This window comes from Pseudomonas citri, from assembly GCF_025336485.1.
Taxonomy (GTDB): Bacteria; Pseudomonadota; Gammaproteobacteria; order Pseudomonadales; family Pseudomonadaceae; genus Aquipseudomonas; species Aquipseudomonas citri.
The window spans coordinates 1-57,133 of record NZ_JAODAB010000027.1; the positions used below are offsets into that span (position 1 = coordinate 1).

The window sequence follows — 57,133 nt, forward strand, 5'->3', positions numbered from 1 at the left end:
GCTCTTGCTCTTGCTCTTGCTCTTGCTCTTGCTCTTGCTCTTGCTCTTGCTCTTGCTCTTGCTCTTGCTCTTGCTCTGGCTTCTGATCTTGGCCGCCCCGTTAACCACAAGGGCCGAACGCAGGCATTGCGTAGTGGGCATCCCGGCATGGATGCCGGGATAGCCGCGCTGGGTCATGGAGGGCCCTTCGCGGCGGGCCCACGGAGCAATGCCGGAGTGAGGGAACACCTCGCCTAGGCGAGGTGCCCAGTGGTGGGGCAGAGCGTTTTGCTTACTTTTGCGCTTCTCAAAAGTAAGCCGCCGTCAGGGCGGAACCCCAAGCAGCCGTTACCGCAGCAACGGATATGCCCCGAACATCCAGACCAACAAACCGGGAGCAAGCTCCCTCACCACAGAGGTCGTAAGAAAGCTCAGAAATCACACCCAACAAAAAGCCCCGCCTCTTTGCAGAAGCGGGGCTTTTTTGCGGATCAGGCCAGCTGAGGCTGTGCACTCACCGGCTGAAGCGGTAGCAACGGCGCATGAGGATCGGCCTTGACCGATGCCCGCCAGGCCGCCAGCCACTCCGGATGCGCCTCGTTCCAGACCTGCTCATGCAGGCGCGACAGGGCCACCGGGTCGCTCAGCAATGCCAGTCGCTCGGCGTTGCTCAGCCCCGCAGGACCGGCCTTCAGGGCGTGGCGAACGCGTTCGACCCGAAGCCATTCGATCGGCTCGGCCTGGCGGTGCCGCGAGGTTGCCAGGGCGTAGGCCAAGGCGTTCTGTTGTGGATCGACCACCGCCCGGATGAAGCCGTCGTGCAGCGCGTGCCAGCGGTTTTCATGGGTGTACTGGTCCGTCGACAGCAACTCCTGCGGCGGGGCGTATTCCTCAGGGATCAGGAACAGGCTTTCGTCGCGGGATTTCAAGCCCAGGCCCACGCGACTGGAGATCACCGACACCGGGATTGACAGCATCAACGAACCCACGATCGGCACCAGCCACCACAAGAAGCTTGGGTTCAGCCAGATCACCAGCAAGGCCCAGAAGAAGCCCAGCACGGTTTGCGGACCGTGGCGCTTGACCGCTTCGCTCCAAGGCGTGGAGTCGTCGTCACGCTGCGGGGAATTCCAGGTCGCGGCCCAGCCCAGGAACGCGGCGAGCACGAAGCGGGTGTGGAAAATCATCCGCACCGGCGCCAGCAGCATGGAGAACAGCATCTCCAGCAGCATCGACACCGTCACCTTGAACTTGCCACCGAACTCCTTCGCACCCTTGGCCCAGATCAGCACCACGCTCAACAGCTTGGGCAGGAACAACAGCACGATGGTGGTGGAGAACAGCGCGATGGCCTTGTCCGGATGCCATTGCGGCCACAGCGGATAAAGCTGGCGGGGTTCGAGGAAGTATTGCGGCTCCATCAGGGTGTTCACCGCCAGCAACGCGGTGGACAACACCAGGAAGAAGAACCACAACGGCGCCGACAGATAGGACATCACGCCCGTGAGGAACACCGCACGGTGCACCGGGTGCATGCCCTTGACCAGGAACAGCCGGAAGTTCATCAGGTTGCCGTGGCACCAGCGGCGGTCACGCTTGAGCTCGTCGAGCAGGTTCGGCGGCAGTTCTTCATAACTGCCCGGCAGGTCATAGGCAATCCACACGCCCCAGCCGGCGCGGCGCATCAACGCGGCTTCGACGAAGTCGTGGGACAGGATGGCGCCGGCGAATGCGCCTTTACCCGGCAGCGGCGCCAGGGCGCAGTGCTCGATGAAAGGCTTCATGCGGATGATCGCGTTGTGGCCCCAGTAGTGGGACTCACCCAACTGCCAGAAGTGCAGGCCAGCGGTAAACAACGGGCCGTACACACGCGTGGCGAACTGCTGCATGCGCGCATACAGGGTGTCCATGCCCGAGGCTTTCGGCGCGGTCTGGATGATGCCGGCGTCCGGCGTGGCTTCCATCAGGCGCACCAGGCTGGTCAGGCATTCGCCACTCATCACACTGTCGGCATCGAGTACGACCATGTACTTGTAGTCGCTGCCCCAACGACGGCAGAAGTCGTCGAGGTTGCCACTCTTGCGCTTCACACGACGACGGCGGCGGCGATAGAAGATCTTGCCAAAGCCGCCGGCCTCACGGCAGACATCCATCCAGGCCTGCTGCTCGGCGACACAGATGTCGGTTTCGTTACTGTCGCTGAGTACGAAGAAGTCGAAACGATCGAGATCACCGGTGGCAGCCACCGACTCGAAGGTCGCGCGCAAACCGGCGAATACCCGCGGCACGTCCTCGTTACAGATCGGCATCACCAGCGCGGTGCGGGCGTCCTTGGGAATCGGCTCGTTGCCGGCACTGGCACCGGAGATACGGTACTTGTCATGCCCGGTGAGCAATTCAAGGAAGCCCATCAGCGCGGTCCAGAAACCCGCCGATACCCAGCAGAACAGGATGCCGAACATGATCAGGATGCTGGTTTGCAAGGCATACGGCAGCACTTGGGTGGCCGTCTGCAACAGCGGTTGGTGCAGGACCTCGTCCAGGTCCACCAACGACCAACCCTGGTACGGCATGATGCCCTTCATGTACCAGCCCGCGACAATGGTCTGGCCCAGCATCAGGATCAACAGGATGTAGCGACGGATCGAACCGACGGTGCGCCAACGCGCATGCGGCAGCACGCGCTCATCCTTGGGCGGCTTCGGCGGGTTGGTCCGGCCGGTCAGGCGACGCCAGCCGCGCACAAGGATGTTGGTGCGCCACGGCTCCGGCACGACCTTGGTCCGACGGATCGGTGGAGTCGCTTTCAAGCGAACCCGACCGCTGGCGTCGAGCCCCAGCATCTCGGCGTCCTCGAGCTCCTCGGCGGTGCTCAAGGTCAGGCGCCGGCCGACCGAGGCCTGCGCCGCCTCGGTCGATGCGTCGAACGTCGGGGACGATAGACGCTCGTGCAGTTCGCTGAAGGACTTGCAGCCTGCCAGTTCGGCACGCTGCGCGTCGGTCATGGGCAAGTGGGCCAAATACTCGCTAAGTGTTTCTGGCTGTACGGGCGTATTACTCATCGGCAGGCAACTGATAGCTCCAGGTCTCGGTCAGGACTTGTTCAGTCGCTTCCGGTTCCTGCTGGGTTGGGGTTGCTTCAACGGCGGCAGACGCCGCCTTGACAGCCTTGGCTTCTTCTTTCGCTTTGTCTTTCGCTTGTTCTTTCACGCTCTGCTGCGCGACCTTGTCAGCCTTGGCCAGGGTGGTGGTGACGCTGTGGGCCGAAGCAGGCGCTTCGACAGGCATCAACGGACGAATCAGCGCCGCGCGCATTTCAGTGGACTGCTTGGCGTCCTTGATCTTGAGTCGCAGAGTCAGGCGCCAGCCCTTGGTTTCCGGGTTGTAGCGCACATTATTCTCGACGATCTCGGCGTTTTCGCCGACGCTCACCTGGCTACGCACATCGGCGTCTTCCGGCAGGTCTTGCAGCGACGGGCCTTCGAAATCCACCAGGTAAGCCACGCTGCCGTCCGGCTGGCGAATCAGGTTGGACTGCTTCACGTCACCCGTGGAACGCAAGGTCTGCTTGACCCAGGCGCTGTCCGGCGAGTGCAGGCTGGCTTCGTCGAGGGTCCAGTGCAGGCGGTAGCTGAAATCCAGCGGCTGGCCTGGCTCAGGCAGTTTTTCCGGGCTCCAGAACGCAACGATGTTGTCGTTGGTTTCGTCGGCGGTCGGAATCTCCACCAGGTCGACGGTGCCCTTGCCCCAATCGCCTTTCGGCTCGATCCAGGCACTTGGACGTTTTTCGTAGCGGTCGTCCAGGTCTTCGTAGTGACTGAAATCACGACCCCGTTGCAACAGGCCGAAACCCCGTGGGTTTTCCACCGAGAAATTGCTCACAGCCAGGTGTTTCGGGTTGTTCAGCGGACGCCAGATCCACTCGCCGTTGCCGGCGTGGATCGACAGGCCACTGGAATCGTGCAGTTCACGCCGGTAGTTCAACACCTTGGAAGGCTGGTTGGCACCGAACAGGTACATGCTGGTCAACGGGGCAACGCCGAGCTTGGTCACGCGATCGCGCAGGAACATGCGCGATTTCACATCGACCACGGTGTCGGTGCCTGGACGCAGGGTCAGGCGATAAGCACCGGTGGCACGTGGCGAATCCAGCAGGGCGAAGATCACCAGGTGCTTGTCGGTGGGTTTCGGACGCTGGATCCAGAACTCGCGAAAACGCGGGAATTCCTCACCGGACGGCAACGCGGTGTCGATGGCCATGCCACGGGCGGACAAGCCGTACACCTGCCCCTTGCCGATGACGCGGAAATAACTCGCGCCCAGCATGGTCATGATTTCGTCTTGCTTGTCGGCCTTGTTGATCGGGTACAGCACGCGGAAACCCGCGTAGCCCAACTGCTCGGTCGCCTTGGGATCGAACTGGACGTCGCCGAAATCGAAGCGTTTCGGGTCGTATTTGATTTCTTCGACGCTGGTTGCGGTGACTTCGTTGATTTTCACCGGTGTGTCGAAGTGCATGCCCTGGTGATAGAACGACAGCCGGAACGGCGTCTTCTGGTCGGCCCATTCGGCTTTTTCGGTGCGGAAACGGATTTTCTGATAATCGGCGAATTTCATTTCGCGGAATTCGTTCGGCAGATTGCTACGCGGGGCTTCGTATTTTTGCCCGGCCAGCTCTTGGGCCTTCGCCGACACATCATCCAGGCTGAATGCCCACAGTTGGCCCGCGCCAAACAGGCACAGCAGGGCCGAGCCCGCTACCAGAGCGTTTCTAAACCGTTTGGCAGACATTTTTGGTGCATTACAGGGACTAACAATCACGAGCAACCCTCGCCGAATACTGATCAAAAAACCAACGGCCAGATAAGGGATCTGCAAAGTATCGGCTTTGAAAAACCGCCCTTGCGGACCACTCTTGCCAAGTTGGCGAGCATTGTTCCGACTCCGATGGGACAAAATGATTCCCCAAACGGCCCAGGACAACTCTCTACCTAAGTCAAATGGACCAGCGAACGCTGATCCCCCGTAGCGCGCGATTATCTAGCAGGCCGCGTGACAACGCATCAGGCGCAACAAAGTATTTCTCGAGAAAACTCCCGGTTTTGCCTCGAAACAGGATGGAAAAGATGTTTCAAACACTTTCAGGCCTGTAACAGGAAGGTTACCGGGCCATCGTTGACCAGATGCACCTGCATGTCGGCGCCGAATCTACCTGATGCCACAGTGCCATGCACCTGTTTCGCTTGGTTTAGCAAATAGTTGAACAGTTCCTCTCCCAGGACGGGCGGCGCGGCCGTTGAAAAGCTCGGGCGCAAGCCACTTTTGGTATCGGCCGCCAGGGTGAACTGCGACACCAGCAGCAATCCACCGCCAACGTCTGCCAGGGACAGGTTCATCTTGCCCTCGGCGTCGCTGAAGACCCGGTAGTTAAGCAGTTTATGCAGGAGTTTGTCGGCGCTGGCCCGGGTGTCCCCGGGCTCGACGGCCACCAGCACCAGCAAGCCCTGGTCGATGGCCCCGACAATTTCACCGGCCACTTCGACCCGGGCGCCGCGAACCCGTTGCAACAGGCCCTTCATGCTTCTTCGGGCGGCAGGTTCAACAGACGCCGGGCCATTTGCCCGGCAGCGCGCACCAGTGCGTCAGTGATGCCTGGCTCAGACGCGGCGTGGCCGGCGTCGCGGATCACCTGCAGTTCGCTGTTGGGCCAGTTCTGGTGCAGTTCCCAGGCGTTGTCCAGTGGGCAGATCACGTCGTAGCGACCGTGCACGATGACACCCGGCAGATGGGCGATCTTGCCCATGTCGCGAATCAGCTGGTTGGGCTCCAGGAAAGCGTTGTTGGTGAAATAGTGGCATTCGATCCGGGCAATCGACAGTGCACGCTGCGGCTCGGAGAAGCGATCGACCACCAGGGGGTTCGGGCGCAGGGTCGCGGTGCGTCCTTCCCAGATCGACCACGCCTTGGCGGCGTGCATCTGGGCAATCTGGTCGTTACCGGTCAGGCGTTTATGGAAGGCGCCGAGCAGATCGTCGCGTTCATCCGGCGGGATCGGCGCGACGTAGTCCTGCCAGTAGTCCGGGAACAGGCGACTGGCGCCGGACTGGTAGAACCACTCGATTTCCTGCGGTCGGCAAAGAAAGATCCCACGCAGGATCAGGCCATGCACCCGCTCCGGATGGGTCTGTGCATAGGCCAGGGCCAGAGTCGAACCCCAGGAGCCGCCGAACAGTACCCACTTCTCGATACCCAGGTGTTTGCGAATCCGCTCCAGGTCTGCGACCAGGTCCCAGGTGGTGTTGTTTTCAAGGCTTGCATGGGGGGTGGAACGACCACAGCCGCGCTGGTCGAAGGTGACGATACGGTACAGGTTCGGGTCGAAATAGCAGCGGCTTTGCGCATCGCAACCGGCACCTGGACCGCCATGGATGAACACCACCGGCAGGCCTTCGGGGGAACCACTTTCATCGACATAGAGCGTGTGGGTGTCATCGACAGCCAGATCGTGCCGGGCATAGGGTTTGATCTGCGGGTACAAAGTCTGCATTGCGCGCTCCGTAAGGGGTCGAGTCATCCCTGGGGGGACTTCTATTTAGTCTGCCGTCCGGCATCATAAACCCGAATGCCCTCAATGAGCATGTCCCCTGCGCAGTCAAAGCGTGTCAGCCATGTACCGGCATAACCTGATAGCGAGAGCATCCCTCCCACAGTGATATCTGAGTGCTGCTGGCGTTCTACTTTTCGTAGGTCTCCCGGCCCCAGGCCAGCAGCCCCTCGAGCAACTCCCTGAGCACCCCCTGGGTCGACGCCGCCAGGTCCGCTCGATAGTTGAACGGTTCGAACTCCTCCATGTAGGTGCTCTGGCACAGTTCCAGTTGCACCGCATGGATATGTTCGGCCGGGTTGCCGTAGTGCCGCGTGATGTGTCCGCCCTTGAAACGTCCGTTGAGCACGTGGGTGAACTGATCGTGGCGGGCGCAGATGGCTTCGAGCTGGCGGGCCAGGACCGGATCGCAACTGGCGCCGTTGAAGGTGCCGAGGTTGAAGTCCGGCAGCTTGCCGTCGAACAGGTGCGGGATCACCGAACGAATCGAATGGGCGTCGAACAGCAAGGCATAGCCGAACTCGGCCTTGAGCCGCGCCAGCTCCTGTTGCAGGGTCTGGTGGTACGGCATCCAAACGTGTTGCAGGTACGTCGCCCGTTCCTCGGCCGATGGCTCCAACCCTTCGCGAAACAACGGCACGCCATCGAACAGCGTCGCCGGGTACAAACCGGTCGTGGCGCCGACGTACATCGGCGTGTCATCGCTCGGGCGGTTCAGGTCGACCACGAAGCGTGAGTATTCGGCGGCGAGGGTGCTGGCGCCCAGCTCTGCGGCACACTCATAGAGCCTCGGGATGTGCCAGTCGGTGTCCGGCAGGCTTTGGGCCTCGGGGATCAACCCGGCCTGGACCGCCGGGGTCAGGCGCAGGCCGGCATGAGGCATGCTGATCAACAGCGGCACGCGCCCTTGCTTGAAATTCAGGACCTTCTCCACAACCCTTCTCCTCAATCGATTTCAACGCCGTGACGCACGACGCGTTTTTCCAGTTCGCCACCGAGCCAATAAGCCAGGTCGGCTGGGCGTTCAATGTGCCAGGCGACGAAGTCCGCCACCTTGCCGGCTTCCAGCGAACCATGGGTTTGCGCCAGGCCCAAGGCCTGGGCGGCATGAATCGTCGCCCCGGCCAGGGCTTCTTCCGGCGTCATGCGCAAACAGGTGCAGGCCATGTTCAGCATCAAGCGCAACGACAAGGCCGGCGAGGTGCCGGGGTTGAGGTCGCTGGCCACGGCGATTTTCACGCCGTGCTTACGCAGGGCTTCCATGGGTGGCAACTGGGTTTCGCGCAGGAAATAAAACGCTCCCGGCAACAGCACCGCCACCGTGCCGGACTCGGCCATAGCCCGGGCGTCGTCCTCGGTCATGAACTCCAGGTGATCGGCCGACAGCGCCTGGTAACGGGCCGCCAGGCTGGAACCGTGCAGCGACGACAATTGTTCGGCGTGCAGCTTCACCGGCAGGCCCAGTCGTTGCGCGGTGATGAACACCCGCTCGACCTGCGCCGGGGAAAACGCCAGGTATTCGCAAAAGGCATCCACCGCGTCCACCAGCCCTTCGGCCGCGAGCGCCGGGAGCATCTCGGTGCAGATGTGCTCGATATAGTCATCGGCACGGTCCTTGTACTCCGGCGGCAGGGCGTGGGCGGCCAGGCACGTGCTGCGCACACTGAGCGGCAGCTCGGCACCGAGGCGGCGGATAACCCGCAGCATCTTGCGTTCGCTGGCCAGGTCCAGGCCATAGCCGGATTTGATTTCCACCGTGGTCACGCCGTCGCGCATCAGGCTTGCCAGGCGCTTGGCGGCGCTGGCGAACAGCTCGTCTTCACTGGCGGCGCGGGTGGCGCGCACGGTGCTGGCGATGCCGCCACCGGCCGCGGCGATCTCGGCGTAGCTGACCCCTTGCAGGCGCTGCTCGAATTCACCGCTGCGGTTGCCGCCGAACACGGTGTGGGTGTGGCAGTCGATCAGCCCCGGCGTGACCCAGGCTCCCTTGAGGTCGTTGACCGCCGGGTAATCACCGGTCGGCAGTTCGGCACGCGGACCGATCCACTGAATGTGCTCGCCCTCGGTGACGATGGCCGCGTCCTCGACGATCGAGTAGACGCCCTGGGCCATGGTGGCGGCGTGGCAGTTTTGCCAGAGGGTTTTCATCTCGGTTTCCTCGAATAATTCAAATCGAATCGCGAGCAAGCTCGTTCCCACCAGCATTCCTTGTGGGAGCGAGCTTACTCCGGGCGGCGTTCCGACGATGGGGCCCTTACAGGCTCGGCAACAACTTGGCGGTCACCAACTCGTTCAGGCACCGGCTGGCCAACAACTCGCTGGCGGCATTGATGTCGGGTGCAAAGAAGCGGTCCTTCTCATAGAACGGCACTTCGGCACGCAGGACGGCCCGGGCCTTTTCCAGCTTCGTGGAGGTTTTCAAGCCACCGCGCAGGTCCAGCCCCTGGCAGGCCGCGAGCCATTCCACCGCGAGGATGCCACGGGTGTTCTCGGCCATTTCCCACAGACGCTTACCGGCGGCCGGAGCCATGGAGACGTGGTCTTCCTGGTTGGCCGAGGTCGGCAGGCTGTCCACCGAGTGAGGATGGGACAAGGCCTTGTTCTCACTCGCCAAGGCAGCAGCAGTGACCTGGGCGATCATGAAGCCGGAGTTCACGCCACCATTGCCCACCAGGAACGGCGGCAGTTGCGACATGTGCTTGTCCATCATCAGCGAGATGCGGCGCTCGCTCAGGGAGCCGATCTCGGCAATCGCCAGCGCCATGTTATCGGCGGCCATCGCCACCGGCTCGGCGTGGAAGTTGCCACCGGAGATCACGTCGCCTTCGGCGGCAAACACCAGCGGGTTGTCCGACACCGCGTTCGCCTCGACCACCAGCACCTCGGCGGCCTGGCGGAACTGGGTCAGGCAGGCGCCCATCACTTGCGGCTGGCAACGCAGGGAGTACGGGTCCTGGACCTTGTCGCAGTTCTGGTGCGACGCGGAGACTTCGCTGCGCTCACCCAGCAGGTCGCGATAAGCAGCGGCGGTATCGATCTGGCCCTTCTGGCCACGGGCCGCGTGGATGCGAGCATCGAATGGCGAGCGCGAGCCGAGCACCGCTTCCACGGTCAGGCTGCCCAGGGCCAGGGCACCGGCGAACAGGTCTTCGCCTTCGAACAGGCCACGCAGGGCAAACGCGGTGGACACCTGGGTGCCGTTGAGCAGCGCCAGGCCTTCCTTGGCGGCCAGGGTCAGCGGCGCCAGGCCGGCGACTTTCAGCGCCTCGACGGCCGGCAGCCATTCGCCTTTGTAGCGAGCCTTGCCTTCGCCCAGCAGCACCAGGGACATATGGGCCAGTGGCGCCAGGTCACCGGAAGCGCCGACCGAACCCTTGAGCGGAATGTGTGGGTAGACCTCGGCATTGACCAGTGCGATCAACGCATCGATCACTTGCCGGCGAATGCCAGAGAAACCACGGCTCAGGCTGTTGACCTTGAGCACCATGATCAAACGCACCAGCGCATCGCTGATCGGCTCGCCTACGCCAGCGGCATGGGATAGCACCAGGGAGCGTTGCAGGTTTTCCAGGTCCTGGCTGGCGATACGGGTCGAGGCCAGCAGGCCGAAACCGGTGTTGATGCCGTAGGCAGTGCGGTTCTCGGCGAGGATCTGCTCCACGCAGGCAACGCTGGCCTCGATCTGCGCCGAGGCACTGGCGTCGAGCGTCAGCGTCACGGGTTGCTGATAGATATCACGCAGTTGAGCCAGGCTCAGTTGGCCGGGGATCAAGTTCAAAGCTGTCATTTCCTGCTCCTTTTGAGAGTTTTTATGTATCCGCCAGTCGCTCCGGAACGTTCCGTTATCCGTCACCCTCGCTTTTTGAGCGATGCCTTGTGGGCAAGAGGTGCCTTGGCACGCTGGCGCTTTTTTGATCAATTCAAATTCGGTAACACACTGTCCAGCACGTTCGGGTCTTTAAGGAGCCCGGCAGCGCTGGCGATGTCCGGCGCCAACCAGCGGTCCTGGTCATAGGCGGGGACACGCTGGCGCAGCAACCGCCAGGCCGCGCCGGTGCCGACACCGAAACGTTGCGTCTTGAGAAATTCAAAAGCCTGGGCCGCCAGCAGGTATTCGATGGCAAGGATCTGCGTGCAGTTTTCCAGGGCCCGGTGCAGCTTCAGGGCCGCGTTGGTGCCCATGCTCAAGTGGTCTTCCTGCAAGCCGGAGGTGACGAAGTTGTCGAGCACTGCCGGTTGCGCCAGTTGCTTGTTCTCCGCGCACAGCGAGGCGGCGACATATTGCACGATCATCATTCCCGAGTTCACCCCGGGATTGGCCACCAGAAAGGCCGGCAGGCCGCTGACGTGGGGGTTGATCAAGCGGTCGAGGCGGCGCTCGGCGATGGACCCGATCTCGGCCATGGCCACAGCCAGCAGATCCGCCGCCAGCGCCACCGATTGGCCGTGGGGATTGGCCTGGGACATGACCCGGAAATTTTCCGGCGTACCCAGCAGCAACGGGTTATCGGTGGCGGCATTGAGTTCGGTTTCGATCTGCTGGCGCGCATGGGCCAACTGATCGCGAGCGGCGCCGTGCACCTGGGGAATCGAACGAATGCTCAAGGCATCCTGGGTGCGAATGCCCAGGCTCGCGGTGATGACCTCGCTGCCTTCGAGCAAGGCGCGCAAATTAGCGCCAACCTGCTGCATGCCCGGGTGCGGCTTGAGGGCGATGATCTCGGCATCGAACGCGGCAATCTGCCCGCGCAGGGCTTCGAAGCTCATGGCACCGATCACATCGGCCCATTGCAGCAGGCGCGTCGCATCGGCCAGGGCCAGGCAACTGAGACCGGTCATGCACGGTGTGCCGTTGACCAGGCATAAGCCGTCCTTGGCCCCCAGTTGCACCGGTTGCAGCCCTTCAGCGGCCAATGCCTGCTGCGCCGAAATGATCTGCCCACGGTGGCTGACCTGTCCGACGCCCAGCAGCGCGATGCTGATGTGGGCCATGTGGGTCAGGTAACCCACCGATCCCTGGGACGGCACTTGTGGGGTGATGCCACGGTTGAGCAGCGCCAGCAGCGCTTCGACCACCCGGCGATGGATGCCGGACTTGCCCTGGCTGTAGTTGAGGATGGCAGCGCAGAGAATCGCCCGGGTCTGCTCATCGGACAGCGGCGCGCCGACGCCGCAGGCATGGCTGAGCAGCGTGTTGCGCGACAGTTGGCTGAGTTGTTCGTCCTTGAGCGAAACATTGCACAAGGCCCCCAGGCCGGTGTTGACGCCATAGGCGCGCTCGCCACTTTCGACGATGCGCTGGACGATGGCCTGGGCATTGTCGATCCGCGCCCAGGCCTCGGCCGACAGCTCCAGAGGCGCGCCGAAGCGGGCGACGGCGACCACATCCTGCCAACGCAGGGGAGCATCGGCGATTACGATTTTTTCAGCCTGGGACATCTAAAGCCTCATACCCATATTAAGTTGCCAATACCCTTGCGTCGCAGCGGGATTATCTGTGGGAGCAAGCTTTGCTCCCACAGGCTTTGTCCCCCGCCCTACACCACCGCTGCCCTGCGCTGCACGAACCGATCGACATATTCATCCGCCGGCGAATGCAGGATCTCCCGGGGCGTGCCGACCTGGATCAGCTTGCCATCCTTGAGGATCGCAATGCGGTTGCCGATGCGCACGGCCTCGTCGAGGTCGTGGGTGATGAAGACGATGGTCTTGTGCAGGGTCTTTTGCAGCTCCAGCAACTGGTCCTGCATTTCCGCGCGGATCAGCGGGTCGAGGGCGCTGAAGGCTTCGTCCATCAGGATGATGTCGGTGTCCGCCGCCAAGGCACGGGCCAGGCCGACGCGCTGGCGCATCCCACCCGAGAGCTGGTGCGGGTATTTGTTCTCGTAGCCCTTCAGGCCCACGGTGTTGATCCAGTGCAACGCCCGCTCGGCGCACACCTGCTTGCTCTCGCCGCGCACTTTCAAGCCGTAGGCGACGTTGTCCAGCACGTTCTTGTGGGGCAGCAGGCCGAAGCTCTGGAACACCATGCTGATCTTGTGCCGGCGGAATTCGCGCAGGGCGTCCATGTCCAGTTGCAGGATGTCCTCGCCGTCTACCAGGATCGCGCCGCTGGTGGGATCGATCAGCCGGTTGAAGTGGCGTACCAAGGTGGATTTGCCCGAACCGGACAAGCCCATGATCACGAAGATCTCGCCGGTGCCGATGCTCAGCGACAGGTCGTTCACACCGACCACGCAACCGGTGGCGGCCAGCACCTGGTCCTTGCTCTTGTCCTGGCGGATCAGGTCCAGGGCTTCCTGGGAGCGATTGCCGAAAATCTTGAAGACGTTCTTGACTTCGATCTTGCTGATGGCTGCGTTGTTCATTTGCTCACCTCGTGCCGAGGACGACCATAGGCCTGGGTAATGCGGTCGATGACCACGGCGAGAATCACGATGGCCAGCCCCGCTTCGAGGCCGCGTCCGACGTTGAGGGTCTGGATGCCCACCAGTACATCTTCACCCAGGCCACGGGCGCCGATCATCGAGGCGATGACCACCATCGACAGGGCCATCATGGTGGTCTGGTTGATCCCGGCCATGATGCTCGGCAGGGCCAGGGGCAGTTGCACGCCGAACAGCTGTTGCCAGCGGTTGGCGCCGAAGGCATTGATGGCTTCCATCACTTCACCGTCCACCTGGCGGATGCCCAGGTCGGTCAGGCGAATCAACGGTGGCGCGGCGTAGATCACCGTGGCGAAGATCGCCGGGACCTTGCCCAGGCCGAACAGCATCAATACCGGAATCAGGTACACGAAGCTCGGCATGGTCTGCATGATGTCCAGCAACGGCATCAGCACCGAACGCAGGCGATTGCTGCGGGCCGAGAGGATGCCCAGCGGAATGCCGATCAACACCGAGATCAGCGTCGCCACCAGCATCAGGGCGAGGGTCTGCATCAGTTTGTCCCACAGGCCCACCGCGCCCACCAGGAACAGCAGGCCGACGATCACCGCCGTCGCCACGACCTTGCGGGTCGCGTGCCAGGCGACGCCGCCGACAATGGCCAGCATCAACCACCAGGGCGCCAGGCGCAGCAGGCCTTCGAGGTTGACGATGGCCCACAGCAGGGTGTCGGAGATGTGCCGGAACACATCGCCATAGTTGGTCACCAGCGTATCGACCCAACCGTTGACCCAGTCGGCGATGGAGAAGGTAAAGCTTTCGGGAAACATAAGGGACTCTCGATCAAAGGGATGCAGTGAACATCCCGGCCAGCCCTTCGGGTTGGCCGGGGGTATTCGACCTACAGAGCCGCGTCGATTTTCTTGGCAGCGTCTTCACTCACCCAGGCGTGCCAGACTTCAGGATGTTCCTTCAGGAAAATCTTCGCCAGTTTCGGCGACTCGATTCGCTCCTTGGCCATGCGACCGAGGTTCTGGTTGAGGATATCGATGGGCAGGTTGACCTTTTCCAGCACCGTCACCAGTTCCGGGGCTTCGTCGTGGAAAGTCTTGGATAGGCCGACCTTGATGCTCACGCTTTTATCCACGCCCGGTTTTTCTTCCAGTTTCACCAGGTCCACCTGGCCCATCAGCGGCGTTGGCGACCAGTAGTAGAACAGGATCGGCTCGCCACGCTTGTAGCTCGACAGCACTGCCGCATCCAACGCTGGGCCGGTGCCCGGACGGAAGTTGGTGTAGGTTTTTTCCAAGCCGTAGCTTTTCAGCATTTCGCTGTTGTCCAGCTCGCAGGTCCAGCCGGCCGGGCAGTTGTAGAAGCGGCCCTTGGACGGCTCTTCCGGATCCTTGAACACGGCGGCGTACTGGCCCAGGTCGGCGATGTTCTTCAGGCCTGGCGCCTTGGCTTCGAGCTTGCGCTTGGCATCGCCTTCGACCACGTAGCGCGGCACGTACCAACCTTCGATGGCGCCCACCACCGGCGCGCCGACGCCCACCACCTTGCCGGCCTTCTCGGCCTTGTTCCAGACCTCGCTGCGCCCGACCCACTCTTCGGCAAACACCTGGATGTCGTTGCTGCTCAGGGCGTTCTCCATGGTGATGGAGTTGCCGGGCAGGCTGTCGGTCTTGCAGCCGTAGCCTTTCTCGAGCACCACTTGCAGGACGTCAGTCAGCAGCATGCCGCTTTCCCAGTTCAGGCCGGCAAACTTCACCGGTTTGCCCGACTCGCACCAACCCGCTGCTTGCGTGGCGCCGGCACTGGCCAGCAGGCCCATGGAAAGCAGTGCGGTCAGCAGGGTCTTGTTCGATTTCATTATGTGACGCTCCTAATCAGTTGGATTGGCTTACGGCAGTCAAGAGGCATCCTGCCCTTCCCACGTCCAATCAGGCCTGCGCCGCAGCGCGACCAGCCCCGCTTGTTATAGGTTGTACAACGTTGCTCTGCGCGACCGGCAGAATCAGGTGGTCGGGTACCGCGCCGTGCCATTTCTTCGCGCACACGTAATACAGTGCAGCGGGAAGCACCAGGCCGATGATCCAGGAAATATCCACGCCGCCCATGGCCGCCACCAGCGGACCGGTATAGAACTTGGTGGCGATGAACGGCAATTGAACCAGTACACCGAAGACATAAACGCTGATACCGAGGGTGTTCCAGCGCCCGTAGCGCCCGTTCGGATCGGCCAGCGCCGGCACGTCATAACGCTCGCGAGTGATGCAGTAGTAGTCCACCAGGTTGATCGCGCTCCAAGGCGTGAAGAACGCCAGCAAGAACAAGATGAAGGACTTGAACGCACCGAGGAACGAGTGCTGGCCGAGCAGCGCGATCAGGGTCGCAGCGCCGACGATTGCCAGCACGAAGACCAGGCGTTGCAGGCGCGTTACGTTCAGGCGACCACGAAAACCGCTGATGATGGTCGCAATGCACATGAAGCTGCCGTAGGAGTTCAACGTGGAGATGGTGACCTTGCCGAACGCGATGCTGAAGTACAGCAGCGCAGCGGTGGCACCGGCCCCCCCCAGGCCCACGATGTAGGCCACTTCGTGACCCGCGAACTGCCCATTGGCCGAGGCGGCGGCGAACACGCCGAGGATCATCGCCACCTGTGCGCCGATGACCGAACCGGCACCTGCGGCAAAGAAGGTTTTCACCGACGACGTCGCGCTCGGCAGATAGCGTGAATAGTCCGCCACGTAGGGGCCGAAGGCGATCTGCCAGGATGCCGCGAGCGACACGGCCAGCAGGAAGCTGCTCCAGCTGAAATGGCGGATTTGCAGGAGTGCGCCAACGTCTGTCTGGCCGATCAGGCGAGCGAACAGGTAAACGAAGGCGATCACGCCAATCACGCTGGCGACCCGGCCAATGAAGTGGATCACCCGGTAACCGAGCACCGTGACCAGCACGATGACACTGGCGAACATAAGGATGCCGACGCTGTCGCTGACGCCAAACAACTGGCCCAGCGCCTGGCCGGAGAGCACCGTTCCCGTCGCAGTGAAACCCAGGTACATCAGGCACACCAGGACGATCGGGATGGCCGCGCCATAAATACCGAACTGCACGCGACTGGAGATCATCTGCGGCAGGCCGAGCTTGGGGCCCTGCGCGGCATGCAGCGCCATGACACCACCGCCGAGCAGTTGGCCGATCAGCAAACCGATCAACGACCAGAACACGTCACCACCCAGCACCACCGCCAACGCACCGGTGACAATGGCGGTGATCTGCAGGTTGGCGCCCATCCAGAGGGTGAACTGGCTCAACAATCGGCCGTGTCTCTCCGCTTCCGGGATGTAGTCGATCGAGCGCTTCTCGATCAACGGCGTGCTGCTTTCGCGTGTGCTGGTGACAGCCATGGTTCAACCTCTGTGGATTGTTCTGGATTCATTTGCGCTGCTGTTTCCTTGTGGGAGCGGCGGTGCGGCGCTCCCACAAGAGTGTTGCGTTACTTGCCGGTGATCATGGGCAGATTCAGCCCCTGCTCCTTGGCGCAGTCGATGGCGATCTGGTAACCGGCATCGGCATGACGCATCACGCCAGTACCTGGATCGTTGTGCAGCACGCGGGCAATGCGTTCGGCCGCTTCATCGGTGCCGTCGCAGACGATCACCATGCCCGAATGCTGGGAGAAGCCCATGCCCACGCCACCACCGTGGTGCAACGACACCCAGGTCGCGCCGCTGGCGGTGTTGAGCAAGGCGTTGAGCAGCGGCCAATCGGAAACGGCATCGGAACCGTCCTGCATGGATTCGGTTTCACGGTTGGGGCTGGCGACGGAGCCGGAGTCCAGGTGGTCGCGACCGATGACGATCGGCGCCGACAGCTCGCCGCGGCGAACCATTTCGTTGAACGCCAGGCCCAGCTTGGCGCGCTGGCCCAGGCCGACCCAGCAGATACGCGCTGGCAAGCCTTGGAAGCTGATGCGCTCGCGAGCCATGTCCAGCCAGTTGTGCAGGTGAGCGTCGTCGGGAATCAGTTCCTTGACCTTGGCGTCGGTCTTGTAGATGTCCTGCGGGTCACCCGACAGCGCGGCCCAGCGGAACGGACCGATACCACGGCAAAACAGCGGACGGATGTAGGCCGGGACGAAGCCTGGGAAATCGAAGGCATTCTCGACGCCTTCTTCCTGGGCCATCTGGCGGATGTTGTTGCCGTAGTCGAAGGTCGGCACGCCCATTTTCTGGAAGGCCAGCATGGCTTTGACGTGAACGGCCATCGATTGCTTGGCCGCTTTCACCACCGCGGCGGGTTCGGTCTTGGCGCGGGCACGGTATTCGTCCCAGGTCCAACCGGCCGGCAGGTAACCGTTGAGCGGGTCGTGGGCGCTGGTCTGGTCGGTGACCATGTCCGGGCGCACACCGCGACGGACCAATTCCGGCAGGATCTCGGCGGCGTTGCCGCACAGTGCGATGGAAATGGCCTTGCCTTCAGCGGTGTATTTCTCGATGCGAGCCAGGGCGTCATCCAGGTCGGTGGCCTGCTCGTCGACGTAGCGGGTCTTGAGGCGGAAATCGATGCTGATCTGCTGGCATTCGATGTTCAGCGAGCAAGCGCCAGCCAGGGTCGCGGCCAATGGTTGCGCACCGCCCATGCCGCCCAGGCCGGCGGTCAGGACCCAGCGGCCCTTGAGGTTGGAATCGTAGTGCTGGCGACCGGCCTCGACGAAGGTTTCATAAGTGCCTTGCACGATGCCCTGGCTGCCGATGTAGATCCAGCTGCCGGCGGTCATCTGGCCATACATGGCCAGGCCCTTCGCATCGAGTTCGTTGAAGTGTTCCCAAGTGGCCCAGTGCGGCACCAGGTTGGAGTTGGCGATCAGCACGCGCGGGGCGTTGCTGTGGGTCTTGAACACGCCTACTGGTTTGCCGGATTGCACCAGCAAGGTTTCGTCGTCGTTCAGGTTGGTCAGGCTTTCGACGATCTTGTCGTAGCACTCCCAGTTGCGCGCCGCGCGACCGATGCCACCGTAGACCACCAGCTCCTTGGGGTTCTCGGCCACTTGTGGGTCGAGGTTGTTCATCAGCATGCGCAGCGGCGCTTCAGTCAGCCAGCTCTTGGCGGTCAGCGTGTTACCGCGAGGGGCGCGGATTTCAACGTCACGGTATTTTTCAGGTTTGCGGGTAGCGTCGGTCACAGCAAAAACTCCTCAGCGATCAATCCAGACCAGCCCGGGCAGCGGGCAGTGATTCAGTGAACGTAGCGTTGAGTACAGCCGACTCATACACATACGTCTTTACTTGTATGTACAAGCATAAGCAATCAAGCGGCCAACTTGTTGGAGGTGGTGTTCAGAAACGGCTGAGGAGTTGGCTGAAAGCCTTGTGATTTAAGGGCTGCTGAGCGGCATGAAATTTTTTAAGAGGGTTTTCGAGGGGGAAATCGGAGGGTCACAGAAGCGTGGTGTTGCGCCACGCTGGGGCATTCGGTAACAAGTTGGTGCGCAGAAGAAACAGCAGGCAGGCACCTTGTGGCGAGGGGATTTATCTGTGGGCAAGGCTTGCCCACAGGGTACTCAAGAAGCTGAAATCAGTGGGCCGTCAGCTCAATCACGCAGCATTGACCGTGGGTCGAGACATCCACCAGCCCAGTGTTACCGCTCAGTTGCAAACAGTCGTAAAGACCCAAACCAACGGTGGATTCACCCACTTTGAGCGTCAGCCCCGGGGCCGCACTGAATACCAGCAGCGTCTGCGCCTCGCTGAAAAACCGCTGCTGACCGCCCATCCATTGCAACCGTGCGCGGTAACGCTGTGGCGCGTAAATCAGGTTGAAGTCGCGAATCGGCCCGCCGAGCAAGGTGCAATGCACATGGCTCTCGCCGCTGAACGCAAAGGGATCCAGCGGGTGCAGTGGCCGCGTGGTCTGGCCATCGACGCTCAGCGTCATGCCGTCACCCTGCAAGACACTGATGATCCGCTCGTAACCGGCGAACGTGGAAAAACCGCCCGACTCGCCAATGTCGGCAATCGACAGGCGCCAGCCGAAACCTTCCAGGCCGGCGCCGGCATCACGAGTGATTTCCTCGGTGCTGCCGCCGCCGTTCTTCCATGGCATGCGTGGGTAATCTGCTGCGCGTAAAACTTTCAACTGGCTCATTTATGAAAACGCCCTTCCAGGCTGTGACGGGAACCGGGATGGATCAAGCGTGCAGCAGTCACCGGCTGGCGCCCGGACCAGGTACGGCGGCGAATCAACAGGCACGGCTCGCCTCGCTCGATCTGCAACAACTTGCATTCGCTGGGCTCGGCCAGGATCGCTTCGACCACATGCTCGCCTTCGGTCAGCGGGGCGACCTGGTTCAGGTAGGCGTAGGGCGTTTGCAGGGTGAAGTCTTGCTTGAGGTACTCGGGCGCCACCAAGGCGTTGACGAAACGGTCCTCGATTTGCACGGGAATATCGTTTTCGTAATGCACGATCAACGAGTGGAAGACTTTCTGCCCTTCGCGCATGTCCAGGGCCATGGCCCGCTCGGAACCGGCCGCTTCTTCCTCGAGGGTGACCACCTTGCAGGTGTGCCGATGGCCGCGGGAGGCGATTTCGTCGGCGATGTTATGCACTTCGAACAACGCCGATTGACTCTTGGGCTCGGCGACGAACGTACCGACGCCCTGCATGCGCACCAACAGGCCATCGGCGGTCATTTCCCGCAGGGCGCGGTTGATGGTCATGCGACTGAAACCCAGTTGGTTGACCAGTTCGCTTTCCGACGGCACGCGGTAATGCGGCGGCCAGTTCCCACTGTCGATCTGCTGGGTAATCATTTGTTTGACGCGGGCATACAAGGGCGCCGGACTGTCACCCAGGTTGGCGGCCAGCGGCGGTTTGGCAGGCGGAGTCGGCACGGCAGTTCCCTGTTCTGCAAATAAGAAGGCTAGCTTGCCGGAGTTTACCGGCCAGGCAAACGTCTGTATATGTATATACAAATTACACAAAACGAGGTTGAACCATGTCCGCCTTCTTTGCCGAACGCGCGCTGCTGCCTAGTGGATGGGCCAACGATGTACGTCTTGAAGTCGATGCCAATGGCGTGCTGACTCATATCCAGGCCAACGCCCAGGCTGAAGGCGCCGAACGGCTGGGCGGCCCGCTGTTGCCGGGCATGCCGAACCTGCACTCCCATGCCTTCCAGCGGGCCATGGCCGGGTTGGCGGAAGTGGCGGGCAATCCCAACGACAGCTTCTGGACCTGGCGTGACCTGATGTACCGGCTCGTCGGAAAAATCCGCCCGGACCAACTCGGCATCATCGCCCGGCAGCTGTACATCGAAATGCTCAAGGCCGGTTACACCTCGGTCGCCGAATTTCATTATGTCCACCACGACATCGACGGCGCGCCTTATGCCGATCCGGCCGAACTGTCGTTGCGCATCAGCCACGCCGCCAGCGCCGCAGGCATCGGCCTGACGCTGCTACCGGTGCTTTACAGCCATTCCGGTTTTGGCGGCCAGGCACCCAATGACGGGCAACGCCGATTCATCAACAGCAGCGAGAACTACTTGAAGCTGCAGTCGCGCTTGCAGCCGATCCTGGCCGGGCAACCCTCCCAGGCGCTGGGTTTGTGTTTCCACTCCCTGCGCGCCGTGACGCCCGGACAGATCCAGGAAGTGCTGGCCGCGAGCGACCGTCAATGCCCGGTGCACATCCACATCGCCGAGCAACAGAAGGAAGTCGACGACTGCCTGAGCTGGAGCGGTGCCCGTCCGCTGCAATGGCTGTATGAAAACGCCGAAGTGGACGAACGCTGGTGCCTGGTCCACGCCACCCACGCCAACGCCCAGGAAGTCAGCCTGATGGCCAAGAGCCGAGCGATTGCCGGCCTGTGCCTGACCACCGAAGCCAACCTGGGGGACGGGATTTTCCCAGCCGTGGACTTCCTCGCCCAAGGCGGGCGCCTGGGCATTGGTTCCGACAGCCATGTGTCATTGAGCGTGGTGGAAGAACTGCGTTGGCTGGAATACGGCCAGCGCCTGCGGGATCAACGGCGCAACCGCGTGTATCGGTCGGATCAGCCGATGGTCGGACGGACCTTGTTCGATGCGGCACTGGAAGGCGGCGCCCAGGCCCTGGGGCAACCGGTCGGCGCCCTCGAAATCGGCAAGCGCGCCGATTGGCTGGTGCTCGACGGCCACGACCCGTACCTGGCCACGGCCCAGGGCGACGCGATCCTCAATCGCTGGCTGTTTGCCGGCGGGGACCGCCAGGTACGCGATGTGATGGTCGGTGGACGCTGGGTGGTGCGCGATGGCCGTCATGCCGGCGAAGAGGAAAGCGCCCGGGCATTTACCCAGGTGCTACGCGAACTCCTGGGCTGACCCCGATAAAAATGGTGGGAGCAAGTTCGCCCCCACCGTTTTTGCGCAGGTCAGTCCGACGTCTTGGCCATCTGCCGGTCCGACGCGCGCCAGATCAGTCGCGAGGTGTCGTAGCCCTGCTGACGCGCCTTGCTCAGCAGCTCTTCGCGCACGATGCTGTTGACCGTGGGAGTACGGGACAGCAGCCACATATAACGGCGGCTCGGGTCACCCACGATGGCGGTCTTGTAGTCATCGCTGACGTACAACACCCAGTATTGGCCTTTCGACACACCCGGCACGATCCGTGAGAACCAGGTATCGAATTCAACCCAGAGCTTGTCGGTCTTGCCCGGCACCTGGGGCGTAGCAGTGCCCTTGGCTTCCTCCCACTGCCAGTCCGAGGTCAGGCAGCGATTGAGCACCCCCAGGTTGCCATCAGGCTTGAGGGTGTAGTGGGCTTCGGATTGCGCACAGTTGCGCTGGAAGTACATGGGCAGGCGGGCCAATTCGTACCAGGTCCCTTGGTAACGCTTGAGATTGACGCTGTGGACCGTCTTGGGTGCCAACGGATCTTCGCCGGTGGTGGCACAGCCAGCCAAAACCAGGCCAGCCAAAAGCACAAACACTAACCGCATCATTATTTTTCTCCCGGGCCTGCGGCCCCGGTTTACTTCAGGCCTTGGCCGGAAAACATCAATACTTTGTCACCGGCATACTGCACGCTGATAAAGCTCTTCTGGTCGCCCCAGGTACAACTGGACATGCCAAGCGCGCCCGAACAATCGGCCGGTTTCCCCAGTAACGTTTCGACTTCGGCCTTGGACATGCCGGCCGACAGCTTCGAATAGTTTTCCTGGTTGATCTTGCTGCATGCCGTCAACACGACGCACACAAACAACAAGGCGATAGATCGCAACGACATGGTGTAACTCCTGGGACGGAAGGGGGATGGCAGGGTGCCAACCAGAAGCTTAGAAGAGAAAACCCCGGTCTGGTTCCCCGGCAGCTTCGCTATTTATGGGGTGTTTTGTAGGTATTTCGTCGGCAAATCAATCAGTTTGTGACGCTGTCGTGCATTTCGTCGGGTTCGACTCTTTGACGCCTGAACTCTGGCGGCGTGGGGCCGATAAAAAGGACAGCGTGAAACCTCGCCTTATGGCAAATTGGCATCCCTTCCTGACCAGCACCTGTGCGGTAGCGTTCTTAATGACCAGAAACATGAAATTCAGCCACAAAATCCTGCTGGCCGCCGCCCTCGTGGTCGCCATCGCATTCGCCTGTTTCATCCTGTTCAACGACTATCGTCAGCGCGAGAGCCTGCACACCAGCACCGAGGCCTCCATGCAGGAACTCGGCAGCCTGACCAGCCGTAACATCCAGACGTGGGTCGAAGGCCGCATCCAGTTGCTGCAATCGCTGGCCCAACAGATTGCCGTGGACGGCAGCAGCGCCGACAGCCTGAAACGCGCCGTGGGCCTACCGGCCTACACGGGCAACTTCCAGCTCAGTTATTTCGGCGGCACCGACGGCGTGATGTTCTCGGTCCCGGCGGGTAATCGCGCCGCCGACTACGACCCGCGCGCCCGTGGCTGGTACAAGGCCGCCAACAGCGCACAGCAAACCATCGTCACCGAACCCTACATCGCCGCCTCGTCGGGCAAACTGGTGATCACTGTCGCCACCCCCGTGCAGCACCAGAACCAGATGATTGGCGTGGCAGGCGCGGACATCGACCTGTCGAGTGTCAGCGCCATCATCAACTCGCTGAATTTCAGCGGCCACGGCCATGCGTTCATCGTCAGCGCCGACGGCAAGATCCTCATTCACCCCGACAGCAAGCGCGTGCTCAAGACCCTGGCCGAGGCCTACCCCAACGGCGCGCTTCAGGTCAGCCCGGGCATGAAGGAAGTCGAACTCGACGGCAAGGCCCAGTTCATCTCGTTCACCCAGGTCAATGGCGTACCGGGAGCCAACTGGTACGTGGCGCTGGTGCTCAACAAGGACACCGCACTGGCGATGCTCAGTGAGTTCCGTACGTCGGCGCTGATCGCCATGGTCATCGCCGTGGTGTTCATCATCGCCCTGCTGGGCATGTTGATCCGCGTGCTGATGCAACCGCTGCTGACCATGGGCCGCGCCATGCATGACATCGCCGAAGGCGAAGGCGACCTGACCCGGCGACTGACCATCCACGGCCAGGATGAATTCGGTGCGCTGGGCACTTCGTTCAACCGCTTTGTCGAGCGCATCCATACCTCGATCCGCGAAGTGGCCTCGGCCACCGGCCAGGTCAACGAAGTCGCCCTGCGGGTGGTCAGTGCGTCCAACTCGTCGATGTTCAACTCCGACCAGCAAGCATCGCGCACCAGCAGCGTGGCCGCGGCCATCAATCAGCTCGGTGCCGCCGCCCAGGAAATCGCCCAGAACGCCGCACTCGCCTCGCAACATTCCAGCGATGCCCGCAACCTGGCCGAAGACGGCCAACAAGTGGTGGATAAAACCATCACCGCCATGCAGCAACTGTCGGCCAAGATCAGCGATTCGTGCGGCAACATCGAAACCCTGAACAGCAATACGGTGAACATCGGCCAGATCCTCGAGGTGATCACCAGCATTTCCCAACAGACCAACCTGCTGGCCCTGAACGCCGCCATCGAAGCGGCCCGCGCGGGTGAAGCCGGGCGCGGCTTTGCCGTGGTGGCCGATGAAGTGCGCAACCTGGCCCACCGCACCCAGGATTCGGCGCAGCAAGTGCAAAAGATGATCGAAGAGTTGCAAGTCGGCGCCCGCGAAGCGGTCCTGACCATGACTGACAGCCAGCGCCAGAGCGAAAGCAGCGTCGGCATCGCCAACCAGGCCGGCGAGCGACTAGGCAGCGTGACCCAGCGCATTGGCGAGATCGACGGCATGAACCAGTCCGTGGCCACCGCCACCGAGGAACAGACCGCCGTGGTGGAGTCGATCAACGTCGATATCAACGAGATCAATACGCTGAACCAGGAAGGTGTGGAAAACCTGCAAGCGACTTTGCGGGCCTGTTCCGATCTGGAACAACAGGCGGCGCGGTTGAAGCAGTTGGTGGGGAGTTTCCGGATTTAAAGCCTGGGCTGACCCTATCGAGAGCCTGCTCGCGATAGGGTCCAATCCCGCTGGGGACCGTTTAGTCAACACGACCTGACGCAGGACTGAATTAGGACTAAACTCAGTCCACTCAGCGTTGAGAGGTTCCCATCATGAAGCTGTCATCCCAGATCAAACCTATCAGCTATTTGAAAAGCCATACCGCCGAAGTCGTAAAGAGCATCACAGAGACCAGGGAGCCCTTAGTCATCACTCAAAATGGCGAAGCCAAGCTCGTGGTCATGGATGTGAAAAGCTTCGAAGAGCAAGAAGAAACCATGGCGCTATTAAAGCTGTTGGCTATGGGTAATAAGGAAATCGAGGAAGGTAAGTACCGGGATGTCGAGGATGTCTTCGCGGAACTGGACGCGGCCGACGAACGATGAGTTTGAAGATCGTCATCCTCCAATCGGCTGAGACAGATCTCAAAGAACTGCGCGTTTATCTGACCGAACGGTTTTCTGTTCAAACATGGCAAAGCACCCATGCCAGTCTGAAGGCTGCGATCCGTCATTTGGCGACACTCCCTTATGCGGGGTCGATCCCGGACGAAATAGAAAAGCTGAATCTTGGTCAGTATCGGCAGGTCCTGTCAGGAATGAACAGGATCATTTATGAAGTGCGAGGCCAAACGATCTACATCCACATCATTGCCGATAGCCGCAAAAGCCTCCCCGCGTTGCTCATGAAACGGTTGCTTCGAGGCAATCCATAAACAGCCGCTAAAAGCGCGACCCAGGTCCGCTCAAGAACTCCACTTCCTCAACCGTAGACTCCCGCCCCAACACCCCATTGCGATGGGGAAACCGTCCAAACCGGGCAATGATCTTCTGATGCCGTTCGGCATAATCGAGATTGTCTTCGAACACCGCCGCTTCCGGCTGCTCTCGGACCAGGTCGATAAACCGTGACACGGCTTCGTTCTGCACGGCGAGGTTCTCGCAGTGTTCAAGCACCAGGTAGATGAACACGCGCTGGATGGGTTTGAGTTGTCGGTCGAAACCCGTCGCCAGTCCCTGGGCCACCAACGCTTGGGCGCGCAGATCGCCGGAGAAGGCTTTGGGTGTGTCGCGAAAGATCATTCGCGGCAATTGATCGAGCAACAGCACCAGGGCCAGCCAACCTTCCGGGCGTTGCGCCCAATCGGTCAATCCGCCGGCCAGTGCCTGCTCGACCCGATCGCCGAAGCGCTCTTGCGCCTGGCGATCATGGCCTTTACCAAACCATAGCTTGTTCTTGTCAGCCGCTGTTTCGTCCGGTGTATCGGCTGAACCAAACCACCAATCGAGTAACGGCTGCCAAGGCTCGGCCATGGGTTATTCCTTGTGATAAGCCGTGGCGCGGGCAACTTCTTCCTTCGAACCGAGGAACACCGCCACGCGCTGGTGCAGGCCTTCAGGCTGGATGTCGAGGATACGCTGGTGACCATCGGTGGAAGCGCCACCCGCCTGCTCCACCAGGAACGACATCGGGTTGGCTTCGTACATCAGGCGCAGCTTGCCCGGTTTGTTCGGCTCGCGGCTGTCGCGTGGGTACATGAACAGGCCGCCACGGTTCAGGATACGGTGTACGTCGGCGACCATCGCGGCCACCCAGCGCATGTTGTAGTTCTTCTTCAACGGCCCTTCTTCACCCGCCAGCAACTCGCTGACGTAGCGCTGCACCGGGGCTTCCCAGTGACGCTGGTTGGACATGTTGATGGCGAATTCCTGAGTGCTTTCAGGAATGGTGATGTTCTCATGGGTCAGCACAAAGCTGCCCATTTCACGGTCCAGGGTAAAGCCTTTCACGCCATCGCCCAGGGTCAGCACCAGCATGGTCTGTGGACCATAGATGGCATAACCGGCCGCCACCTGCTTGGTGCCTGGCTGCAGGAAAGCCTTTTCATTCAGGGCTTCGTTCTGGCTCAGGTATTCGTTGGGGCAACGCAGCACCGAGAAGATCGTACCGACCGGCGCGTTGATGTCGATGTTCGACGAACCGTCCAGTGGGTCGAATACCAGCAGGTAGGCGCCCTTGGGGTACTTGCCCGGGATCTGGTAGGCATTGTCCATTTCCTCGGACGCCATGCCGGCCAGGTGACCGCCCCACTCGTTGGCTTCGAGCAGGATCTCGTTGGACAGCACGTCGAGCTTCTTCTGCACTTCGCCCTGCACGTTTTCAGTGCCCATGCTGCCCAGGACACCACCCAACGCGCCTTTGGAAACGGCGTGGCTGATTTCTTTGCACGCACGCGCCACCACTTCGATCAAAAAGCGCAGATCGGCAGGGGTATTGTTGCTGCGGGTCTGCTCAATCAAATAGCGACTCAAGGTAACGCGGGACATGGACGGCTCCGAAGAATAGGGGGCGGAAAACCCGCGCAGTTTAGCGCGAGTCGGGACTTAATTCCTCCTATGAGACGGGATATGGAGGATTGAGTTCACGAAGGTGGTGGTGGCTTGAGAATTTAGCTGGCCGGACGCCGGATCGCGAGCGAGCTTGCTCGCGACGGCGACGCCTCAATTCTTGACCGGCGGCTTACGCAACAAACTGAACGCCATCCCCCCGAGCGCGAGCACGCTGACCAGCAATACCGCCCATAAACCGATTTTCTTCCACGGGGTGCCGGCCGGCGCAGCCGTGGAGGCCGTGCTGGTCACCACAGTCGAGGCGGCGCTTGCATTCACCGTCGCCGTCCCCAGCTTCGCCAGGCGAGAGGGCTTGTAATCGGGCACCAGCGTAGTCAAGGGCAGGCTCGCCGCCTTCACCGTCGAGCTGCCCAGCGCCAGGCTGTAGGGGCCTTCGCCGCGCGCCAGGAACACCACTTGGGTCGGGCGCACGGCAAAACGCAAGGCCGGGGCTTCGGCGCCCAGGCCGCCACCTCGCTCATCCACCGTCAGCTTCAATTGCTGCACCGTCTGGCCGGCCAGTTGCAGTTGGTTCTGCTGCACGTCCTGGCCATTCTGCGTCAGCCTGTAGAGCAAGCCGCCGCCCAACGGTTGCCACGGGTGGCTGCTTTCGCGCCGACCGGCCAGGGTCACTGGCGCCAGGCTGTTGGCCTGGCTCAGCTCGACCTGCACCTGTTCGACGTTCAGCCCCATGGGCAATTGCCAGGTGTATTCGCCCGCCTTGGCCGAACTGCCGGCCAATGGCTGCGACCAGACCAGCGGCAACGGCACGCTTTCGCGGCTGGCGCTTTGCAGTTGGGCCGAAGTCAGCACGGGCGCGGAGGAAGGAGCCTCCCACAACAGGCGCAGATAACGCGCCGATTGCCCCGGCAGGCTCACTTCATGTTGCTCGACCCGCTCATCGGCAAAGGTCAGCCGCGCCACTTGCCCTTCGCCCCACGCCTGCCAATGCTGCAAGTCGTCGCTGGCTTCGATGCTGAACCGCTGGAAACCGTCGCGCTCGCTGGTCCAATCGAGAATCAACTGCTGCAACGGCGCCTTGATCGCGCTGGCATCGAGCAGCCAGCCACGCAACTCTTCCTCTCCCGCTTCGAGTCGGCTGGACGGCTGGACTTCCACCAGGGTGCCGTTGGCGTTGGACTGCACCCGCACGCTGGGCGCGCGCTCGTTATCGTCGGCGGCGTTGTACAGCGGGAACCACTTTACCTCCGTGAGGGTGCGGTTTTCCCGGCTCTGGGCCGATTCGCGCAGCAACGCATAGGCCTGGGCCTGGCCGGCGGCGTTGAACACCCGCAGGTCGCTCAGATCGGTCTGGCGCGCGTGCAACTGGACCTCCAGCGGCAACGGCAAGCGATACCACGGCCCCTCGCCACTCAAGACCAACGGCACCTGATGGGTGAAATCCGCCGGTTGCTCCTGGGCCACGGCCGACCATGCCGCCCACAACCCGACCACGCCCAGCCCGATCCGACTCAACTTGCGACTCAACTTGCGACTCAACTTGCGACTCAACTTGCGACTCAAGATGACACTCCCTCATTGACAGGCATAGGCGGCTCTTGCTGCGCGACCGTCTCCGGGCGCTTGGGCGGCAGCGGCGCGAAGTAGCCCACCACCAACAGCAATACGCCCACGCCGATAAACGACACGATCCGCGCCAGACCGCCACGGTTACTCAATTCGACAAAGAACAACTTGGCGACGACCACGGCGATCAACACCGCGCCGACCAGCCACACGTCCCGACGATGGCGCAAATGACCGCCGATCATCAGGCCCAGGGCAATCAGGGTCCAGACAAGGGACAACCCGGCCTGGACGAACATCGACTCGAGCAGCGCATCCAGCTCGAACGGCACGCCCATCCACTGATGGGCACTGCGCATCACCAGGGCGGTGAAGAACGCGAACAGCGACACGCCGGCGACCGACTGGGCGATGTGGCCGGTGCGCGCCCAACGGCCCGTCGATTGCGCCATAGCGTTGCGGGCCCACACATAGACACCGAACAAAGCAAACAGCAGGCCCAGTTCCAACGGGTTGAGCAACGGCACATAAGGCAATGGCTCCGCGGTGCCGTCGCTGAAGGTGTTGGTCAGCCAGAACCAACCGAGCATCAACAGGGCCATCGGCGCCGCCGCGTAGAGACGATACTCCCGTGGTTGCGCCGAGACCGGCCACGGCCAGCTACGCGGCGTGGCCATCAGCACCAGGTAAAGGCCCGGCAAGATCGCCCAGGCCAACCAACGCCAGGCGTTGTATTGCTCGGACAGCAACAGCAGGCCGTAACGCAACTCCAGCATCAACACCGCCATCAGCAACCAGCAACCCAGTACGTGGGCGGTGCTGCGCACCTGGGCCGGCAACATCGGCGCCAGGCGCTTGAGAGACAGGAAATGCACCGCGAACACCGCCAGCCAGGCCAGCCAGCCGAAATCCGCGGCCGGGTGATAGCGACTGTGCCCCGTTGCCACCAGCACACAACCCGCCGCCGGCATCAACAAGGTGCACAGCAGCCCCAGCGCCGACCACTGCAAGCGCAGCGCCAACACGCTCCACACCGCTACACTGATCGCCGCGAGGGCCAGAAGCCAGGCGCCTTGCAGGTTTTCCGGGGCAAAGCGCAGCACTTCGCTGATCCACGCCAGCGCCCACCAGCCCGCCCCCCAAACCAATAGCAGCTCGGACAAGCGCCGCAAGCTCAAGGCCTCGAACACTGCCGCGGCATGTCCCCGCTGCAAGCGCCACGCCCCCACCAGCGCGGCGAGCCCGAGCACCAACGGTGTCCAGAACCCGTTGTGCGCCAGTGGCCGCAGCCCTTCACTGTCGAGTGCCCCCAACAGGCCCGGCCCAGCCACCAGGAACGCCGCCCCACCCAGCAGTTGCAACAGCAGGCCGAAGACGAAACTCACGCGCTGTTTCAAGTACAGGCTCAGCCAGATGATCAACAGACCGCTGGCCGCCCACACCCCGCTCGCCGTTTGCCAGGGCAGCACGAACAACACCGCGAGGTTGATCAGCACCAGCCCCGCCAGCAACACCACCGACAGGCCGCGCAACAAGCGAACGTCATTGCGCACCATGTCGTCGCGCGCCGCCAACAGCATGCCGCCGATCAATGCCAGGCCGATCAGCGAGGCACTGAGCAAACCGTTCCAGCCGGCGCTGAGTACCGCCGCCGAATCGCCCGCATTGCTTTGCAAGCGCAGCAGGAACAACGCGCCACCTAACAATTGCACGGCGAACGCAGTGAACAGGAACGTGCGCGATTGCAGGCGCAGGCCGACAAACAGGGTCGCCAGGCCGGCCAGGGCCCAGGCGATCGCGGTGACGTGGGTGAAGAAAAACAGCGGAGCCAGCAAATACAGGAAACCCAGACCCAGGACCGCCAGCACCGGCAACCCCTGGCGCTCCCAGTTCGAAGAATGCTCCGGTGCGGCCCGGCGCAGTTGGTCGAAGGTAAACAGCAAGGCGATGCCTAGCATCAGGGCGCCCAACGGCGCGCCGTCGAGCAGGCTGCCTTCGCCAGGCCGCAGCCCACTGATAAAGGCCAGTGCCGAGCCCAGTTGCAGCAACAAGGCAAAAGCCCGGGCGAGAGGTCGCCGCTGACGCAGACCCAACCAGAAGATCCCGGCGCCCTCCACGGCCCAGGCCGCCGAAGTCCAGCGGGCATCCAGGCCCAACGGAATCGCCAGGCTGGCGAAGATCACCCCCAGGGCGAGGCAGGTTTCGGCCAGCAGCAAGGCGCGACCGCCCATCAAAATGCGCGCCAGGCCCATGTAGAGCACGCCCAGGGCCAGGGCGCTGAATGCTGCGGCGAATTCGAAGTGCTGCACCAATGCGAACTGCAAGCCGAAGCCCACCAGCGGCGGGCCGAACAACATCGTGCCGTCCACGTAGTCGCCCTGGCGCGCCGACCAACGCAACAGCGCCTCACGGCTGGCGTCTTCAAGCGTATCGCTCGTTTCCAACAACTTGCGCCGGGTGAACAGCAGGCCGATCGCCAGGTAAATGAGGAAGAACAGGATCAGGAACGGTTCGGTGCTCCAGAGCAATTCTGGCCTATAGGAGCGCAGCCCCCAGGCGAAACCGATGCCGAAAGTACCGACAAAGCCGATCAGGTTGAGCAGGCGCCAGGCCTTGAACCAGGCGATGGCGAGAATGCCGGCGTTGAGCAGGATGAAATAGCTGAACAGCGCGACGTGGTTGCCGCTGCCGGTGGAGGTCAGGATCGGCGCGGCAAACCCGCCGAGCGCCGCCGCTGCGGCCAGGCCCAGGGCGTTCTGGGTCACCGCCAGGATCGCCGAGAACACGGTGACCGCCACCAGCAGGCCCAGGGCCGCTTTCGAGTCGAGCAACGGATGCAGGCGCATGGCGGCGAACACGGTCAGGTACAGCACCGCGATCCCGGTGCCCTGGAGCATCAATGCAAAATAACCGTTACGTTGGCGCAACCACCAGCCCAGGCCCAGCAGGCCCAACGCACTGGCCGCGACGCCGGCGTAACGCAACTCGATCGGCACCACCATGCCTTCGGTGGCATAACGCAGCAAAAATGCCAGGCCGAGGAACAACAACACCACGCCGACCCGCAGCACCGTGTTGCCGCCGAACAGCCAGTCGCGGGCGCCTATCAGTGCACGATCGAAAAAATTCGGACCCTTCGGGGCCCGCGGCTCCGTCGGGGCCGGCTCATCGGCGAGCGGCGTGGAAACCACGGACTCCGCACGCCAGATGGTCTCGGGCAGAGGCTGGCTCGCGTGTGCGGCCAGCGCCGGAACGGGCTCAAGCTCTGGCGGCAACTCCCAGACGAGTTCGGGCTCCGGTTCGGCGCGAACCTCGGGCTCCGGCGCTGGGGCCACGACAGTTTCGGCGGCTGGCGGCGGCTCATTCGGAGCGGCGACCGTACCGCGTTCGAGCACGGCCAGCCGCGCCTGCAGTGTGACCAGGCTCTCCTGGGTCGTTTGCAAAAGGGCCTGTTGCTTGACGGCTTGGGCGTCGAGGCGGCCCAGCCGAAACGCCTGGGCGATGCCAAGCCCCACCAGCGCGCCTATCAGCGCATCGGCGAACGACTCATCCACCACCCAGCCGAGTGCCAGGCCCAACAGCGTCAAGATCCATTGCATGGTCGATATCCCTAAGCGGCCCGTTGCGGGCAGAACCGGGGGTGATGCGGCGCCCGGCGAAACTGTTGCCTAGTATATCGACGAAGCCCAACCGCCGTTGGGCTTGGCTCACATTTCTTGTAGCAGCCGCCTTACTTCAGGGCCTTCAGGGCTTACTTCAGGGCCTACTCCAGCGCTTTCCAGATGTCGGTGGCGTACTCGCGGATGGTCCGGTCCGAGGAGAACCAGCCCATGCGCGCCGTGTTCAGTACCGCTGAACGCCACCACTGCTTGGGATCATGCCAGCGCTCTTCGACCCTGGCCTGGGCGTGCCAATACGCGTCGAAGTCGGCGCAGACCAGGAAGCGGTCATAGTCCACCAGCGAATCCACCAGCCCGGCGTAGCGCATCGGATCATCCGGCGAGAACACCCCGCCGCGAATGGCCTGTAACACATCGTTGAGGCGATGGGACGCGGCGATGTCCGGCGCGGCGCTGAACTCGCCGTTCTGCTTGCGAGCCTCCACCTGCTCCGCCGTCAGGCCAAAGATGAACATATGCTCGCCGCCCACGCGCTCGTGCATCTCCACGTTGGCGCCGTCCATGGTGCCGATGGTCAGCGCGCCGTTGAGGCCGAACTTCATGTTGCTGGTGCCCGAGGCCTCGAAACCGGCCGTGGAGATCTGCTCCGACAGGTCCGCCGCCGGGATGATGCTTTCGGCCAGGCTGACGTTGTAGTTGGGCAGGAACACCACTTTGAGCAGGCCGCGCACGGTCGGGTCGTTGTTCACCACCCGGGCGATGTCGTTGGTCAGCTTGATGATCAGCTTGGCCTGGTGATAACTGGCGGCGGCCTTGCCGGCGAAGATCTTCACCCGCGGCACCCAGTCCACTTCCGGTTCGGCGCGGATCGCCTGGTACAGTGCCACCGTGTGCATCAGGTTGAGCAATTGGCGCTTGTACTCGTGGATCCGTTTGACCTGCACGTCGAACATCGCCGCCGGATTCACGGCGATGCCCAACCGTTCGTGGATCAGATACGCCAGCGCCTTCTTGCTGTGCAGGCGCTGCTCGGCGAACAGCTTGCGGAACGCCGGCTTCTCAGCAAACGGCTCCAGCTCGATCAAGCGCTCCTCGGGACTGTCGAGCACGCTCGGGCCCAGGGCATCGACCAACATCGACGTCAGTTCGGCGTTGGCCTGGAACAGCCAGCGTCGGAAGGTGACGCCGTTGGTCTTGTTGTTGATCCGCTCCGGATAGAGCTTGTGCAGCTCGGCGAACACCGTGCTGCGCATCAGTTGCGTGTGCAGGCCGGACACGCCATTGACGCTGTGGGAGCCCAGGAACGCCAGGTTGCCCATGCGCACCCGGCGACCGTTGTCCTCTTCGATCAGCGACACCGAGCGCAACACGTGGAAATCATGCACGCCCTTGGCCCGCAGCGAGTCGATGTGCTGGGCGTTGATCAGGTAGATGATCTGCATGTGCCGCGGCAGCATGCGCTCCATCAATCCCACCGGCCAGGTTTCCAAAGCTTCGGGCAGCAGTGTGTGGTTGGTGTAGGAAAGCGTGTCCTGGGTGATCTGCCACGCGGCGTCCCACGCCACGTCGTAGACGTCCACCAACTGGCGCATCAATTCGGCCACGGCGATGGACGGGTGGGTGTCGTTGAGCTGGATCGCGGCGTGATCGCCCAGGGTCAGCACCGAGCTGTGCATGTTGCGATGGCGGCGCAACAAATCCTGCAACGAAGCGGAGACGAAGAAATATTCCTGGCGCAGACGCAACTCCTGGCCGGCCTCGTTGCTGTCGGCCGGGTACAACACGCGGGAGATGCTTTCAGCCCGAGCCACTTCCGCCACCGCCCCCAAGTGGTCGCCGGCATTGAAGCGTTCCAGGTGCAGCTCTTCCATGGCCCGGGCGCGCCACAGGCGCAGGGTGTTGACGCTGGCCCCGCGCCAACCCACCACCGGAGTGTCGTAGGCAATGGCCCGCACGGTTTCGCCCGGCGACCAGACCTGGCGGGTCTTACCGGTGTCATCGGTGACGGTTTCGACGCCGCCGCCAAACCCGATCGTGTAGGCCACTTCTGGCCGCTCGAACTCCCACGGGTTGCCAAAGTCCAGCCAGTGCTCGGTCTGCTCCTGCTGCCAGCCATCGACGATCGCCTGGCGAAACAGGCCGTGTTCATAGCGAATGCCGTAGCCATGGCCGGCAATGCCCAGGGTCGACATGCTTTCCATGAAGCACGCCGCCAGCCGGCCGAGGCCACCGTTGCCCAGCGCCGCGTCGGGCTCGAGCAGGCGGATGCGCTCCAGGTCGACGCCCAGCTCGGTCAGGGCCTCGCGGGCGGTGTCCAGCAGACCGAGGTTGCTCAAGCTGTCATAGAGCAGGCGTCCGATGAGGAATTCCAGGGAAAGGTAATAAACGCGCTTCTGGCCTTTGCGGTAGATCTGTCGCGTGTGATCCATCCAGTGCTCGACCATGTGGTCGCGGGCGGCAAGGGCAATGGCTTCGAACCAGTCGTGATCGAACGCATGATCAGGGTCCTTGCCGACGGCGTAGGTGAGCTTGGTCAACACCGCATCGCGAAATGCAGCGACTTCAGCTTCGCGAACAAGAGGTTCTTGAGTCATTGATGAGACCTCGAACGAACATGGAATTGTCTGAGCCTAGACGGTCTGACAGACGGTACAGGCTCTTGGTTCGGTGGATTTGCCAGATGGTCGGATGAATGCAGGGGCCGTGCCGATTCGGGAGAAGTTGGCGAGGACGAAAAAAACCGGCGGATGGTCGTTCAAAATTTCACCCGTCCCGGTATGATCGCGCGCCCTGAGGCATGCAGGTAAATACCGATGATGAAGCCCAACCTGATCGCCGCCGCGGAAATCGACCGACTCGAGACCTGGGCCAAATATTCCGCCCCGATGTGCGGTTCCTGCGTGTCGAGCTGCTGCACGCTGCCGGTGGAGGTCAAGATCAAGGACCTGATCCGGATCGGTATCGTCGATGAATTCGAACTGGGCGACCCGCCGAAGAACATCGCCAAGCGCCTGCAAAAAGAAGGGATCGTCGAGCGCTACAACCAGAAGTCGGAAATCTTCACGCTCCAGCGCATGAGCAACAACGATTGCCTGTATCTGGACCGCAAAAGCCGCTTGTGCACCATTTACGATAAACGCCCCGACACCTGCCGCAACCATCCACGGGTGGGCCCACGGCCTGGCTACTGCGCCTACAAGCCCAAGGAAGTGGAGCGCGAGCGTAATCCAAGGACGCTGGACCGGTTCTGATCGGCGTCTCGCCACAGCCCCTGATAGCCCCTGTAAATCCCGGGCATAAAAAAAAAAAACGCCCCCGATCTCACGACCGGGGGCGTTTTCATTCAGCGGCTAGAACAATCAGTTCTTGGCTTTCTTGGCAGCGCGGGTACGCTCGCCTTCGTCCAGGATCTTCTTGCGCAGGCGGATCGACTTCGGCGTCACTTCGCACAATTCATCGTCCTGGATGAATTCCAGGGCCTGTTCCAGGGTGAAGCGAACAGGTGGAACCAGGGCGATGGTTTCGTCTTTGCCCGAAGCACGCATGTTGTCGAGCTTCTTGCCCTTGGTAGGGTTGACGCCCAGGTCGTTGTCACGGCTGTTCAGACCGACGATCTGGCCGTTGTAGATTTCCTGGCCGTGCTCGACGAACAGCTTGCCACGCGCCTGGAGGGTTTCCAGGGAGTAGGTCAGCGCCTTGCCGGTTTCTACCGATACCAGTACACCGTTCTGACGGCCGGACATGTGGCCGGACTTCATGGTGTCGTAGCGATCGAAGATCGAGGTCAGGATGCCTGCGCCGTTGGTCAGGGTCAGGAACTGGTTACGGAAACCGATCAGGCCACGAGCCGGGATGTTGTACTCCAGGCGCACACGGCCCTTGCCATCCGGCGCCATGTTGGTCAGGTCGCCCTTACGCAGGCCCATCTCTTCCATGACCTTGCCCTGGGATTCTTCAGGGATGTCGATGGTGACGTTTTCGTACGGTTCCTGCTTGGTGCCGTTGACTTCGCGGATGATCACTTCAGGACGGCCCACGGCCATCTCGAAGCCTTCACGGCGCATGGTTTCGATCAGAACCGACAGGTGCAGCTCACCGCGACCGGAAACCTTGAACTTGTCGGCCGAGTCGCCTTCTTCAACGCGCAGTGCAACGTTGTAGAGCAGTTCCTTGTCCAGACGCTCCTTGATGTTACGGCTGGTCACGAACTTGCCTTCCTTACCGCAGAATGGCGAGTCGTTGACCTGGAAGGTCATGGAAACGGTTGGCTCGTCGACGGTCAGCGGCTTCATCGCCTCGACAACGGTCGGGTCGCACAGGGTGTCGGAGATGAACAGCTCTTCGAAACCGCTGATGCAGACGATGTCGCCGGCAGCGGCTTCTTCAACGTCCACACGGTGCAGGCCGTGGTGGCCCATCAGCTTGAGGATACGACCGTTGCGCTTCTTGCCTTCGGTGTCGATGGCGACGACCGGGGTGTTCGGCTTGACGCGACCACGGGCGATACGGCCAACACCGATCACACCCAGGAAGCTGTTGTAGTCCAGGGCCGAGATCTGCATCTGGAACGGACCGTCACGGTCAACGGCAGGCGCCGGTACGTTGTCGACGATCGACTGGTACAGCGGGGTCATGTCTTCGGCCATGGCGGTGTGGTCCAGACCGGCGATGCCGTTCAGGGCCGAGGCGTAGACGACCTGGAAGTCCAGTTGTTCGTCGGTGGCACCGAGGTTGTCGAACAGGTCGAAGATCTGGTCCAGGACCCAGTCAGGACGCGCGCCCGGACGGTCGACCTTGTTGATCACGACGATTGGCTTGAGGCCGGCTTCGAACGCCTTCTTGGTCACGAAGCGGGTTTGCGGCATCGGGCCGTCCTGGGCGTCGACCAGCAGCAGTACGGAGTCGACCATCGACATCACGCGCTCTACTTCACCGCCGAAGTCGGCGTGGCCGGGGGTGTCCACGATGTTGATGTGGTAGCCGTTCCAGTTGATGGCGGTGTTTTTGGCCAGGATGGTAATGCCGCGCTCTTTTTCCTGGTCGTTGGAGTCCATCACGCGCTCGTCGTTGAGCTCGTTGCGCTCCAGGGTGCCGGATTGACGCAAGAGTTTGTCTACCAGGGTGGTCTTACCATGGTCAACGTGGGCAATGATGGCGATGTTGCGTAGATTTTCGATCACTTGTGTATCTCGATCAGAGGATTCGGTGTGCTGACAGGTCGTGGCAGCGATTTACGTTGAGTCCGACAAGCCGTTACAGCCTGCCGGCGGCGTCGGGGGGCCGGTGACGCAGGCCACAGGCAAACAGCCCCGGGCACTTAGCTCGGTCGATAAACGCGCACATTGGCATGCCCCTCACTGAGCAAATGGTGGGCATGCAGGCGACTCATCACGCCTTTGTCGCAATACAGCAGGTACTGGCGAGTAGGGTCCAGTTCCTTGAAACGCGCGTTCACTGTATAGAACGGCATCGTTTTCACTTCGACACCGGCGACGCTCAGCGGGTCATCTTCAGCATCGTCCGGGTGACGGATGTCGATGATGATCTGACCGGCGAGCGCTTCGCCGACTTCTTCAATCTGCAAATCCTGGCCCAATTCGTCGATCACCCGATCGATCGGCACCAGCCTGGCGTTCTCCAGCGCACGCTCGAGCACCGCCATGTCGAATTCTTTCTCTTCGTGCTCTACACGCCCGCGCTTGGCCGCCGTCTTCGGATTGACCGAGATGACCCCGCAGTACTCCGGCATGTGCCGGGCAAAATCACCGGTGCCGATCTTGTCGGCAGTGTCGATGATGTCCTGCTTGTGGCTGGCGATCAGTGGGCGCAATACCAGTTTTTCAGTGACGCAGTCGATCACCGACAAGTTGGGCAGCGTCTGGCTCGATACCTGGGAGATCGCCTCGCCGGTCACCAACGCATCGATGTGTAGGCGCTCGGCGATACTGGACGCGGCACGCAACATCATACGCTTCAAGATGACGCCCATATGACTGTCATCGACTTTGCCGAGGATCTCGCCCAGGACTTCTTCGAACGGTACGCTCACAAATAACACGCGCTGGGAACTGCCGTACTTCTTCCAGATGAAGTGCGCCACTTCCATCACGCCCAATTCATGGGCACGCCCACCCAGATTGAAGAAGCAGAAGTGAGCCATCAGCCCGCGCCGCATGATCTGGTAGGCCGCCACCGTGGAGTCGAAGCCCCCGGACATCAGAACCAGGGTTTGTTCCAGCGAGCCCAGCGGATAGCCACCAATGCCGTTGTACTGGCTATGGATCACGAACAGCCGCTGGTCGCGAACTTCGATGCGCACTTCGATTTCCGGGTCTTTGAGGGAAATACCGGCTGCGCCGCATTGCCGGCGCATCTGGCTGCCGACGTATTTCTCCACGTCCATCGAACTGAAGGGATGCTTGCCAGCGCGCTTGCAACGCACCGAGAAAATCTTGCCGGCCAGGGCGTCGCCATAATGAAGCATGCATTTGGCGAGGATGTCGTCGAAATCCCCCAACGGGTATTCATCGACCTGGAGGAAATGCGCAATGCCCGGCATACAGGCCAAGCGCTCGGTCATCTCCTTCAGGATCCGGGGTTCGCTGACCCGGGTTTCCAGCTCGAGGTTGTCCCACACGCCGTTCACCACCACGACCGGGTCCAGATCACGGAGCACGGCACGGATGTTCTTGGCCAACTGGCGGATGAAACGCATCCGGACCGGGCGGCTCTTGATGGTGATCTCGGGGAAGACTTTTACGATTAGTTTCATGAAAAACAGCGCGCGAACGGCCAGCCGAAAAAGGGGGGCGCGGATTATAGCGGAAATTGCTCAAGGTTTGACCAATTAATGTGCAGATGGTTTTGGATGCACCAAAACAGGTCATAACCGTATTTTCGCGCCACATTGCGGTGCGCAATTGTTCGACAATCCGCTATACCTACCCTCCAAGAGCGTGGATTTGGTGCAAAACACCCATGCTGGGGCACTGGCATGCAAATTGCTCCCTTGTGAGGCAGGTTGCCTTGGCAGAGTATTCGCGCCGGCATCACTTATCGTAGGGCACACCATTACCGCCCGAAGCCACCCGGAGGACATATGTCGAAGTCGGTTCAACTCATCAAAGATCATGACGTCAAGTGGATTGATCTGCGCTTCACTGACACCAAAGGCACTCAACATCACGTGACCATGCCGGCCCGTGATGCACTGGATGACGATTTCTTCGAAATCGGCAAGATGTTCGACGGTTCCTCCATCTCTGGCTGGAAAGGCATCGAAGCCTCCGACATGATCCTGATGCCGGACGACGAAACCGCCGTCCTGGACCCGTTCACCGAAGAGCCGACCCTGATCCTGGTCTGCGACATCATCGAACCGTCCACCATGCAAGGCTATGACCGCGACCCACGCGCCATCGCCCACCGCGCCGAGGAATACCTGAAGTCCACCGGTATCGGCGACACCGCTTTCTTCGGTCCTGAGCCTGAGTTCTTCATCTTCGACTCGGTCAAGTTCAAGTCCGACATCTCCGGTTCGATGTTCAAGATTTTCTCCGAGCAAGGCTCGTGGATGTCCGACCAGGACGTGGAAGGCGGTAACAAGGGTCACCGTCCAGGTATCAAAGGTGGTTACTTCCCGGTTCCACCGTTCGACTTCGACCACGAAATCCGTACCTCCATGTGCAACGCACTGGAAGAAATGGGCCAGACCGTCGAAGTTCACCACCACGAAGTGGCGACTGCCGGCCAGAACGAAATCGGCGTGAAGTTCAACACGCTGGTCAAGAAGGCTGACGAAGTCCAGACCCTGAAGTACTGCGTACACAACGTTGCCGACGCCTACGGCCGCACCGCGACCTTCATGCCGAAGCCACTGTACGGTGACAACGGTTCGGGCATGCACGTTCACGTGTCGATCTCCAAGGACGGCAAGAACACCTTCGCAGGCGAAGGTTATGCCGGCCTGTCGGACACCGCCCTGTACTTCATCGGCGGCATCATCAAGCACGGTAAGGCCCTGAACGGCTTCACCAACCCGTCGACCAACTCCTACAAGCGTCTGGTGCCAGGCTTCGAAGCGCCGGTCATGCTGGCCTACTCGGCTCGCAACCGCTCCGCCTCGATCCGTATCCCATACGTGAACAGCCCTAAAGCCCGCCGTATCGAAGCACGCTTCCCGGATCCGGCTGCCAACCCATACCTGGCCTTCGCTGCACTGATGATGGCCGGCCTGGACGGTATCCAGAACAAGATCCACCCTGGCGATGCAGCTGACAAAAACCTGTATGACCTGCCGCCTGAAGAGGCCAAGGAAATCCCACAGGTGTGCGGTAGCCTGAAAGAAGCCCTGGAAGAGCTGGACAAGGGCCGTGCGTTCCTGACCAAGGGCGGCGTATTCAGCGATGACTTCATCGACGCTTACATCGCACTGAAAAGCGAAGAAGAAATCAAGGTTCGCACCTTCGTACACCCACTGGAATACGAGCTGTACTACAGCTGCTGATCCAGTAGCGCCGCCACGCACGGCGTGAAAAAAAGAGGCCTCCTTCGGGAGGCCTTTTTCATGGGCGCCCGTTGGGTGCATGATGCTCGCCGCCCCCACAAGGAAGACGAGACTTGCCCATGACCTTGCACTTGAAACTCTGCCTGGCCCTATCTGCCACGCTGCTGGCCAGCGCCGCCGAGGCAGCCTCCACCCCCGCCACCCTTGCCCCGCTGCTGGGCACCATCGATGAACGCCTGGCCATTGCCGACCAAGTGGCCCTGAGCAAATGGGACAGCCACAAACCTGTGGAAGACCGCCAGCGCGAACGCGAGGTGATCGCTGCCGCCGTCACTCAGGCCCCCACCTACAAACTGACCGCTGAAGCCGTGGAAGCGTTCTTCGCCGCGCAAATAGAAGCCAACAAACTGGTGCAGTATGCCCGGCTGTCTGACTGGCACCTGCAAGGCAAGGCCCCGGATTTCCCGCGCCCGGACCTGGTAGGCCAGATCCGCCCGCAACTGGACCAACTGCAAAAACGCCTGCTGCAACAACTGGCCGATTTCACCCCCTACCGCACCGACCCGCAATGCCCGCAATGGCTGGCCCAGGCCACCCACGACGGCCGCAAGGAACCGCTGCGCCAGCTGGCGCTGGTCCGGGCAACCGCAGAGTTGTGCGTGTTCAAAGGCTAGAGCAACACACCTCACCCCTTGAGCTTGCGAGCAAGGGGCGAGCGCAACAACTTGGGCCAACCGCTTCACCTGACCTATGCTGCAACCCATCACTTTTCGTTCTCGGTCGGTTTTCCATGGGTCGCGGTTTTTCAATCCTGCTGTTGTGGCTGCTGGCACTGCCCACCACCGCACAGATTTACAAGTACACCGATGCCGAGGGCAACACCGCCTACAGCAACCAGCCGCCACAAGGCGTACCGGCCCAGACGATGGACTTGCCACCGCTCAACAGCATCGAACGCCAGCCCCCCGCCGGCCAGGAGAAACCGACTGCGCCGGCGGAGCGGGACGCGCCAGGCAATGCCTACGAAACGCTGGAGTTGACGGACATCCCCACCGAAGAGGCCCTGCGCGCCAATAACGGCACCTTCACCGTTGGCGTCCAGGCCCAACCGCGCCTGCGCAGCCCCCAGCAGTTCCGGTTGGTATTGGACGGCCAACCCTACGGCCAGCCGAGCAACGTGCCGCGCCTGCAATTGGTGAATATCGATCGCGGCGAGCACAGCCTGGCCGTGCAAGTCATCGACGGGGACCGCCTCGTGCAGCAGAGCGAAACCATCGTCTTCACCGTGCAGCGGGTACACCAGCCATGAGCCGCTGGTGGCTCGCACTGGCCCTGTCGATGACCACGCTACCGGCGCTGGCACAGGTCTATACCTACATCGATGCCCAAGGCAATCGCGTCTTCACCGACCAGCCACGCCCAGGCAACGCGAAGAAAGTCCAACTGCCGCCCGGCAACCGAATGCCGACGCCGCCGGGCACATCCTCGGCACCGGCCTCCGAAGACCCACCCCAGCCGCGATTCCGTTACGAAATGCTCCGGCTATTGATTCCCGAGCCGGACGCCACGATACGTAGCACTGCAGGCGAACTGATCGTCACCGCCACCAGCGAACCCGGACTGCAAAAAGGCCACCGCTACCGCCTGCTGCTCGATGGCCAACCGACGGGAGCATCTGGGCCGAGCCCGGTGTTTGCCCTGGGCAACATCGATCGCGGCACCCATCACCTGGCGGTGGAAATCCTCGATGAGCAAGGGCGCATCGTCGAACGCACTGCCAACCAGCCCTTTCATATGCAGCGCATATCCCTGGCGCAGAAGCGCCGCATCAAACCCTGCGCCATCGCCGATTACGGCCAACGCCCCGAATGCCCCCTCGCCGAAAAACCTGAAGAAGAAAAAAGCAGCATCCTGCCGTTCTTCTAACGTCGCCCAAGCCATGCGCACTATATTGGTGCAAATATTTGCACCCCTTCCCAGCTCCTAACCCATTTTGGTTCGAAAGTACCCGGAAAAACTGGCAGAACGCCACGCAATTGGGCGAATAGAACCCTGTTTACCGCTCTGGACGCTTCTTTTCGGAGCCTTGGTTTGTTTTTTGCATTTTGCTTGTACCAGCGCGTCATACGCATGCCTGTTACGCTCCAAAAGAGGTCCTGATGACCATTAGCGACGCATTACACCGCTTGTTGCTCGACAACCTCACCACGGCGACCATCCTGCTCGACGCCGAACTGCGCCTCGAGTACATGAACCCGGCGGCAGAGATGCTCCTGGCCGTCAGCGGCCAGCGCAGCCATGGGCAATTCATCAGCGAACTGTTCACCGAATCCGCCGAGGCCCTCAACTCCCTGCGCCAGGCGGTGGAACAAGCCCATCCGTTCACCAAGCGCGAAGCGATGCTGACCGCCCTGACCGGCCAGACCCTGACCGTGGACTATGCGGTCACGCCGATCCTGAACAACGGCGCCACCTTGTTGCTGCTGGAGGTCCATCCCCGTGATCGCCTGTTGCGCATCACCAAGGAAGAAGCCCAGTTGTCCAAGCAGGAAACCAGCAAGATGCTGGTACGCGGCCTGGCCCATGAAATCAAGAACCCCCTCGGCGGGATTCGCGGCGCCGCGCAACTGCTGGCCCGGGAACTGCCGGATGAAAGCCTCAAGGACTACACCAACGTCATCATCGAAGAAGCCGACCGCCTGCGGAACCTGGTGGACCGCATGCTCGGCTCGAACAAGCTGCCGTCCCTGGCGATGTGCAACATCCACGAAGTGCTGGAACGCGTCGGCAACCTCGTGGAGGCCGAAAGCCAGGGCTGCATCACGCTGGTACGTGACTACGACCCGAGCATTCCCGATGTCCTGATCGACCGCGAACAGATGATCCAGGCAGTGCTCAACATCGTGCGCAATGCGATGCAGGCCATCAGCAGCCAGAACGAGCTACGCCTGGGGCGCATCAGCCTGCGCACCCGCACCATGCGCCAGTTCACCATCGGCCACGTGCGCCATCGCCTGGTGACCAAGATCGAGATCACCGACAACGGCCCCGGCATCCCGGCCGAGCTGCAGGAAACCATCTTCTTTCCCATGGTCAGCGGCCGCCCGGACGGTACCGGGCTGGGCCTGGCCATTACCCAAAACATCATCAGTCAGCATCAGGGCTTGATCGAGTGTGAGAGCCACCCTGGCCACACCACCTTCTCGATCTTCCTGCCACTGGAACAAGGAGCCACAGCGACATGAGCCGTAGTGAAACCGTGTGGATCGTCGATGACGACCGTTCTATCCGCTGGGTCCTGGAAAAAGCCTTGCAACAGGAAGGCATGACCACCCAGAGCTTCGACAGCGCCGACGGGGTGATGAGTCGCCTCGCCCGTCAGCAGCCGGACGTCATCATCTCCGACATTCGCATGCCCGGCGCCAGCGGCCTGGACCTGCTGGCGCGGATTCGTGAACAGCACCCACGGTTGCCTGTGATCATCATGACGGCCCACTCGGACCTGGACAGCGCCGTGGCGTCCTACCAGGGCGGTGCCTTCGAATACCTGCCCAAGCCCTTCGACGTCGACGAAGCCGTGTCGCTGGTCAAGCGCGCCAACCAGCACGCCCAGGAGCAACAAGGCCTCGAAGAAATACCGACCCTGGCCCGGACTCCGGAGATCATCGGCGAAGCGCCGGCGATGCAGGAAGTGTTTCGCGCCATCGGGCGCTTGAGCCATTCCAACATCACCGTGCTGATCAACGGCGAGTCGGGTACCGGTAAAGAATTGGTGGCCCATGCCCTGCACCGCCACAGTCCGCGGGCGGCGTCGCCGTTCATCGCGCTGAACATGGCGGCGATTCCCAAGGACTTGATGGAGTCCGAGCTGTTCGGCCACGAAAAAGGCGCCTTCACCGGCGCGGCCAACCTGCGCCGCGGGCGCTTCGAGCAAGCCGACGGCGGCACGCTGTTTCTCGATGAAATCGGCGATATGCCGGCCGACACCCAGACCCGTTTGCTGCGCGTATTGGCCGATGGCGAATTCTATCGGGTGGGCGGCCATACGCCGGTCAAAGTGGACGTGCGCATCATCGCCGCGACCCACCAGAACCTGGAAACCCTGGTCCATGCCGGTAAGTTTCGCGAAGACTTGTTCCATCGCCTGAACGTGATCCGCATCCATATCCCACGCCTGGCGGATCGTCGCGAAGACATCCCCACACTGGCCCGGCATTTCCTCAGCCGCGCGGCACAGGAACTGGCGGTGGAACCCAAGCTGCTCAAGAACGAAACCGAGGAATACCTCAAGAACCTGCCGTGGCCAGGCAACGTGCGCCAACTGGAGAACACTTGCCGCTGGATCACGGTGATGGCTTCCGGTCGGGAAGTGCACATTGGCGACTTGCCACCGGAACTGTTGAGCCTGCCGCAGGACTCAGCCCCAGTGACCAACTGGGAACAGGCCCTGCGCCAGTGGGCCGACCAGGCCTTGGCACGCGGCCAGTCGAACCTCCTGGATAGCGCCGTGCCGAGCTTCGAGCGAATCATGATCGAGACCGCCCTCAAGCACACCGCCGGTCGCCGTCGCGATGCCGCCGTGCTGCTGGGCTGGGGCCGCAATACCTTGACGCGCAAGATCAAGGAGCTGGGGATGAAGGTCGATGGTGGGGATGATGATGACGGGGATGAGGGCTGATCAACCTTCGGCTCTTCACTGAATTTGAAGCCCCATCGCGAGCAGGCTCGCCCCACGAGGGAAACACGAATTCCTCTGGGAGCGAGCCTGCTCGCGATGCTTTATCAGGGCCTGACGCACCAAAACTGCGCACACCGAGCGAACCAAGATCACCGTGTTCGCTTCAAAAAACCGCCCACCAAAACTGCGAAAGCCCCGAAACACGGGGCCTCTAGCTCTTTATTCGCCTCAACATCGAAAACTGGCACGCCCCCTGCAACAACCTGATCACTACCCAGTTTCGGGGACCTTGGTACAGGCAGGCCGGGGAATCCCCATTTTATCCAGGGCTCATCGAGCCCACTGTTTTGGGGGCCTTGATACAGGCAGGTCAAGGTTTCCCTTCTTTATACCCAGGGCCATGCACTTGGCCCTACCGTTTTGGGGTCCTTGGTACAGGCAGGCCGGGGATTCCCTCTTTTATTGCTCCTGGAGACGGACCTCCAACCGCCAGCGATCATCGACCTCGCTACCGGTCCACGTCCCCCGCAACGGACGCGCCGCCACCAGTGTCAGCAACAAGCCCTTGTCGCTCAAACGCACCCGCCAATTCACATCCTTGCCATCGAGCTTGAATTGGCCGTTCTGCGGTCGACCTTCTGCATCGAACAACAGCGCCACTGACCCGTCGATGACTTCCCCGTGCAACTTGGGTTCGTTGTTGAACCAGGCCACCAACATCCCGTCGCGGGTGTCGACCTGTTGCAGCACGCTTGGCTCAGGCGTGGTCAGGCGCCCGATCATCAGGCCAACCATCAGGCCGAAGATCGCCAACGAGCCCATCACCGGCAGTATTAGCTTCGAACGCTCGTCGGTTTGCGGCGTAGAATGCCGCTCATCTTTATCTGCGGAGCCGTGCATGTTTCACGTCATCCTTTTTCAACCGGAAATTCCGCCGAATACCGGCAACGTCATCAGGTTGTGCGCCAACAGCGGCTGCCACCTGCATCTGATCGAACCACTGGGCTTCGAGATGGACGACAAGCGCTTGCGCCGTGCCGGTCTCGACTACCACGAGTATGCCACTTTGCAGCGTCACGCTGACCTCGCCAGCTGTCTGGAAAGCTTGGGCAATCCGCGGGTGTTCGCCTTCACCACCAAAGGTTCGCGGCCGTTCCATGACGCCAGCTTCGTTGCCGGTGACGCCTTCCTGTTCGGCCCGGAAAGCCGTGGCCTGCCGGCCGAAGTGCTCGATGCCCTGCCCGCCGACCAGCGCCTGCGCCTGCCGATGCGCGAAGGTTGTCGCAGCTTGAACCTGTCCAACACGGTGGCGGTGGCTGTGTACGAGGCCTGGCGGCAGAACGGGTTCGCCTAAACTCTTCCTGCCAGCCAGAAACGCCTGTGGGAGCCGGGCTTGCTCGCGATGAGGTCGACACGGTTCAACTGCAACACCGCGTCATCGTTCATCGCGAGCAAGCTCGGCTCCCACAGGTTGTGTATCGGGCGAACAGCGCCGTTTACTGAACGGTCGCGCCACCTTCCTGTTGCATGCGCTGCAGCTCTTGCGCATACAGGGCGTCGAAATTCACCGGAGCCAGCATCAGCGCCGGGAACGAACCGCGGGTCACCAGGCTGTCCAGGGCTTCGCGAGCATACGGGAACAGGATGTTCGGGCAGAAGGCGCCCAGGGTGTGGCTCATGGAGGCGGCATCCAGGTTCTTGATCAGGAAGATCCCGGCTTGCTGCACTTCGGCGATGAACGCCACTTCTTCACCGTTCTTCACGGTCACCGACAGGGTCAGCACCACTTCGTGGAAGTCTTCTTCCAGGGCCTTCTGGCGGGTGTTGAGGTCCAGGCCTACGCTCGGTTCCCACTGCTGGCGAAAGATCGCCGGGCTTTTCGGGGCTTCGAAGGACAGGTCACGTACGTAGATGCGCTGCAAGGAGAATTGCGGTGCGGCTTCTTCGTTGGCAGCTGTGTTCTGTTGGTCAGTCATCGCAGATCCTTCTTACTTTAAGGTTCTATTAGTAGGGAATTCAGGCCTGGAGCATCGCGTCGAGCTTGCCGGCGCGCTCCAGGGCGTACAGATCATCGCAACCGCCTACGTGGGTGTTACCGATCCAGATCTGCGGTACGGACGTGCGTCCGGCCTTGCGGGTCATGTCGGCGCGCAGCTGCGGCTGGCCGTCGACCTTGATCTCTTCGAAGGCCACGCCTTTGTTCTGGAGCAGGAACTTGGCTCGGGAGCAATAGGGGCAGTAATCGCTGGAATAGACGACGACGTGGGTCATTTCACTTCACCAGCGGCAGGTTGTCGGCTTTCCAGCTCGCCACGCCACCGGACAACTTGGCGGCGGTGAAGCCGGCCTTCACCAGTTCGCGGGCATGGGTGCCGGAATGCTGGCCTTGGGCATCCACCAGGATCAGCGTCTTGGCCTTGTGCTTTTCCAGCTCGCCGACCCGGGCGGTCAGTTTGTCCTGGGGAATGTTCAGGGCGCCAACGATGTGACCGGTGGCAAATTCCTTGCTCGGACGGATGTCGACCACCACGCCCGCGTCCTTGTTGACCAGCGCAGTCAGTTCACCGGTGCTCAGGCTGCGCCCGCCACCCTGCATCGTGTGGGCGACCAGCAACGCCAACAGCACGACGAAGATACCGACGAGAATGTAGTGGTTAGTGGCGAATTCAATCAGGTGAGCAACCATCGAGGAAAGGTTCCAGGGCGTTAAAATGTCGGCCAGTATACACAGCACTCAGGGCCGGCCAAACCCCGCCCGGCGGTGACGACACCGGAACTTACCTTTAAACTGCTCGTCTTTTTTCCATCGTCTTCTTTTAACTTCGCCACGAGTGGATTCCATGACTACCCCGCCTAAACCTTTGGTCCTGATGATTCTCGACGGCTTCGGTCACAGTGACAGCCAAGAGTCCAACGCTGTGTACGCGGCCAACAAGCCGGTGCTGGACCGTCTGTGGGCCACGGTGCCGAACGGCCTGATCTCCGGCAGCGGCATGGACGTCGGCCTGCCTGACGGGCAGATGGGCAACTCCGAGGTCGGCCACATGAACCTCGGCGCAGGCCGCGTGGTGTATCAGGATTTCACCCGTGTGACCAAAGCGATCCGCGACGGCGAATTCTTCGAAAACCCGACCATCTGCGCCGCCGTGGATAAAGCCGTGGCCGCCGGCAAGGCCGTGCACTTCATGGGCCTGCTGTCCGATGGCGGGGTGCACAGCCACCAGGACCACCTGGTCGCCATGGCCGAACTGGCCTTCAAGCGCGGCGCCGAGAAGATCTACCTGCACGCGTTCCTCGATGGCCGCGACACCCCGCCGAAAAGCGCCGCTTCGTCGATCGAATTGCTGGACGCGACGTTCCAGGCACTCGGCAAGGGCCGCATCGCCAGCATCGTCGGCCGCTACTACGCCATGGACCGTGACAACCGTTGGGACCGCGTGTCCCAGGCCTACAACCTGATCGTCGAGGGCAGCGCCGAATTCAGCGCCGCCACCGCCCAGCAAGGCCTGCAAGCGGCCTACGAGCGCGGCGAAAGCGACGAATTCGTCAAGGCCACCACCATCGGCGAGCCGGTCAAGGTCGAAGACGGCGACGCCGTGGTGTTCATGAACTTCCGCGCCGACCGGGCTCGTGAACTGACCCGCGTCTTCGTCGAAGCCGATTTCAAGGAATTCGAACGCGCCCGCCAGCCGAAACTGGCCGGCTTCGTGATGCTGACCCAGTACGCCGCCAGCATCCCCGCGCCATCGGCCTTCGCGGCCGGCAGCCTGGAAAACGTGCTGGGCGACTACCTGGCGAAGAACGGCAAGACGCAGTTGCGCATCGCCGAGACCGAGAAATACGCCCACGTGACGTTCTTTTTCTCGGGCGGTCGCGAAGAACCCTTCCCGGGCGAAGAGCGCATCCTGATCCCGTCGCCGAAAGTCGCCACCTACGACCTGCAACCGGAGATGAGCGCGCCGGAAGTGACCGACCGCATCGTCGACGCCATCGAAAACCTGCGCTACGACGTGATCGTGGTCAACTACGCCAACGGTGACATGGTCGGCCACAGCGGCGTGTTCGAGGCGGCGGTCAAGGCCGTGGAATGCCTGGACACCTGCGTCGGCCGCATCGTCGATGCACTGGAAAAGGTCGGCGGCGAAGCGCTGATCACAGCCGACCACGGCAACGTCGAGCAGATGTCCGACGAAACCACCGGCCAGGCCCACACGGCCCACACCACCGAGCCGGTGCCGTTCATCTACGTCGGCAAGCGTGACTTCAAGGTGCGCGAAGGCGGCGTGCTGGCCGACGTGGCGCCGACCATGCTGATGCTGCTGGGCATGGAGAAGCCGGTGGAAATGACCGGGACTTCGATTCTGGTCTGATTGGGTATCACTCACCCAGGCCCTGAGGGAGCACAGCGTGCTCCCTCAGGGTATCGCGGTGATTTAATGTCTGACGCTACTCCAGTTATCACACAGCCCCAAATGGGCGTTTTTTTTGCAGCGTGAGGCGGGCATACTAGGCCGTCCCTTTCCCTGGTGCCGCCCGCCTCTATGCTTCGCGTCCTGATAGCCCTCGCACTGACCTGCCTGCTGCAACCAGCCTTTGCCGACGAGCGCGCGCAAACCCAACAGCAGTTGGAAGCCACGCGCCAGGACATTGCCGAACTGAAAAAACTGCTGGGCAAGTTGCAGGAAGAGAAATCCAGCGTGCAGAAAGACCTGCGCGGCACCGAGACCGAGATGGGCAAGCTGGAGAAACAGGTCGAGGCCCTGCAAAAAGAACTGAAGAAAAGCGAATCCGAGCTGCAGCGGCTCGATGGCGAGAAAAAAAAACTCCAGAGCGCGCGCACTGAACAGCAAAAGCTGATCGCCATCCAGGCCCGGGCCGCCTACCAGAACGGGCGCCAGGAGTATCTCAAGCTGCTGCTCAACCAGCAGAACCCCGAGAAATTCGCCCGCACCCTCACGTATTACGACTACCTGAGCCAGGCCCGCCTGGAACAGCTCAAGAACTTCAACGAAACCCTGCGCCAACTGGCCAATGTCGAAAAGGACATCGGACTGCAACAAGCCCAGTTACTGGTGCAAAAAAGCAGCCTCGACACCCAGCGCGAAGAGCTGGACAAGGTCCGCAAGGAACGCCAGGAGGCCCTGGCCAAGCTCAACGACGACGTGAAAGAACGCGACAGCAAGCTCAAGGCCCGCGAACAGGACCAGGCCGAACTGGCCAATGTGCTCAAAACCATCGAAGAAACCCTGGCCCGCCAGGCCCGTGAGGCAGAAGAAGCGCGCCAGAAAGCGCTGATCGCCCAGCAGGAAGCGGAAAAAAAGCGCTTGCTTGAAGCCCAGGCCGAGGCCGACTCCAGCGATGCGCCGCGCAAGCCGACAAAACCCAGCCCAGGCGCACTGGTTTCCAGCGATGGCGAAACCTTTGGCGGCGCTTTTGCGTCGGCACGGGGCAAACTTCCCTGGCCGGTCAATGGTCGATTATTGGCTCGCTTCGGTGAAACCCGCGGCGACGACACCCGCACCAAGTGGGACGGCGTGATGATCAGCGCTTCCGCTGGCAGCCAGGTGCATGCCGTCCACGGCGGGCGCGTGGTGTTCGCCGACTGGTTGCGCGGCGCCGGCCTGCTGGTGATCCTGGATCACGGCAACGGTTACCTGAGCCTCTACGGACACAACCAGACACTGCTCAAGGCCGCAGGCGATGTGGTCAAGGCCGGCGAGTCCATCTCCACGGTCGGCAACAGTGGCGGGCAGGATACGCCAGCACTGTATTTCGCTATTCGTCAGCAGGGTCGCCCCAGCGACCCGGCCCAATGGTGTCGTGCGCAAGGATAAGCGCGCCCATCCTATTAAGGAGTTCGTTCGACATGCTGCACTTGTCCCGCTTCACCTCGTTGGCACTGGCGATCGCCCTTGTGATCGGCGCGCCCCTGGCTTTCGCCGCTGAACCGGCCCCGTCGGCACCCGCCGCCACCGCCGCGACCACCAAAGCCCCGCTGCCGCTGGACGAACTGCGCACCTTTGCCGAAGTCATGGACCGGATCAAGGCCGCCTACGTCGAACCGGTGGATGACAAGACACTGCTGGAGAACGCCATCAAGGGCATGCTCAGCAATCTCGATCCGCACTCGGCCTACCTCGGACCGGACGACTTTGCCGAGCTGCAGGAAAGCACCAGCGGAGAATTCGGCGGCCTGGGCATCGAAGTCGGCAGCGAGGACGGCTTCATCAAGGTGGTCTCGCCCATCGACGACACCCCCGCCTCCAAGGCCGGCATCCAGGCCGGTGACTTCATCGTCAAGATCAATGGCCAGCCAACCCGCGGCCAAAGCATGACCGAAGCCGTGGACAAGATGCGCGGCAAGATCGGCCAGAAGATCACCCTGACCCTGGTGCGCGATGGCGGCACGCCGTTCGACGTGACCCTCACCCGTGCGGTCATCCAGGTCAAGAGCGTGAAGAGCCAGTTGCTGGAATCGGGCTATGGTTACATCCGCATCACCCAGTTCCAGGTCAAGACCGGCGAAGAAGTCGCCAAGGCCCTGGCCAAGCTGCGCAAGGACAACGGCAAGAAGCTCAACGGCCTGGTGCTGGACCTGCGCAACAACCCCGGCGGCGTGTTGCAGGCGGCAGTGGAAGTGGTCGACCACTTCATCACCAAGGGCCTGATCGTCTACACCAAGGGGCGTATCGCCAACTCCGAGCTGCGCTTCTCGGCCACCGGCAACGACCTGAGCGAAGCCGTACCCCTGGTGGTGCTGATCAACGGCGGCAGCGCCTCGGCGTCGGAAATCGTCGCCGGCGCCCTGCAAGACCAGAAGCGTGGTGTCGTCATGGGCACCACCAGTTTCGGCAAGGGCTCGGTGCAGACGGTCTTGCCACTGAACAACGACCGCGCCCTGAAGATCACCACCGCGCTGTACTTCACGCCCAACGGCCGTTCCATCCAGGCCCAGGGCATCGTCCCGGACATCGAAGTGCGCAAGGCCAAGATCACCAACGAGCAGGACGGCGAATACTTCAAGGAAGCCGACCTGCAAGGTCACCTGGGCAACGGCAACGGTGGCGCCGACAAGCCGAGCGGCGCGGGCGCCAAGGCCAAGCCGATGCCACAGGATGACGATTATCAGTTGGCCCAGGCCCTGAGCCTGCTCAAAGGACTGAACATCACTTCCGGCCGCTGAGATGCACCTGCGTTTCATCCTCGGCCTGTTGTGCTGCCTGGCCGGCGTTGCGTTTGCGGCGCCGGCCACGCCATCCGCTTCGACACACAAGGCTTACCTGAGCCTGATCATCGACGACCTGGGGCAAAACCTGCCCCGGGATCGCCGGGTGCTCGCCCTCCCCGGCCCGGTCGCCACCGCGATCATGCCCGACACGCCCCATGCCGCCGAGTTCGCCCGCGAAGCCCATCGCGCCGGCAAGCTCGTCATGCTGCACATGCCCATGGACCCCGCTACCGGGCCGTTCGCCTGGCATCCGGAGCTGCCCATAGAAGAACTGGGCAAACGCCTGGACGCTGCGTTTTCCGCCGTCCCCTACACCAGCGGGATCAACAACCACATGGGCAGCCGCATGACCGCCCAGCCCCAGGCCATGGCGTGGCTGATGGCGAATTTGCAGCAGCGCCACAAGTTTTTCGTCGACAGCCGCACCAGCGCCCAGACCGTCGCCGCCGCCGAGGCGCAGAAGATCGGCCTCGCCAGTGTGTCGCGGGACGTGTTTCTCGATGACGAACGTACCGAAACCGCCATTGCCCACCAACTCCAGACCGCCATCGACCTGGCCCGCCGGCAAGGTTCGGCGGTAGTGATCGGTCATCCCTATCCACAGACCCTGGCGGTACTCGAACGCGAACTGCCCCGGCTCAAGGCCCAGGGCATCGAATGGATCGACATCAAGTCGATGATCAGCCTGCGCAGCAACCGGGCGATGGTTGGGCATGGGAAGGATGGGGTTTACCGGTAGCGGTGACTGCCGCGCTCAGAGATACCGCGCCGTGATCGCGTCCACCGCACCTTCCTTGCGCAGTTCATCCAGCGCTGCTTGAAGCCGGGCAACCACGTCGTCCGGCACTTCCTTGTTCAACGCCAGGTACAACTCGGCACTGTTGAATCGCAACACGGTCTTGAGATCGCCCACCCCTTCCCGACGCGCCAGGTAGCGCCCGGCAGGATCCCCGGTAGCCCACAGGTCGATCTGGCCGTTGAGCAGTTTTCTGGCGTTGTCCTGGTCACGCAATACGACAATCGGGTTCAGCCCTTGCCTGGCCAATGTCTCGGCAATCGCGTCGCCTTTGTAGGCGCCAATCTTGTATTGGCGTGCCTGTTCCAGCGAGTCGAGGGTAATCGTGCTGTCGGCCTTGGCGAGCATGATCCAATCGTCCGGACCAATGGGGCCGACCCATTTGAAAAGCTTTTCGCGCTCCGGCAGCCGCGCCATGACGAACACACCGTAGCCAGGGTTTTCCAGGGCGAGCTTGTAGATGCGCTCCCACGGAAATCGCAGTGTCAGGCTATAGGGGACGCCAGCACGCTTGAAGATCTCGCGGACGATGTCCACGGCAATGCCATGGATGTTCTCGTCCTGGGCGAAGTTCTTGCCGTTCCTGGCCATGTTGTACGGCGGGAAGTTTTCCGTCAGCAACACCAACGGCGAATCGGCGGCGCGCACGTTGCCGGCAAGCAGCAATGCAGCGCCGGCAAAGGCAAGAACAAGGCGTTTGAGCATGTCGGGCTACCGCAATCCATGGTGCGCCCAAGAGTGCCTTGGGCCCGCCATGGTGTCCAGCAGTCAGCGAACGCAGATACCGCGATGAGCCATGTAGGCCTTGGCTTCCGGCACGGTGTATTCGCCGAAATGGAAGATGCTCGCCGCCAGCACCGCGCTGGCGTGGCCTTCGAGGATGCCATCGGCCAGGTGTTGCAGGTTGCCGACGCCACCGGAGGCAATGACCGGAATGCCCAGGGCATCGCTGATGGCGCGGGTCACACCAAGGTCGAAGCCGTTCTTCATGCCGTCCTGGTCCATGCTGGTGAGCAGGATTTCACCGGCGCCCAGACCTTCCATTTTCTTCGCCCATTCGACGGCATCCAGGCCCGTGGGCTTGCGACCGCCGTGGGTGAAGATTTCCCAGCGCGGGGTTTCGCCCGGACCGGAGACTTTCTTGGCATCGATGGCCACGACGATGCACTGCGAACCGAAGTGCTGGGCCGCCTCGCCGACGAACTCCGGATTGAATACCGCCGCGGTGTTGATCGACACCTTGTCGGCACCGGCATTGAGCAGGTTGCGGATGTCCTGCACCGTGCGCACGCCGCCACCCACGGTCAGCGGGATGAACACCTGGCTGGCCATGCGCTCGACGGTGTGCAACGTGGTATCGCGGCCGTCGACGCTGGCGGTGATGTCGAGAAAAGTAATCTCGTCGGCACCCTGCTCGTCATAGCGACGGGCGATTTCCACCGGGTCGCCGGCATCACGGATATTCTCGAACTTGACACCCTTGACCACCCGGCCGTTGTCCACGTCCAGGCAAGGGATGATGCGTTTGGCCAGCGCCATGGTGAGTCCTCAGCCTTTGTAGGTATCGCAGAAGGCCTGGGCCTCGGCGACGTCCAGGGTGCCTTCGTAGATCGCGCGACCGGTGATCGCACCGATGATGCCCGGTGCCTTGGCATCGAGCAGCGTCTTGATATCGCCCAGGTTGTGGATACCGCCGGAGGCGATCACCGGGATCTTCGTGGCGGCGGCCAGGGCGGCGGTGAACGGCACGTTGCAGCCCTGCATCATGCCGTCCTTGGCGATGTCGGTGTAGACAATGGCGGACACGCCGTCGGCTTCGAAACGCTTGGCCAGGTCGATCACCTGCACGCTGCTGACTTCGGCCCAGCCGTCGGTGGCGACGAAACCGTCCTTCGCATCCAGGCCCACGATGACCTTGCCCGGGAAGGCGCGGCAGGCTTGCGCGACGAACTCGGGTTCCTTCACGGCCTTGGTGCCGATGATCACGTAGCTCACGCCGGCCTTGACGTAGTGCTCGATGGTTTCCAGCGAGCGGATGCCGCCGCCGATCTGGATCGGCAGGTTCGGGTAGCGCTTGGCGATGGCGGTGACCACTTCACCGTTGACCGGCTGGCCTTCGAAGGCGCCGTTGAGGTCGACCAGATGCAGGCGACGGCAGCCGCCTTCCACCCACTTGGCGGCCATGCTCACCGGATCATCGGAAAATACCGTGGAGTCTTCCATCCGGCCCTGACGCAGACGCACGCAAGCGCCGTCCTTGAGATCGATAGCGGGGATAATCAGCATCTGGCAAACCTTCAAATACGAATGTTCAGCTTGGCTCGGGAATCAGTTTTTCTCGAGCGCCCACAAGTCGCTTTCAATGCTTTCGAACCTTTCTTTAAGGTGCGCCTGCACATCGAAAATCGCCCTGTTGTAATAGTGCGGAGCAATTTCGCGGGTGAACAGCTCAAGAATTTCCGCCGCTTCGAACGAACCCAGGTCCAGCTCGAAACGCTCCTCCATGAACCGCTGGATCTTGCGGTTCGCCTCACTCTCCTGTTCGGGGGTGAGGGTGAGGATCGGCGGCTTCTTGCGTGCCATTACCAGCGACCGTCCCACGCCGCGAAGTTCTGCAACAGTTGCAGGCCATGGGTATGGCTCTTCTCCGGGTGGAACTGCACGGCGAACCGTGAACCGTCGGCCAGGGCCGCGGCGAAATCGACGCCATAGTGACCGCTGCCCACCACCTGCCGGGCGTTGCCGGCGGCGATGTAGTAACTGTGCACGAAATAGAAACGCGCCAGGTCCGGGATGTTGTGCCACAGCGGGTGGTCCACCGCCTGTTTCACTTCATTCCAGCCCATGTGCGGGACTTTCAAGTGTTCGCCGTCTTCATGCAGGCCCTTGCCAAAGAACTTCACCTGCCCCGGGAATAGCGAGATGCAATCGACACCGTCGTTCTCCTCGCTGTGCTCAAGCAAGGCTTGCATGCCCACGCAGATGCCGAGGAACGGACGATCCTGGCTGACTTCGTGCACCAGCTTGTCGAAGCCCAGGCGACGAATCTCGGCCATGCAATCGCGAATCGCACCGACGCCGGGAAATACCACCCGGTCGGCTTCGCGAATCACGTCGGCATCGCTGGTGATCAGCACCTTGCCAGCACCTACGTGCTCGAGGGCCTTGGCCACCGAGTGCAGGTTGCCCATGCCGTAGTCGATAACCGCGACTGTCTGCATTACAGCACGCCCTTGGTAGAGGGCATCTGCCCGGCCATGCGGTCATCGAGCTCCACGGCCATGCGCAGTGCGCGGCCGAAAGCCTTGAACACGGTTTCGATCTGGTGGTGGGTGTTGTGCCCGCGCAGGTTGTCGATGTGCAGGGTCACGTTGGCGTGGTTGACGAAGCCCTGGAAGAACTCCTGGAACAGGTCGACGTCAAAACCGCCGACGGTGGCGCGGGTGTACGGCACGTGCATCTGCAAGCCCGGACGACCGGAAAAGTCGATGACCACCCGCGACAGCGCTTCATCGAGCGGCACGTAGGCGTGGCCGTAGCGACGGATGCCTTTCTTGTCGCCGATGGCTTGGGTGAATGCCTGCCCCAGGGTGATCCCGACGTCTTCCACCGTGTGGTGATCGTCGATGTGCAGGTCACCCTTGCTGACGATATCCAGGTCGATCAGCCCGTGACGGGCGATCTGGTCCAGCATGTGCTCAAGAAAAGGCACGCCGATATCAAACCGGGCCTTTCCGGTGCCATCCAGGTTGATCGAGGCTTTGATCTGGGTTTCCAGAGTGTCGCGCTCGACAGACGCCTTACGTTCGGCCATCACCAGCTCCGCAAAATCATTGGGCGAAAAAGGCAGCCATTATAGGGGCGCGAGCGGCAAACAGAAACACGCCAGGCAATATCCCTGACGGGTTGTTGCCTGCCTTGTCGGGGTTAGACATGTCCATACAGGTCT

At 61.9% G+C, this 57,133-nt stretch carries 50 protein-coding genes; 16 read left to right on the forward strand and 34 right to left on the reverse strand.

Annotation, left to right across the window (positions count from 1 at the left end):
- Positions 1-470 precede the first annotated feature (470 nt).
- The 15 genes from mdoH to hutC all read right to left on the reverse strand — a co-directional run bounded on the left by mdoH (position 471) and on the right by hutC (position 19,868).
- On the reverse strand, positions 471-3,041 hold the full coding sequence (gene mdoH, locus N4Q37_RS23040; protein WP_260961968.1) for a glucans biosynthesis glucosyltransferase MdoH: 2,571 nt from the start codon (positions 3,039-3,041) through the stop codon (positions 471-473).
- On the reverse strand, positions 3,034-4,770 hold the full coding sequence (locus N4Q37_RS23045) for a glucan biosynthesis protein G (protein ID WP_260961970.1): 1,737 nt from the start codon (positions 4,768-4,770) through the stop codon (positions 3,034-3,036). The genes mdoH and N4Q37_RS23045 overlap by 8 nt, the downstream gene beginning before the upstream one ends.
- 350 nt (positions 4,771-5,120) lie before the next feature.
- Positions 5,121-5,558, reverse strand: coding sequence for a D-aminoacyl-tRNA deacylase (gene dtd / locus N4Q37_RS23050; RefSeq protein ID WP_260961972.1), 438 nt, complete (start codon positions 5,556-5,558; stop codon positions 5,121-5,123).
- Positions 5,555-6,526, reverse strand: coding sequence for a prolyl aminopeptidase (gene pip / locus N4Q37_RS23055; RefSeq protein WP_260961974.1), 972 nt, complete (start codon positions 6,524-6,526; stop codon positions 5,555-5,557). Before pip ends, dtd begins: the two co-directional genes overlap by 4 nt.
- Before the next feature lie 187 nt (positions 6,527-6,713).
- The gene (gene hutG / locus N4Q37_RS23060) at positions 6,714-7,517 is read right to left on the reverse strand and encodes an N-formylglutamate deformylase (RefSeq protein WP_260961975.1); all 804 of its coding nucleotides are present in this window, start codon (positions 7,515-7,517) and stop codon (positions 6,714-6,716) included.
- An 11-nt stretch (positions 7,518-7,528) separates the two neighbouring features.
- The gene (gene hutI, locus N4Q37_RS23065; protein ID WP_260961977.1) at positions 7,529-8,731 is read right to left on the reverse strand and encodes an imidazolonepropionase; all 1,203 of its coding nucleotides are present in this window, start codon (positions 8,729-8,731) and stop codon (positions 7,529-7,531) included.
- Positions 8,732-8,837: 106 nt separating this feature from the next.
- Positions 8,838-10,370 (reverse strand): histidine ammonia-lyase, encoded by a 1,533-nt coding sequence (gene hutH / locus N4Q37_RS23070; protein ID WP_260961978.1) that lies wholly within the window; start codon positions 10,368-10,370, stop codon positions 8,838-8,840.
- Positions 10,371-10,498: 128 nt separating this feature from the next.
- Positions 10,499-12,022, reverse strand: coding sequence for a histidine ammonia-lyase (gene hutH / locus N4Q37_RS23075; protein ID WP_260961980.1), 1,524 nt, complete (start codon positions 12,020-12,022; stop codon positions 10,499-10,501).
- Positions 12,023-12,120: 98 nt separating this feature from the next.
- The gene (locus N4Q37_RS23080; protein ID WP_260961983.1) at positions 12,121-12,951 is read right to left on the reverse strand and encodes a quaternary amine ABC transporter ATP-binding protein; all 831 of its coding nucleotides are present in this window, start codon (positions 12,949-12,951) and stop codon (positions 12,121-12,123) included.
- Positions 12,948-13,799, reverse strand: coding sequence for an ABC transporter permease (locus N4Q37_RS23085; RefSeq protein WP_260961984.1), 852 nt, complete (start codon positions 13,797-13,799; stop codon positions 12,948-12,950). The genes N4Q37_RS23080 and N4Q37_RS23085 overlap by 4 nt, the downstream gene beginning before the upstream one ends.
- Positions 13,800-13,870: 71 nt before the next feature.
- The gene (locus tag N4Q37_RS23090; protein ID WP_260961986.1) at positions 13,871-14,839 is read right to left on the reverse strand and encodes an ABC transporter substrate-binding protein; all 969 of its coding nucleotides are present in this window, start codon (positions 14,837-14,839) and stop codon (positions 13,871-13,873) included.
- A gap of 70 nt (positions 14,840-14,909) precedes the next feature.
- Positions 14,910-16,382: a purine-cytosine permease family protein gene (locus tag N4Q37_RS23095; protein WP_260961989.1), complete on the reverse strand. Its 1,473-nt coding sequence runs from the start codon at positions 16,380-16,382 to the stop codon at positions 14,910-14,912.
- Between the two features lie 89 nt (positions 16,383-16,471).
- A complete protein-coding gene (hutU, locus tag N4Q37_RS23100) occupies positions 16,472-18,160 on the reverse strand; it encodes a urocanate hydratase (protein ID WP_260961991.1) in 1,689 nt (562 codons plus the stop codon).
- 392 nt (positions 18,161-18,552) lie between these two features.
- Complete coding sequence (locus tag N4Q37_RS23105) at positions 18,553-19,122, reverse strand: HutD/Ves family protein (protein ID WP_260961992.1); 570 nt, start codon at positions 19,120-19,122, stop codon at positions 18,553-18,555.
- Positions 19,119-19,868 carry a histidine utilization repressor gene (gene hutC / locus N4Q37_RS23110; protein WP_260961994.1) on the reverse strand — a complete coding sequence of 250 codons (750 nt, stop codon included), beginning with the start codon at positions 19,866-19,868 and terminating at the stop codon, positions 19,119-19,121. Before hutC ends, N4Q37_RS23105 begins: the two co-directional genes overlap by 4 nt.
- 104 nt (positions 19,869-19,972) lie before the next feature.
- Between hutC and N4Q37_RS23115 the strand changes: the two genes are divergently transcribed.
- A complete protein-coding gene (locus N4Q37_RS23115; protein WP_260961996.1) occupies positions 19,973-21,337 on the forward strand; it encodes a formimidoylglutamate deiminase in 1,365 nt (454 codons plus the stop codon).
- Between the two features lie 50 nt (positions 21,338-21,387).
- Here the strand turns inward: N4Q37_RS23115 and N4Q37_RS23120 are convergent, their stop codons facing one another.
- Together N4Q37_RS23120 and N4Q37_RS23125 are read right to left on the reverse strand one after the other, a co-directional pair.
- Positions 21,388-21,957: a lipocalin family protein gene (locus N4Q37_RS23120; RefSeq protein WP_260961998.1), complete on the reverse strand. Its 570-nt coding sequence runs from the start codon at positions 21,955-21,957 to the stop codon at positions 21,388-21,390.
- 29 nt (positions 21,958-21,986) lie between these two features.
- Positions 21,987-22,241, reverse strand: coding sequence for an outer membrane protein assembly factor BamE (locus N4Q37_RS23125; RefSeq protein WP_260962000.1), 255 nt, complete (start codon positions 22,239-22,241; stop codon positions 21,987-21,989).
- A 284-nt stretch (positions 22,242-22,525) separates the two neighbouring features.
- On the opposite strand from N4Q37_RS23125, the gene N4Q37_RS23130 reads away from it, so the two are divergent.
- The 3 genes from N4Q37_RS23130 to N4Q37_RS23140 all read left to right on the forward strand — a co-directional run bounded on the left by N4Q37_RS23130 (position 22,526) and on the right by N4Q37_RS23140 (position 25,154).
- Positions 22,526-24,418: a methyl-accepting chemotaxis protein gene (locus N4Q37_RS23130; protein WP_260962002.1), complete on the forward strand. Its 1,893-nt coding sequence runs from the start codon at positions 22,526-22,528 to the stop codon at positions 24,416-24,418.
- 134 nt (positions 24,419-24,552) lie between these two features.
- Positions 24,553-24,825 carry a type II toxin-antitoxin system Phd/YefM family antitoxin gene (locus N4Q37_RS23135; protein ID WP_260962004.1) on the forward strand — a complete coding sequence of 91 codons (273 nt, stop codon included), beginning with the start codon at positions 24,553-24,555 and terminating at the stop codon, positions 24,823-24,825.
- A complete protein-coding gene (locus N4Q37_RS23140; RefSeq protein ID WP_260962006.1) occupies positions 24,822-25,154 on the forward strand; it encodes a type II toxin-antitoxin system RelE/ParE family toxin in 333 nt (110 codons plus the stop codon). Before N4Q37_RS23135 ends, N4Q37_RS23140 begins: the two co-directional genes overlap by 4 nt.
- Positions 25,155-25,161: 7 nt before the next feature.
- Here N4Q37_RS23140 and N4Q37_RS23145 read toward each other — a convergent pair whose 3' ends face one another.
- From N4Q37_RS23145 to N4Q37_RS23165, 5 genes are all read right to left on the reverse strand, one after another.
- Complete coding sequence (locus tag N4Q37_RS23145) at positions 25,162-25,752, reverse strand: DUF924 family protein (protein ID WP_260962008.1); 591 nt, start codon at positions 25,750-25,752, stop codon at positions 25,162-25,164.
- Positions 25,753-25,755: 3 nt separating this feature from the next.
- Positions 25,756-26,766 (reverse strand): class 1 fructose-bisphosphatase, encoded by a 1,011-nt coding sequence (locus N4Q37_RS23150; RefSeq protein WP_260962010.1) that lies wholly within the window; start codon positions 26,764-26,766, stop codon positions 25,756-25,758.
- Positions 26,767-26,940: 174 nt separating this feature from the next.
- On the reverse strand, positions 26,941-28,317 hold the full coding sequence (locus N4Q37_RS23155) for a DUF3999 domain-containing protein (protein ID WP_260962095.1): 1,377 nt from the start codon (positions 28,315-28,317) through the stop codon (positions 26,941-26,943).
- A gap of 32 nt (positions 28,318-28,349) precedes the next feature.
- The gene (locus tag N4Q37_RS23160; protein WP_260962011.1) at positions 28,350-31,955 is read right to left on the reverse strand and encodes a DUF2339 domain-containing protein; all 3,606 of its coding nucleotides are present in this window, start codon (positions 31,953-31,955) and stop codon (positions 28,350-28,352) included.
- Positions 31,956-32,119: 164 nt separating this feature from the next.
- Entirely contained in the window at positions 32,120-34,570 is a 2,451-nt protein-coding gene (locus N4Q37_RS23165; RefSeq protein ID WP_260962013.1) for a glycogen/starch/alpha-glucan phosphorylase, read from the reverse strand.
- 219 nt (positions 34,571-34,789) lie between these two features.
- On the opposite strand from N4Q37_RS23165, the gene N4Q37_RS23170 reads away from it, so the two are divergent.
- Entirely contained in the window at positions 34,790-35,227 is a 438-nt protein-coding gene (locus N4Q37_RS23170; protein ID WP_260962016.1) for a YkgJ family cysteine cluster protein, read from the forward strand.
- Positions 35,228-35,335: 108 nt separating this feature from the next.
- Here N4Q37_RS23170 and typA read toward each other — a convergent pair whose 3' ends face one another.
- Together typA and thiI are read right to left on the reverse strand one after the other, a co-directional pair.
- Entirely contained in the window at positions 35,336-37,156 is a 1,821-nt protein-coding gene (gene typA, locus N4Q37_RS23175) for a translational GTPase TypA (RefSeq protein WP_260962018.1), read from the reverse strand.
- 137 nt (positions 37,157-37,293) lie between these two features.
- Positions 37,294-38,748, reverse strand: a complete 1,455-nt coding sequence (gene thiI, locus N4Q37_RS23180; protein ID WP_260962020.1) for a tRNA uracil 4-sulfurtransferase ThiI — start codon at positions 38,746-38,748, stop codon at positions 37,294-37,296.
- Between the two features lie 327 nt (positions 38,749-39,075).
- Here thiI and glnA point away from each other — a divergent pair, with 327 nt between their 5' ends.
- From glnA to ntrC, 6 genes are all read left to right on the forward strand, one after another.
- Positions 39,076-40,482, forward strand: a complete 1,407-nt coding sequence (gene glnA, locus N4Q37_RS23185) for a type I glutamate--ammonia ligase (RefSeq protein ID WP_260962022.1) — start codon at positions 39,076-39,078, stop codon at positions 40,480-40,482.
- 119 nt (positions 40,483-40,601) lie between these two features.
- Entirely contained in the window at positions 40,602-41,156 is a 555-nt protein-coding gene (locus tag N4Q37_RS23190) for a chorismate mutase (protein ID WP_260962024.1), read from the forward strand.
- 116 nt (positions 41,157-41,272) lie between these two features.
- A complete protein-coding gene (locus N4Q37_RS23195; RefSeq protein ID WP_260962025.1) occupies positions 41,273-41,791 on the forward strand; it encodes a DUF4124 domain-containing protein in 519 nt (172 codons plus the stop codon).
- Positions 41,788-42,408, forward strand: a complete 621-nt coding sequence (locus N4Q37_RS23200) for a DUF4124 domain-containing protein (protein ID WP_260962027.1) — start codon at positions 41,788-41,790, stop codon at positions 42,406-42,408. The genes N4Q37_RS23195 and N4Q37_RS23200 overlap by 4 nt, the downstream gene beginning before the upstream one ends.
- A 233-nt stretch (positions 42,409-42,641) precedes the next feature.
- Positions 42,642-43,727, forward strand: a complete 1,086-nt coding sequence (gene glnL / locus N4Q37_RS23205) for a nitrogen regulation protein NR(II) (RefSeq protein ID WP_260962029.1) — start codon at positions 42,642-42,644, stop codon at positions 43,725-43,727.
- Positions 43,724-45,160 (forward strand): nitrogen regulation protein NR(I), encoded by a 1,437-nt coding sequence (ntrC, locus tag N4Q37_RS23210; protein WP_260962030.1) that lies wholly within the window; start codon positions 43,724-43,726, stop codon positions 45,158-45,160. The genes glnL and ntrC overlap by 4 nt, the downstream gene beginning before the upstream one ends.
- A gap of 459 nt (positions 45,161-45,619) precedes the next feature.
- Here the strand turns inward: ntrC and N4Q37_RS23215 are convergent, their stop codons facing one another.
- Positions 45,620-46,060, reverse strand: a complete 441-nt coding sequence (locus N4Q37_RS23215) for a hypothetical protein (RefSeq protein WP_260962032.1) — start codon at positions 46,058-46,060, stop codon at positions 45,620-45,622.
- Between N4Q37_RS23215 and trmL the strand changes: the two genes are divergently transcribed.
- Positions 46,059-46,514 carry a tRNA (uridine(34)/cytosine(34)/5-carboxymethylaminomethyluridine(34)-2'-O)-methyltransferase TrmL gene (gene trmL, locus N4Q37_RS23220; protein WP_260962034.1) on the forward strand — a complete coding sequence of 152 codons (456 nt, stop codon included), beginning with the start codon at positions 46,059-46,061 and terminating at the stop codon, positions 46,512-46,514. The genes N4Q37_RS23215 and trmL overlap by 2 nt on opposite strands.
- 142 nt (positions 46,515-46,656) lie before the next feature.
- On the opposite strand, the gene secB is transcribed toward trmL, so the two are convergent.
- Genes secB through N4Q37_RS23235 form a run of 3 tightly spaced genes read right to left on the reverse strand, consistent with a single transcriptional unit; the run spans position 46,657 to position 47,846 of the window.
- Complete coding sequence (gene secB / locus N4Q37_RS23225) at positions 46,657-47,136, reverse strand: protein-export chaperone SecB (protein ID WP_260962036.1); 480 nt, start codon at positions 47,134-47,136, stop codon at positions 46,657-46,659.
- 40 nt (positions 47,137-47,176) lie between these two features.
- Positions 47,177-47,431, reverse strand: a complete 255-nt coding sequence (gene grxC / locus N4Q37_RS23230; protein ID WP_260962037.1) for a glutaredoxin 3 — start codon at positions 47,429-47,431, stop codon at positions 47,177-47,179.
- 1 nt (position 47,432) lies between these two features.
- A complete protein-coding gene (locus N4Q37_RS23235) occupies positions 47,433-47,846 on the reverse strand; it encodes a rhodanese-like domain-containing protein (RefSeq protein WP_260962040.1) in 414 nt (137 codons plus the stop codon).
- A 154-nt stretch (positions 47,847-48,000) separates the two neighbouring features.
- Between N4Q37_RS23235 and gpmI the strand changes: the two genes are divergently transcribed.
- The 4 genes from gpmI to N4Q37_RS23255 all read left to right on the forward strand — a co-directional run bounded on the left by gpmI (position 48,001) and on the right by N4Q37_RS23255 (position 53,127).
- Positions 48,001-49,530, forward strand: coding sequence for a 2,3-bisphosphoglycerate-independent phosphoglycerate mutase (gpmI, locus tag N4Q37_RS23240; protein WP_260962041.1), 1,530 nt, complete (start codon positions 48,001-48,003; stop codon positions 49,528-49,530).
- Positions 49,531-49,701: 171 nt separating this feature from the next.
- The gene (locus tag N4Q37_RS23245; RefSeq protein ID WP_260962042.1) at positions 49,702-50,994 is read left to right on the forward strand and encodes a murein hydrolase activator EnvC family protein; all 1,293 of its coding nucleotides are present in this window, start codon (positions 49,702-49,704) and stop codon (positions 50,992-50,994) included.
- A 32-nt stretch (positions 50,995-51,026) separates the two neighbouring features.
- Positions 51,027-52,343, forward strand: a complete 1,317-nt coding sequence (locus tag N4Q37_RS23250; protein ID WP_260962044.1) for a S41 family peptidase — start codon at positions 51,027-51,029, stop codon at positions 52,341-52,343.
- A gap of 1 nt (position 52,344) precedes the next feature.
- Positions 52,345-53,127: a divergent polysaccharide deacetylase family protein gene (locus tag N4Q37_RS23255; protein WP_260962046.1), complete on the forward strand. Its 783-nt coding sequence runs from the start codon at positions 52,345-52,347 to the stop codon at positions 53,125-53,127.
- 15 nt (positions 53,128-53,142) lie between these two features.
- Here N4Q37_RS23255 and N4Q37_RS23260 read toward each other — a convergent pair whose 3' ends face one another.
- From N4Q37_RS23260 to hisB, 6 genes are all read right to left on the reverse strand, one after another.
- Positions 53,143-53,889: a substrate-binding periplasmic protein gene (locus tag N4Q37_RS23260; RefSeq protein ID WP_260962048.1), complete on the reverse strand. Its 747-nt coding sequence runs from the start codon at positions 53,887-53,889 to the stop codon at positions 53,143-53,145.
- Positions 53,890-53,952: 63 nt separating this feature from the next.
- Complete coding sequence (gene hisF / locus N4Q37_RS23265) at positions 53,953-54,723, reverse strand: imidazole glycerol phosphate synthase subunit HisF (RefSeq protein ID WP_014336099.1); 771 nt, start codon at positions 54,721-54,723, stop codon at positions 53,953-53,955.
- A 9-nt stretch (positions 54,724-54,732) separates the two neighbouring features.
- Positions 54,733-55,470, reverse strand: a complete 738-nt coding sequence (gene hisA, locus N4Q37_RS23270; protein WP_260962055.1) for a 1-(5-phosphoribosyl)-5-[(5-phosphoribosylamino)methylideneamino]imidazole-4-carboxamide isomerase — start codon at positions 55,468-55,470, stop codon at positions 54,733-54,735.
- A 42-nt stretch (positions 55,471-55,512) separates the two neighbouring features.
- Entirely contained in the window at positions 55,513-55,767 is a 255-nt protein-coding gene (locus N4Q37_RS23275; protein ID WP_042728153.1) for a DUF2164 domain-containing protein, read from the reverse strand.
- On the reverse strand, positions 55,767-56,405 hold the full coding sequence (hisH, locus tag N4Q37_RS23280; RefSeq protein ID WP_260962057.1) for an imidazole glycerol phosphate synthase subunit HisH: 639 nt from the start codon (positions 56,403-56,405) through the stop codon (positions 55,767-55,769). Before hisH ends, N4Q37_RS23275 begins: the two co-directional genes overlap by 1 nt.
- On the reverse strand, positions 56,405-56,998 hold the full coding sequence (gene hisB / locus N4Q37_RS23285; RefSeq protein ID WP_024778052.1) for an imidazoleglycerol-phosphate dehydratase HisB: 594 nt from the start codon (positions 56,996-56,998) through the stop codon (positions 56,405-56,407). Before hisB ends, hisH begins: the two co-directional genes overlap by 1 nt.
- Between the last annotated feature and the right edge of the window lie 135 nt (positions 56,999-57,133).

What these genes read in the sequence shown, in the direction of transcription:
- mdoH (WP_260961968.1), bottom strand. Translation starts at nt 3,041, where the DNA reads ATGAGTAATACGCCCGTACAGCCAGAAACACTTAGCGAGTATTTGGCC.
- N4Q37_RS23045 (WP_260961970.1), bottom strand. Translation starts at nt 4,770, where the DNA reads ATGTCTGCCAAACGGTTTAGAAACGCTCTGGTAGCGGGCTCGGCCCTG.
- dtd (WP_260961972.1), bottom strand. Translation starts at nt 5,558, where the DNA reads ATGAAGGGCCTGTTGCAACGGGTTCGCGGCGCCCGGGTCGAAGTGGCC.
- pip (WP_260961974.1), bottom strand. Translation starts at nt 6,526, where the DNA reads ATGCAGACTTTGTACCCGCAGATCAAACCCTATGCCCGGCACGATCTG.
- hutI (WP_260961977.1), bottom strand. Translation starts at nt 8,731, where the DNA reads ATGAAAACCCTCTGGCAAAACTGCCACGCCGCCACCATGGCCCAGGGC.
- hutH (WP_260961978.1), bottom strand. Translation starts at nt 10,370, where the DNA reads ATGACAGCTTTGAACTTGATCCCCGGCCAACTGAGCCTGGCTCAACTG.
- hutH (WP_260961980.1), bottom strand. Translation starts at nt 12,022, where the DNA reads ATGTCCCAGGCTGAAAAAATCGTAATCGCCGATGCTCCCCTGCGTTGG.
- N4Q37_RS23080 (WP_260961983.1), bottom strand. Translation starts at nt 12,951, where the DNA reads ATGAACAACGCAGCCATCAGCAAGATCGAAGTCAAGAACGTCTTCAAG.
- N4Q37_RS23085 (WP_260961984.1), bottom strand. Translation starts at nt 13,799, where the DNA reads ATGTTTCCCGAAAGCTTTACCTTCTCCATCGCCGACTGGGTCAACGGT.
- N4Q37_RS23090 (WP_260961986.1), bottom strand. Translation starts at nt 14,839, where the DNA reads ATGAAATCGAACAAGACCCTGCTGACCGCACTGCTTTCCATGGGCCTG.
- N4Q37_RS23095 (WP_260961989.1), bottom strand. Translation starts at nt 16,382, where the DNA reads ATGGCTGTCACCAGCACACGCGAAAGCAGCACGCCGTTGATCGAGAAG.
- N4Q37_RS23105 (WP_260961992.1), bottom strand. Translation starts at nt 19,122, where the DNA reads ATGAGCCAGTTGAAAGTTTTACGCGCAGCAGATTACCCACGCATGCCA.
- N4Q37_RS23115 (WP_260961996.1), top strand. Translation starts at nt 19,973, where the DNA reads ATGTCCGCCTTCTTTGCCGAACGCGCGCTGCTGCCTAGTGGATGGGCC.
- N4Q37_RS23120 (WP_260961998.1), bottom strand. Translation starts at nt 21,957, where the DNA reads ATGATGCGGTTAGTGTTTGTGCTTTTGGCTGGCCTGGTTTTGGCTGGC.
- N4Q37_RS23125 (WP_260962000.1), bottom strand. Translation starts at nt 22,241, where the DNA reads ATGTCGTTGCGATCTATCGCCTTGTTGTTTGTGTGCGTCGTGTTGACG.
- N4Q37_RS23130 (WP_260962002.1), top strand. Translation starts at nt 22,526, where the DNA reads ATGACCAGAAACATGAAATTCAGCCACAAAATCCTGCTGGCCGCCGCC.
- N4Q37_RS23135 (WP_260962004.1), top strand. Translation starts at nt 24,553, where the DNA reads ATGAAGCTGTCATCCCAGATCAAACCTATCAGCTATTTGAAAAGCCAT.
- N4Q37_RS23140 (WP_260962006.1), top strand. Translation starts at nt 24,822, where the DNA reads ATGAGTTTGAAGATCGTCATCCTCCAATCGGCTGAGACAGATCTCAAA.
- N4Q37_RS23145 (WP_260962008.1), bottom strand. Translation starts at nt 25,752, where the DNA reads ATGGCCGAGCCTTGGCAGCCGTTACTCGATTGGTGGTTTGGTTCAGCC.
- N4Q37_RS23150 (WP_260962010.1), bottom strand. Translation starts at nt 26,766, where the DNA reads ATGTCCCGCGTTACCTTGAGTCGCTATTTGATTGAGCAGACCCGCAGC.
- N4Q37_RS23160 (WP_260962011.1), bottom strand. Translation starts at nt 31,955, where the DNA reads ATGCAATGGATCTTGACGCTGTTGGGCCTGGCACTCGGCTGGGTGGTG.
- N4Q37_RS23165 (WP_260962013.1), bottom strand. Translation starts at nt 34,570, where the DNA reads ATGACTCAAGAACCTCTTGTTCGCGAAGCTGAAGTCGCTGCATTTCGC.
- N4Q37_RS23170 (WP_260962016.1), top strand. Translation starts at nt 34,790, where the DNA reads ATGATGAAGCCCAACCTGATCGCCGCCGCGGAAATCGACCGACTCGAG.
- thiI (WP_260962020.1), bottom strand. Translation starts at nt 38,748, where the DNA reads ATGAAACTAATCGTAAAAGTCTTCCCCGAGATCACCATCAAGAGCCGC.
- glnA (WP_260962022.1), top strand. Translation starts at nt 39,076, where the DNA reads ATGTCGAAGTCGGTTCAACTCATCAAAGATCATGACGTCAAGTGGATT.
- N4Q37_RS23190 (WP_260962024.1), top strand. Translation starts at nt 40,602, where the DNA reads ATGACCTTGCACTTGAAACTCTGCCTGGCCCTATCTGCCACGCTGCTG.
- N4Q37_RS23195 (WP_260962025.1), top strand. Translation starts at nt 41,273, where the DNA reads ATGGGTCGCGGTTTTTCAATCCTGCTGTTGTGGCTGCTGGCACTGCCC.
- N4Q37_RS23200 (WP_260962027.1), top strand. Translation starts at nt 41,788, where the DNA reads ATGAGCCGCTGGTGGCTCGCACTGGCCCTGTCGATGACCACGCTACCG.
- glnL (WP_260962029.1), top strand. Translation starts at nt 42,642, where the DNA reads ATGACCATTAGCGACGCATTACACCGCTTGTTGCTCGACAACCTCACC.
- ntrC (WP_260962030.1), top strand. Translation starts at nt 43,724, where the DNA reads ATGAGCCGTAGTGAAACCGTGTGGATCGTCGATGACGACCGTTCTATC.
- trmL (WP_260962034.1), top strand. Translation starts at nt 46,059, where the DNA reads ATGTTTCACGTCATCCTTTTTCAACCGGAAATTCCGCCGAATACCGGC.
- N4Q37_RS23215 (WP_260962032.1), bottom strand. Translation starts at nt 46,060, where the DNA reads ATGCACGGCTCCGCAGATAAAGATGAGCGGCATTCTACGCCGCAAACC.
- secB (WP_260962036.1), bottom strand. Translation starts at nt 47,136, where the DNA reads ATGACTGACCAACAGAACACAGCTGCCAACGAAGAAGCCGCACCGCAA.
- grxC (WP_260962037.1), bottom strand. Translation starts at nt 47,431, where the DNA reads ATGACCCACGTCGTCGTCTATTCCAGCGATTACTGCCCCTATTGCTCC.
- N4Q37_RS23235 (WP_260962040.1), bottom strand. Translation starts at nt 47,846, where the DNA reads ATGGTTGCTCACCTGATTGAATTCGCCACTAACCACTACATTCTCGTC.
- gpmI (WP_260962041.1), top strand. Translation starts at nt 48,001, where the DNA reads ATGACTACCCCGCCTAAACCTTTGGTCCTGATGATTCTCGACGGCTTC.
- N4Q37_RS23245 (WP_260962042.1), top strand. Translation starts at nt 49,702, where the DNA reads ATGCTTCGCGTCCTGATAGCCCTCGCACTGACCTGCCTGCTGCAACCA.
- N4Q37_RS23250 (WP_260962044.1), top strand. Translation starts at nt 51,027, where the DNA reads ATGCTGCACTTGTCCCGCTTCACCTCGTTGGCACTGGCGATCGCCCTT.
- N4Q37_RS23255 (WP_260962046.1), top strand. Translation starts at nt 52,345, where the DNA reads ATGCACCTGCGTTTCATCCTCGGCCTGTTGTGCTGCCTGGCCGGCGTT.
- N4Q37_RS23260 (WP_260962048.1), bottom strand. Translation starts at nt 53,889, where the DNA reads ATGCTCAAACGCCTTGTTCTTGCCTTTGCCGGCGCTGCATTGCTGCTT.
- hisF (WP_014336099.1), bottom strand. Translation starts at nt 54,723, where the DNA reads ATGGCGCTGGCCAAACGCATCATCCCTTGCCTGGACGTGGACAACGGC.
- hisA (WP_260962055.1), bottom strand. Translation starts at nt 55,470, where the DNA reads ATGCTGATTATCCCCGCTATCGATCTCAAGGACGGCGCTTGCGTGCGT.
- N4Q37_RS23275 (WP_042728153.1), bottom strand. Translation starts at nt 55,767, where the DNA reads ATGGCACGCAAGAAGCCGCCGATCCTCACCCTCACCCCCGAACAGGAG.
- hisH (WP_260962057.1), bottom strand. Translation starts at nt 56,405, where the DNA reads ATGCAGACAGTCGCGGTTATCGACTACGGCATGGGCAACCTGCACTCG.
- hisB (WP_024778052.1), bottom strand. Translation starts at nt 56,998, where the DNA reads ATGGCCGAACGTAAGGCGTCTGTCGAGCGCGACACTCTGGAAACCCAG.